The organism is Streptomyces sp. 135, assembly GCF_020026305.1.
GTDB lineage: Bacteria > Actinomycetota > Actinomycetes > Streptomycetales > Streptomycetaceae > Streptomyces.
Genome location: NZ_CP075691.1, coordinates 1 through 56503, shown reverse-complemented (window position 1 = coordinate 56503; position 56503 = coordinate 1). Strand labels below are relative to the sequence as shown.

The 56503-nt window shown below is 67.4% G+C and carries 50 protein-coding genes and 11 pseudogenes (1 of these 61 cut by a window edge); 27 read left to right on the top strand and 34 right to left on the bottom strand.

Annotated features, from left to right (window positions below; translation table 11 throughout):
- The 3 genes in view from KKZ08_RS00305 to KKZ08_RS00295 are tightly spaced (at most 37 nt apart) and all read right to left on the bottom strand, a layout consistent with a single transcriptional unit that may run on beyond the window.
- Positions 1-574, bottom strand: partial view of an amidohydrolase family protein gene (locus KKZ08_RS00305; protein WP_223772479.1) — the beginning only. It extends 665 nt beyond the left edge of the window; only the first 574 of its 1239 coding nucleotides appear in the window; it begins with the start codon at positions 572-574; its stop codon lies off the left edge, out of view.
- 37 nt (positions 575-611) lie between these two features.
- The gene (locus tag KKZ08_RS00300; protein ID WP_223772478.1) at positions 612-1787 is read right to left on the bottom strand and encodes a glutamate--cysteine ligase; all 1176 of its coding nucleotides are present in this window, start codon (positions 1785-1787) and stop codon (positions 612-614) included.
- Positions 1784-3145 carry a tryptophanase gene (locus KKZ08_RS00295; protein WP_223778859.1) on the bottom strand — a complete coding sequence of 454 codons (1362 nt, stop codon included), beginning with the start codon at positions 3143-3145 and terminating at the stop codon, positions 1784-1786. The genes KKZ08_RS00300 and KKZ08_RS00295 overlap by 4 nt, the downstream gene beginning before the upstream one ends.
- A 440-nt stretch (positions 3146-3585) precedes the next feature.
- Here KKZ08_RS00295 and ilvB point away from each other — a divergent pair, with 440 nt between their 5' ends.
- The 4 genes and pseudogenes from ilvB to KKZ08_RS00275 form a co-directional block, all read left to right on the top strand.
- A complete protein-coding gene (ilvB, locus tag KKZ08_RS00290) occupies positions 3586-5349 on the top strand; it encodes a biosynthetic-type acetolactate synthase large subunit (RefSeq protein WP_223772477.1) in 1764 nt (587 codons plus the stop codon).
- A gap of 78 nt (positions 5350-5427) precedes the next feature.
- On the top strand, positions 5428-5877 hold the full coding sequence (locus KKZ08_RS00285; RefSeq protein WP_211827755.1) for a cupin domain-containing protein: 450 nt from the start codon (positions 5428-5430) through the stop codon (positions 5875-5877).
- A 42-nt stretch (positions 5878-5919) separates the two neighbouring features.
- A pseudogene (locus tag KKZ08_RS00280) lies at positions 5920-6070 on the top strand (IS5/IS1182 family transposase); the annotation flags it as partial.
- A gap of 253 nt (positions 6071-6323) precedes the next feature.
- Positions 6324-6681 (top strand): annotated as a pseudogene (locus KKZ08_RS00275) (IS701 family transposase); the annotation flags it as partial.
- On the opposite strand, the pseudogene KKZ08_RS00270 reads toward KKZ08_RS00275, so the two are convergent.
- From KKZ08_RS00270 to KKZ08_RS00255, 4 genes and pseudogenes are all read right to left on the bottom strand, one after another.
- Positions 6680-7078: pseudogene (locus tag KKZ08_RS00270) on the bottom strand (Ku protein); the annotation flags it as partial. The pseudogenes KKZ08_RS00275 and KKZ08_RS00270 sit on opposite strands and share 2 nt — an antisense overlap.
- A gap of 125 nt (positions 7079-7203) precedes the next feature.
- Entirely contained in the window at positions 7204-7536 is a 333-nt protein-coding gene (locus tag KKZ08_RS00265; protein ID WP_223772476.1) for a DUF6233 domain-containing protein, read from the bottom strand.
- Positions 7533-7760 carry a MarR family transcriptional regulator gene (locus tag KKZ08_RS00260; RefSeq protein ID WP_223772475.1) on the bottom strand — a complete coding sequence of 76 codons (228 nt, stop codon included), beginning with the start codon at positions 7758-7760 and terminating at the stop codon, positions 7533-7535. The genes KKZ08_RS00265 and KKZ08_RS00260 overlap by 4 nt, the downstream gene beginning before the upstream one ends.
- Positions 7757-7957 carry a hypothetical protein gene (locus KKZ08_RS00255; RefSeq protein ID WP_223772474.1) on the bottom strand — a complete coding sequence of 67 codons (201 nt, stop codon included), beginning with the start codon at positions 7955-7957 and terminating at the stop codon, positions 7757-7759. The genes KKZ08_RS00260 and KKZ08_RS00255 overlap by 4 nt, the downstream gene beginning before the upstream one ends.
- A gap of 632 nt (positions 7958-8589) precedes the next feature.
- Between KKZ08_RS00255 and KKZ08_RS00250 the strand changes: the two genes are divergently transcribed.
- The 3 genes from KKZ08_RS00250 to KKZ08_RS00240 all read left to right on the top strand — a co-directional run bounded on the left by KKZ08_RS00250 (position 8590) and on the right by KKZ08_RS00240 (position 10776).
- Entirely contained in the window at positions 8590-8787 is a 198-nt protein-coding gene (locus KKZ08_RS00250; protein ID WP_223772473.1) for a hypothetical protein, read from the top strand.
- Between the two features lie 446 nt (positions 8788-9233).
- The gene (locus KKZ08_RS00245) at positions 9234-9710 is read left to right on the top strand and encodes a hypothetical protein (RefSeq protein ID WP_223772472.1); all 477 of its coding nucleotides are present in this window, start codon (positions 9234-9236) and stop codon (positions 9708-9710) included.
- A gap of 10 nt (positions 9711-9720) precedes the next feature.
- Positions 9721-10776, top strand: a complete 1056-nt coding sequence (locus KKZ08_RS00240) for a hypothetical protein (protein WP_223772471.1) — start codon at positions 9721-9723, stop codon at positions 10774-10776.
- A 397-nt stretch (positions 10777-11173) separates the two neighbouring features.
- Here the strand turns inward: KKZ08_RS00240 and KKZ08_RS00235 are convergent, their stop codons facing one another.
- The 4 genes from KKZ08_RS00235 to KKZ08_RS00220 all read right to left on the bottom strand — a co-directional run bounded on the left by KKZ08_RS00235 (position 11174) and on the right by KKZ08_RS00220 (position 13858).
- A complete protein-coding gene (locus tag KKZ08_RS00235) occupies positions 11174-11824 on the bottom strand; it encodes a hypothetical protein (protein ID WP_223772470.1) in 651 nt (216 codons plus the stop codon).
- Positions 11802-12257, bottom strand: coding sequence for a hypothetical protein (locus KKZ08_RS00230; RefSeq protein WP_223772469.1), 456 nt, complete (start codon positions 12255-12257; stop codon positions 11802-11804). The genes KKZ08_RS00235 and KKZ08_RS00230 overlap by 23 nt, the downstream gene beginning before the upstream one ends.
- 11 nt (positions 12258-12268) lie before the next feature.
- Positions 12269-13009, bottom strand: a complete 741-nt coding sequence (locus KKZ08_RS00225) for a hypothetical protein (protein WP_223772468.1) — start codon at positions 13007-13009, stop codon at positions 12269-12271.
- 543 nt (positions 13010-13552) lie between these two features.
- Positions 13553-13858, bottom strand: coding sequence for a hypothetical protein (locus KKZ08_RS00220; RefSeq protein ID WP_223772467.1), 306 nt, complete (start codon positions 13856-13858; stop codon positions 13553-13555).
- Between the two features lie 113 nt (positions 13859-13971).
- On the opposite strand from KKZ08_RS00220, the gene KKZ08_RS00215 reads away from it, so the two are divergent.
- The 3 genes from KKZ08_RS00215 to KKZ08_RS00205 all read left to right on the top strand — a co-directional run bounded on the left by KKZ08_RS00215 (position 13972) and on the right by KKZ08_RS00205 (position 17655).
- Entirely contained in the window at positions 13972-14496 is a 525-nt protein-coding gene (locus KKZ08_RS00215; protein WP_223772466.1) for a hypothetical protein, read from the top strand.
- Positions 14497-14508: 12 nt separating this feature from the next.
- Positions 14509-14889 (top strand): hypothetical protein, encoded by a 381-nt coding sequence (locus tag KKZ08_RS00210; RefSeq protein ID WP_223772465.1) that lies wholly within the window; start codon positions 14509-14511, stop codon positions 14887-14889.
- A gap of 90 nt (positions 14890-14979) precedes the next feature.
- Positions 14980-17655, top strand: coding sequence for a hypothetical protein (locus KKZ08_RS00205; protein WP_223772464.1), 2676 nt, complete (start codon positions 14980-14982; stop codon positions 17653-17655).
- 590 nt (positions 17656-18245) lie between these two features.
- Here KKZ08_RS00205 and KKZ08_RS00200 read toward each other — a convergent pair.
- Positions 18246-19046, bottom strand: a complete 801-nt coding sequence (locus KKZ08_RS00200; protein WP_223772463.1) for a ParA family protein — start codon at positions 19044-19046, stop codon at positions 18246-18248.
- 592 nt (positions 19047-19638) lie between these two features.
- Between KKZ08_RS00200 and KKZ08_RS00195 the strand changes: the two genes are divergently transcribed.
- From KKZ08_RS00195 to KKZ08_RS00185, 3 genes are all read left to right on the top strand, one after another.
- A complete protein-coding gene (locus KKZ08_RS00195; RefSeq protein WP_223772462.1) occupies positions 19639-20325 on the top strand; it encodes a restriction endonuclease in 687 nt (228 codons plus the stop codon).
- A gap of 1077 nt (positions 20326-21402) precedes the next feature.
- A complete protein-coding gene (locus tag KKZ08_RS00190; RefSeq protein WP_223772461.1) occupies positions 21403-21765 on the top strand; it encodes a hypothetical protein in 363 nt (120 codons plus the stop codon).
- Positions 21759-22061 carry a hypothetical protein gene (locus tag KKZ08_RS00185; protein WP_223772460.1) on the top strand — a complete coding sequence of 101 codons (303 nt, stop codon included), beginning with the start codon at positions 21759-21761 and terminating at the stop codon, positions 22059-22061. The genes KKZ08_RS00190 and KKZ08_RS00185 overlap by 7 nt, the downstream gene beginning before the upstream one ends.
- Before the next feature lie 209 nt (positions 22062-22270).
- Here the strand turns inward: KKZ08_RS00185 and KKZ08_RS00180 are convergent, their stop codons facing one another.
- Together KKZ08_RS00180 and KKZ08_RS00170 are read right to left on the bottom strand one after the other, a co-directional pair.
- Positions 22271-22696, bottom strand: a complete 426-nt coding sequence (locus KKZ08_RS00180) for a hypothetical protein (protein ID WP_223772459.1) — start codon at positions 22694-22696, stop codon at positions 22271-22273.
- An 801-nt stretch (positions 22697-23497) separates the two neighbouring features.
- Positions 23498-23845 (bottom strand): annotated as a pseudogene (locus KKZ08_RS00170) (IS5/IS1182 family transposase); the annotation flags it as partial.
- A gap of 31 nt (positions 23846-23876) precedes the next feature.
- On the opposite strand from KKZ08_RS00170, the pseudogene KKZ08_RS00165 reads away from it, so the two are divergent.
- From KKZ08_RS00165 to istB, 5 genes and pseudogenes are all read left to right on the top strand, one after another.
- Positions 23877-24398: pseudogene (locus KKZ08_RS00165) on the top strand (ATP-binding protein); the annotation flags it as partial.
- Positions 24399-24551: 153 nt separating this feature from the next.
- Entirely contained in the window at positions 24552-25136 is a 585-nt protein-coding gene (locus tag KKZ08_RS00160; RefSeq protein ID WP_223772458.1) for a winged helix-turn-helix domain-containing protein, read from the top strand.
- Complete coding sequence (locus tag KKZ08_RS00155; RefSeq protein WP_223772457.1) at positions 25133-25507, top strand: DUF1707 domain-containing protein; 375 nt, start codon at positions 25133-25135, stop codon at positions 25505-25507. Before KKZ08_RS00160 ends, KKZ08_RS00155 begins: the two co-directional genes overlap by 4 nt.
- A gap of 243 nt (positions 25508-25750) precedes the next feature.
- Positions 25751-27383, top strand: a pseudogene (istA, locus tag KKZ08_RS00150) (IS21 family transposase).
- On the top strand, positions 27380-28174 hold the full coding sequence (istB, locus tag KKZ08_RS00145; protein WP_223772456.1) for an IS21-like element helper ATPase IstB: 795 nt from the start codon (positions 27380-27382) through the stop codon (positions 28172-28174). The pseudogene istA and the gene istB overlap by 4 nt, the downstream one beginning before the upstream one ends.
- A gap of 56 nt (positions 28175-28230) precedes the next feature.
- Here the strand turns inward: istB and KKZ08_RS00140 are convergent, their stop codons facing one another.
- The 3 genes from KKZ08_RS00140 to KKZ08_RS00130 all read right to left on the bottom strand — a co-directional run bounded on the left by KKZ08_RS00140 (position 28231) and on the right by KKZ08_RS00130 (position 29563).
- Positions 28231-29007 (bottom strand): class I SAM-dependent methyltransferase, encoded by a 777-nt coding sequence (locus tag KKZ08_RS00140; protein ID WP_223772455.1) that lies wholly within the window; start codon positions 29005-29007, stop codon positions 28231-28233.
- Between the two features lie 44 nt (positions 29008-29051).
- Positions 29052-29246, bottom strand: coding sequence for a hypothetical protein (locus KKZ08_RS00135; protein ID WP_223772454.1), 195 nt, complete (start codon positions 29244-29246; stop codon positions 29052-29054).
- Between the two features lie 149 nt (positions 29247-29395).
- A complete protein-coding gene (locus KKZ08_RS00130; protein WP_223779364.1) occupies positions 29396-29563 on the bottom strand; it encodes an ATP-binding protein in 168 nt (55 codons plus the stop codon).
- Here KKZ08_RS00130 and KKZ08_RS00125 point away from each other — a divergent pair.
- Positions 29529-30065 (top strand): annotated as a pseudogene (locus KKZ08_RS00125) (IS5 family transposase); the annotation flags it as partial. The gene KKZ08_RS00130 and the pseudogene KKZ08_RS00125 overlap by 35 nt on opposite strands.
- Here KKZ08_RS00125 and KKZ08_RS00120 read toward each other — a convergent pair.
- Both KKZ08_RS00120 and KKZ08_RS00115 read right to left on the bottom strand, forming a co-directional pair.
- Entirely contained in the window at positions 30023-31219 is a 1197-nt protein-coding gene (locus tag KKZ08_RS00120; RefSeq protein WP_223772453.1) for an SGNH/GDSL hydrolase family protein, read from the bottom strand. The pseudogene KKZ08_RS00125 and the gene KKZ08_RS00120 overlap by 43 nt on opposite strands.
- A gap of 287 nt (positions 31220-31506) precedes the next feature.
- Positions 31507-32769 carry a hypothetical protein gene (locus KKZ08_RS00115; RefSeq protein ID WP_223772452.1) on the bottom strand — a complete coding sequence of 421 codons (1263 nt, stop codon included), beginning with the start codon at positions 32767-32769 and terminating at the stop codon, positions 31507-31509.
- Positions 32770-33068: 299 nt separating this feature from the next.
- On the opposite strand from KKZ08_RS00115, the gene KKZ08_RS00110 reads away from it, so the two are divergent.
- The 3 genes from KKZ08_RS00110 to KKZ08_RS00100 all read left to right on the top strand — a co-directional run bounded on the left by KKZ08_RS00110 (position 33069) and on the right by KKZ08_RS00100 (position 35690).
- Positions 33069-33395 carry a hypothetical protein gene (locus tag KKZ08_RS00110; RefSeq protein ID WP_223772451.1) on the top strand — a complete coding sequence of 109 codons (327 nt, stop codon included), beginning with the start codon at positions 33069-33071 and terminating at the stop codon, positions 33393-33395.
- A 170-nt stretch (positions 33396-33565) separates the two neighbouring features.
- Positions 33566-35035 carry an NF041680 family putative transposase gene (locus tag KKZ08_RS00105; protein WP_223772450.1) on the top strand — a complete coding sequence of 490 codons (1470 nt, stop codon included), beginning with the start codon at positions 33566-33568 and terminating at the stop codon, positions 35033-35035.
- 271 nt (positions 35036-35306) lie between these two features.
- Positions 35307-35690, top strand: coding sequence for an actin depolymerization factor/cofilin-like domain-containing protein (locus KKZ08_RS00100; RefSeq protein WP_223772449.1), 384 nt, complete (start codon positions 35307-35309; stop codon positions 35688-35690).
- Positions 35691-36072: 382 nt separating this feature from the next.
- Here KKZ08_RS00100 and KKZ08_RS00095 read toward each other — a convergent pair whose 3' ends face one another.
- The 5 genes and pseudogenes from KKZ08_RS00095 to KKZ08_RS00075 all read right to left on the bottom strand — a co-directional run bounded on the left by KKZ08_RS00095 (position 36073) and on the right by KKZ08_RS00075 (position 39781).
- Positions 36073-36762, bottom strand: a complete 690-nt coding sequence (locus tag KKZ08_RS00095) for a hypothetical protein (RefSeq protein ID WP_223772448.1) — start codon at positions 36760-36762, stop codon at positions 36073-36075.
- Positions 36759-36995, bottom strand: coding sequence for a hypothetical protein (locus tag KKZ08_RS00090; RefSeq protein ID WP_223772447.1), 237 nt, complete (start codon positions 36993-36995; stop codon positions 36759-36761). Before KKZ08_RS00090 ends, KKZ08_RS00095 begins: the two co-directional genes overlap by 4 nt.
- 755 nt (positions 36996-37750) lie before the next feature.
- The gene (locus KKZ08_RS00085; RefSeq protein ID WP_223772446.1) at positions 37751-38272 is read right to left on the bottom strand and encodes a YrhB domain-containing protein; all 522 of its coding nucleotides are present in this window, start codon (positions 38270-38272) and stop codon (positions 37751-37753) included.
- Positions 38273-38375: 103 nt separating this feature from the next.
- Positions 38376-39146, bottom strand: a pseudogene (locus KKZ08_RS00080) (transposase).
- A gap of 173 nt (positions 39147-39319) precedes the next feature.
- Positions 39320-39781 carry an SUKH-4 family immunity protein gene (locus tag KKZ08_RS00075; RefSeq protein ID WP_223772444.1) on the bottom strand — a complete coding sequence of 154 codons (462 nt, stop codon included), beginning with the start codon at positions 39779-39781 and terminating at the stop codon, positions 39320-39322.
- A gap of 290 nt (positions 39782-40071) precedes the next feature.
- Here KKZ08_RS00075 and KKZ08_RS00070 point away from each other — a divergent pair, with 290 nt between their 5' ends.
- The 4 genes and pseudogenes from KKZ08_RS00070 to KKZ08_RS00060 form a co-directional block, all read left to right on the top strand.
- The gene (locus KKZ08_RS00070) at positions 40072-40635 is read left to right on the top strand and encodes an HNH endonuclease family protein (protein ID WP_223772443.1); all 564 of its coding nucleotides are present in this window, start codon (positions 40072-40074) and stop codon (positions 40633-40635) included.
- A 545-nt stretch (positions 40636-41180) separates the two neighbouring features.
- On the top strand, positions 41181-44360 hold the full coding sequence (locus KKZ08_RS00065) for an RHS repeat-associated core domain-containing protein (RefSeq protein ID WP_223778858.1): 3180 nt from the start codon (positions 41181-41183) through the stop codon (positions 44358-44360).
- A 29-nt stretch (positions 44361-44389) separates the two neighbouring features.
- The gene (locus tag KKZ08_RS38555) at positions 44390-44521 is read left to right on the top strand and encodes a hypothetical protein (RefSeq protein WP_263303320.1); all 132 of its coding nucleotides are present in this window, start codon (positions 44390-44392) and stop codon (positions 44519-44521) included.
- A gap of 283 nt (positions 44522-44804) precedes the next feature.
- Positions 44805-44882: pseudogene (locus KKZ08_RS00060) on the top strand (IS5/IS1182 family transposase); the annotation flags it as partial.
- A gap of 311 nt (positions 44883-45193) precedes the next feature.
- On the opposite strand, the gene KKZ08_RS00055 reads toward KKZ08_RS00060, so the two are convergent.
- From KKZ08_RS00055 to KKZ08_RS38545, 10 genes and pseudogenes are all read right to left on the bottom strand, one after another.
- The gene (locus tag KKZ08_RS00055) at positions 45194-45670 is read right to left on the bottom strand and encodes a hypothetical protein (protein ID WP_223772442.1); all 477 of its coding nucleotides are present in this window, start codon (positions 45668-45670) and stop codon (positions 45194-45196) included.
- A 941-nt stretch (positions 45671-46611) separates the two neighbouring features.
- Positions 46612-47166 (bottom strand): hypothetical protein, encoded by a 555-nt coding sequence (locus KKZ08_RS00050; RefSeq protein WP_223772441.1) that lies wholly within the window; start codon positions 47164-47166, stop codon positions 46612-46614.
- 480 nt (positions 47167-47646) lie between these two features.
- The gene (locus tag KKZ08_RS00045; protein ID WP_223772440.1) at positions 47647-48072 is read right to left on the bottom strand and encodes a WS/DGAT domain-containing protein; all 426 of its coding nucleotides are present in this window, start codon (positions 48070-48072) and stop codon (positions 47647-47649) included.
- A 371-nt stretch (positions 48073-48443) separates the two neighbouring features.
- Positions 48444-48869, bottom strand: a complete 426-nt coding sequence (locus KKZ08_RS00040) for a wax ester/triacylglycerol synthase family O-acyltransferase (RefSeq protein ID WP_223772439.1) — start codon at positions 48867-48869, stop codon at positions 48444-48446.
- Positions 48870-48923: 54 nt separating this feature from the next.
- Positions 48924-49073 (bottom strand): hypothetical protein, encoded by a 150-nt coding sequence (locus tag KKZ08_RS00035; RefSeq protein ID WP_223772438.1) that lies wholly within the window; start codon positions 49071-49073, stop codon positions 48924-48926.
- Positions 49074-49581: 508 nt separating this feature from the next.
- Positions 49582-50201: pseudogene (locus KKZ08_RS00030) on the bottom strand (transposase); the annotation flags it as partial.
- Positions 50202-50363: 162 nt separating this feature from the next.
- Positions 50364-50756, bottom strand: a complete 393-nt coding sequence (locus KKZ08_RS00025; RefSeq protein ID WP_223772437.1) for a hypothetical protein — start codon at positions 50754-50756, stop codon at positions 50364-50366.
- 1825 nt (positions 50757-52581) lie between these two features.
- Complete coding sequence (locus KKZ08_RS38550) at positions 52582-52872, bottom strand: hypothetical protein (RefSeq protein ID WP_263303319.1); 291 nt, start codon at positions 52870-52872, stop codon at positions 52582-52584.
- A 2037-nt stretch (positions 52873-54909) separates the two neighbouring features.
- Complete coding sequence (locus tag KKZ08_RS00015) at positions 54910-55122, bottom strand: hypothetical protein (RefSeq protein WP_223772436.1); 213 nt, start codon at positions 55120-55122, stop codon at positions 54910-54912.
- A 37-nt stretch (positions 55123-55159) separates the two neighbouring features.
- Positions 55160-55309: a helicase associated domain-containing protein gene (locus tag KKZ08_RS38545; protein ID WP_263303318.1), complete on the bottom strand. Its 150-nt coding sequence runs from the start codon at positions 55307-55309 to the stop codon at positions 55160-55162.
- A gap of 1014 nt (positions 55310-56323) precedes the next feature.
- Here KKZ08_RS38545 and KKZ08_RS00005 point away from each other — a divergent pair.
- Positions 56324-56503 (top strand): annotated as a pseudogene (locus tag KKZ08_RS00005) (hypothetical protein); the annotation flags it as partial.

Below are 56503 nucleotides of genomic sequence, written 5' to 3'. Positions count from 1 at the left end.
AACCCCCGCTCACAGCGGCCTTGATCCAGTCGGCGCCAGCGCGTGCCTGGGTGCGTACCGCTTGTATGACCGCGTCGCACCCGTCGGCCAGGCTGCCGATCTCCAGGCCGTAGCGCCCCGCGAGATGGGGTGTCTTGTCCCCGTGGCCACCGCGCGCGGAGAGCATGTTGGGGGCCACCATCATGCGTGGGCCCGGGATCAGACCATCAGCGACAGCCCGCTTGAGGGAGACGTTCACCGGCTGGTCCGCGCCGCCGAGATCGCGGACCGTGGTAAATCCGTGAGAGAGAAGACTCCGCAGAACCGGCACCGCGCTGAGTACCTGGTACGACAGTGGCTGGGTGTCCAGTGCTTCGTCCACGACGTGCACGTGGCAGTCGATCAGTCCCGGCAACAGTGTGTGCCCGGGGAGGGCGATGACGTCGGTGTCCGGACCCGGTGGGAGGGACGCCCCGGTCTCGGTGATGCGGCGGCCGCGCACGCGTACGTCGATGCCGGCGATGGGCTCAGGCATGTGCCCGTCCCAGACCAGCGATGCTCGGAGGAGCTTCTCGGGGGCCTCCTGTGGTCGCATGCCTGTCTCCTCCACACTGGTGCCGGTGAGGGCGTTCCTACTCGGCCGGTCGGCGCGCTGCGTTACTCGCCGCTCGGTTATCTGCAATGGGGACGGCGAGGGCGTCGACGACGGCTGCTAGTCGTCCCCGGTTGGCGCGGACGATGCGACGCTGCCGCTCCGCACCGGTTCCCAGCCGCTCAGAGCGGTCCAGCCACGCCTGTACCGGAGCCAGGTCGGCGTACTGCTCCAGCCGTCCCGCCACGTGCTCCCAGAGGCGGTCGACGACCTGCCGGGCCGGCCGCGGGTGCAGGTCGGGCGCGCTCGTGTCCAGAAGCTGACCGGACAGTCCCCAGCGCGCCGCCTGCCAGCATGCTCCGCGCAGAACGGCATCATTCACGTCAGGCAGGGCCTGCCCGTCGTGGACAGCGTCGAGCGCCACAGTGACGAGTGCGCGTACGAGGAGGGCGAAGGCGAGGGTGTCCGCCATGTCCGGCATGACGTCGGCGACTCGCACCTCAACGGTGGGCACGTGCCGGGAGGGGCGGACCTGCCAGTAGATCATCGCCGCGTCCAGGGCTGCCCCAGTGCCGACGAGACTCGCGACCACCTGCTCGTAATGGGCGGCGGAGTGCAGGAAGGGCGGCGGTCCCGCGGTCGGCCAGCGGTCCCAAAGTACGGAGCGCCAGCTCGCGTACTCCGTATCCGTGCCCTCGCAGAAGGGTGAGTTGGCCGTCAGGGCGATCATCACCGGCGCCCAGAGCCGCAGATGATTACTCACCTGGACGGCGTCCTCAAGATTGTCGACACCAACGTGCACATGGCAGGAGTTGACACACTGATTCCACGTGAGCGGGCCAAACCGCTCCTGGATGGCGTGATAGCGCGGGCGGTCCAGGATCGGAGGCGGTCCGGGATCGCCCAGCACGGCCGTGCCACTGGGCACGAGCAGGCAGTCGTACTGTGCAGCCGCGTTCGCCGCACCTGCTCGCAACCTCTCCAGCTCCGCGGCCAGTTCCTCGCCGCCGCGGCAGACCCGACTGACGCTCTCAACCTGTACGCGGGACATTTCAGCCGTCATGTGGGTCTCCCCGAGCTGCTGTCGGGCTTTGTTCACCACGTCCCGAGCCCGGGGGGCGGCACGGCGGGTGCGGTAGTCGGCCAGCGCGAACTCCTCTTCGACCCCTACCGTCGGTGCTGCCACCCGGGCGGGGGCGAACGGCCGGCGACTCATCGGCGCTTGCTTTCTGAAGCGTCCAACGGGCGTAGGGTGGCCGTGAAGTGACGGAGGTGGCGCGGCTGATGCAGCACCTCGTACCCTGTCAGGCGCTCTGCGTGGCTTGCCACTCGTCCGACGGCCTCGGCCACGTAAGCGAGGTGGCTCTGCGTGTAGACGCGGCGGGGCAGCGTCAGCCGCAGCAGCTCGCGCTGGGCGGCAGGCTCGCCCGACGAGGCGTAGGTCCCTGCCTCGAGGCTCCCCATCTCCGCCGATCGGACTCCAGCGGCCAGGAACAGTTCGTTGGCGAAGGCCACCGCGGGGAACTCGCGTGCCGGAATGTGCCGCATCACCGCGCCGGCGTCGATGTACACGGCATGACACGCCGTGGGTCGCATGACGGGAAGCCCTTCGTCCGCCAGTGCCCGGGCGAACGCCTCCGCCGCGCTGTACCGATGGGCGAGGTACCGCGGTTCTGTGGCTTCGATGATGCCACGGGTGAGGGAAGCGAGGTCCCGGCCGGCCATCCCGCCGTACGTCGCGAACCCCTCGGTGGCGACAACGAGTTCCTGGCACCGCTCGGCCAGCGCGTCGTCGTCGATGCTGAGGAACCCGCCCATGTTGCCGAACGTGTCCTTGCGCAGACTGCACAGTGCACCGTCCGCGGTACGGAAGAACTCCCGGGCGATCTCTTCGGGTGAGGACTGTGGAGCCTCGCCCCGTAGAAGGTTCAGGTAGGCGTTTTCCGCATAGCGGGCCGCGTCCAGGAACAGGGGAACCCCGCGGGACCGGCACAGATCTGCGACTTCACGGGCGTGTGAGAGGGCCACCGGGTGCCCCCCGCCTCCGTTGTCGGTCAGCGTGAGGAGGACCAGTGTCGCCACCAGAGGCAGCCACCTCTTCGGGCCAGACCGCCAGGTCGACTTGAACGGGTAGGGACTGTGGAAGTCCCTGGCCTTCGTAGTTCGCGTGTCGACTGGTCTTCCGCCCGCCAGGACGACATTGGCCGCAGTCGTGTCGTAGTGGCCGTTGGAGAAAGAGACCTTGCCTCGTAGCTCCATCGCCTGGAACAGAACGCGCTCGCCGGCCCGCCCCTGATGCACGGGCAGGATGTGGCGGTGACCTGTGAGGTCGCGCACACGGTCTTCGAATGCACGGTACGACTTTGCGCCGGCGTACGCCTCGTCTCCCTCCATCAGAGCCGCCCACTGGCCAGCGGACATCGACCCGGTCCCGGAGTCCGTGAGCAGATCGATGGTGACGTCCTCAGCGGAGACCCGGAAAAGGTTGTAGCCCGCCTCCCGCAAGCTCCGCTCTCGATGCTCCCTGTCCGTGAAAGGCAGTGCTTCGACCGCCTTGATGCGATACGGCTCCATGGCGCTCAAGCGGTACTCCTCGCAGGGGGATCCATCGGCATGCCGGTGCGGATGGCATCATCATCAGGTGCAGCCATCGGCGGACAGGGGAGATCGCGGGCCGGGCAATGCAGCTTCTTCCAGGGGAATCACTAAATGCAGGAAAGTCAAGCCTGCATGCGTAGGAGAGATGACTGAAAACCTACGTCTGAGGTACCTGCGGCGGCTTCATCATTCCCTCTGTCCATAGAGTGCATGGCGTAGGCAGTCTGCAGTCGGGGCACCGAAGCGATCATCTTTGCCGTATAGCGCCACCGGCTGAACTGTGCACTTTACGGAACCAGGATATCCGTCTATCGGGGCCGCGTGAAAGCCCGCAAAGTCCCCGCGTATCATTCTGGCGTTGTCAAGCGTCAGCTGTCTTACTGGGAGAGAGACAGGAGCAGTAGAGAGGATTCCTCATGGATGTGCTGGCCGAAAGTCGCTCACCCCGCCGGATGTCCGGTGCGGCAGCCGCGCTATCCATGCTGGAGCGAGCCGGGGTGAAATTGTTGTTCGGGATACCGGGTGGGGCAAATCTTCCGCTCTACCAGACACTCAGTGAATTCCCCGGACTGCGGCACATACTGACCCGGCACGAGCAGGGAGCAGGGCACGCGGCATCCGGCCACGCCCAGGCGACCGGCACCCTCGGCGTGTGCCTGGCCACATCCGGGCCCGGTGCGACCAATTTGGTGACTGCACTGATGGACGCCCACATGGACTCGGTCCCCGTCCTCGCCATTACCGGCCAGGTCGACAGCTCACAACTGGGCACGGCGGCCTTCCAGGAGGCCGACATCTGCTCCATCGTGGCACCTATCACCAAGTACGCCGTCGAGGTCACCAGGGCCACCGATGTCGCTGATGCCGTCGGTGAAGCCATCCGGTGCGCCCTCACCGGCCGCCCCGGCCCGGCCCTGGTGTCCATCACCAAGGACGCGCTGGCGGGCACGGTCCAGTTCGTTCCGGCTTCGTGGCCCGATCCGTGTCCCGCCGAGCCGCCCCAGCCGACCCCGGCGCTGATCGAGCGCGCCGCCGAACTCTTGCTGGCCGCCAAACGTCCGGTTCTGTACGTCGGTGGTGGCGTGATCAAGGCCGATGCCGCAGCGCCCCTGCGCGAGCTCGCCGAGACGCTGGACGTGCCCGTCGTGACGACGTTGATGGCACGCGGCGCCTTCCCGGACACCCACCGTCAGCACCTGGGCATGCCGGGCATGCATGGAACTGTGGCGGCGGTCGCCGCCCTCCAAGCGGCCGACCTCGTCATCGCCGCAGGTGCGCGCTTCGACGACCGCGTCACCGGAAAGCTCGATTCCTTCGCCCCACGCGCGGCCGTCGTCCACATCGACATCGACAACGGCGAGCTGAACCGCAAGCGGCGCGCCGACGTGGCTTTGCACGCTGACTGTCACGCGGCCTTGACCGCCCTCACTGACCAGGTGCGTCGGTCGATGCTCGCCCGAACCACCAGCCGAGGCCTGGGGGACTGGTGGGAGCGGCTGGACAGTTGGCGCTCGCGCTATCCACAGGGATACCAGGACCAAGGTGACGGACTCATGCCTCAATACGTCATAGAGCGGCTGGGAGTCCTGACCGCGGGGCCTGGCACCGTATACACCACTGGTGTCGGCCAACACCAGATGTGGGCCTCGCAGTTCATCCAGCACAACTATCCGCGTGCCTTCGTCAACTCGGGGGGAGCCGGCACCATGGGGTACGCCTTGCCGGCGGCACTGGGTGTCCAGGCGGCTCTTCCCGACGCCGAGGTGTGGGCCATCGACGGGGACGGGTCCTTCGCGATGACCTGCCAGGAATTGGCCACCTGTGTCCACGCCGACCTGCCGGTGAAGGTCGCCGTGCTCAACAACGCCTCACTGGGCATGGTGCGCCAGTGGCAGGACCTATTCCACGAGCAGAACTTCGTGGAGACGGACCTCGATTCGCCGGCCAAGCCGCCCAGTCCGGACATCACCGCACTGGCGCGGGCCTACGGTTGCGCAGTCCACCGCTGCGACCACCCTGAAGAGGTGGACCGTGCCGTGCTGGCTGCCTCCGCGATCCGTGATCGTCCAACGGTCATCGAGTTCGTGGTATCCAAGAGCGCAATGGTGTGGCCCATGGTCCCCCCTGGCGTCTCCAACGACGAGATCGAGATCGCACGCGGCCTGCGCCCCCACTTCTGAACGCAACACTGACCACCGGTTTTCGGGGACACCGTCGCCAGAGCCCCGACCACGGCACTCATGGAATGGAACGGAACCATGGCCGAAGCAGACGACCCGCGCTCCAGCGAGGACGCGCTCCGCGCGGCCTTCCCACCCGACCAGGCCCCAGCTGCCCACCATGTACCCCTAGCCCGCGGACTGCTCCGTGAGGCACTGCCCGACCTGGCCAAGGATGTCACGTACGTCACGGTACGTAAGATCGTCCTGCCGCCCGGCGGCACCACTGAGTGGCACTACCACCCCGGACGTTTGCTCATCGTCGTCGACCAGGGAGTACTCACCCATACCTACGCCGACCTCGACGTGGAGACCATCACCGCCGGCAGCTGCTTCGTCGAGGCCCGCGGCCCTGAGCACGCTCACATCGGCACCAACCTCGGAGACACCCCGCTCGTCATGCACGCGGTGTACTTCCAGCCCGGACCAGAAAGTCCCCTCGCCGTACAGGTACCCGCACCGGTCGAGCCGCCCCGGCGTGCACCATGACCCACCGGCTTCAGCGCAAGGCTGTCGTGGGTCTTCACTGCGGACAACGCCGAGCACCGCCGGGTCAGGGCACGCCTCGAGCACGCTTTCCGCCCGTATGGAGGCCTGGAAGGTCTTCCGTGACCGCCGTCAGAGGGGCCATGGTCTCCACTACGCTGTGGTTACCATGCACAACCTCGCGCTCGCCGCCTGAACCAGCAGGTCAGCAGCCCACTTCAGGCCGAGTCAACGCTGCCTTCTGCGACGGGCTTTAGCTTGACTCTGTCGGGGATCTTGGAATTTTCCGGTGCGGCAGCATGGTCAACGGGCATGCTCGGGTAGTTCCGCCGACCGATGTAGCTGTTGAGGTGCCTGTTGTCCCTTCGCCCCCGTTCCGGTGAGCAAGTCCCGCTTCTGACTGGCACGTCGCGCGGGTAAGCGACCCGGGTGGCACGACGGCGATATGGGACGTGCAGCCCACCGCCCCGGCCTGGTCCGGCAACGGCCGCAGCCCCGCTACCGCGACAAGCCGTCCCCGGTGGCGGCGCTGGCGGTCGGCCACGGGCGGCAGGCGTTCAGCGAAGTGACCTGGCGTGCAGGCTCACGCGGGCCGATGCGCTCGCGCTTTCTGGCACTGCGGGTGCGGCCGGCCGGAATCCGGGCCCGCCGTCTGGCCCAGGCCGCCGCCACTGCCGAGCGCGGCCGCTGCGACGGTGTCCTGCCCGACGCGACGCTGCTGGCCGAATGGCCCCAGGACACCGAAGCGCCCACCGACTACTGGCTGTTCACCCTGCCCGCCGGGCCCCGCTGGCCGAACTCGTCCGCGCTCGAGGGCCCTCCTGAGCAGCACGTAGGGCTTGGCGGCGACCTGGCCGTCGCCCTGGAGGTAATAGCCCTCCCCGATGCGTACCGGGTCGATCGACTCATAGGACACGAACGCGGCGATCTCGATCGCCTTCGCGGTAGGGAGCGGCATGTCGTCCAGCTCGTGGTCGGCGATGGCGACGATCGTGTCCTTGTTGACCTCGTACCCTTTGCCGATCTCCGCGGTCGACACCTCGCGGTCCTCCAGCTCGCAGATCTTCCGCGTGCGGACCCGGCCCATGTCCTCCAGGTGGTACTGGTGGAAGCGCAGGCTGTGGTTCTCGGTCGCGGGGAGCACCTTGATCGGGATGGTAACCAGGCCGAAGCTGATGGCGCCGGACCAGACAGGGCGGGGCATGGCGGTACCTCCATGGACGGCCCCGAGGTGACCAGCCTAGGAAGGTGCGCCGTCGCTCGCATGCTCGGCCGCGCCGCCTTGGCCGTGTGCTGCCGCATCGTGACCCGCGTGGCGGGCCGTTTTCCTCAGTCCAGTACGCCGAGCTCGGTGTCGGGCCGGCAGTGGATACAGGCGGCGACGCCCTCATTGAGGGCCTGGCGCGCTTGGGCCACGTCGGCGCCGCGGCTGCGTTTGCCGGCCATGTGGCATCCGCCGACGTGCACATACACCGGGGGCTTGCCCTGGCCGATGCCCAGCTCGATCAGCCAGTCCGGAGCCGGAGGCCGGGCCTGCTGCCCGCGGAGCCGTTCCGCCTCTCGCCGTTCCTCATCCGCGATCCACCGACGGGTGCGTGCCAGGTCCCGCTCCTGGACCCGTTCCAGGAAGCGGAGCACCTCGATACGGCGGGTGTCGCTCATCGCGCGAGCCGGTAGTTCCTCCAGCTACCGCTGTCGGCGCGCACGAGGGCGCCGGCCTGCTCCAGGCGGCGCAGCTGGTAGTGGACAGAGGAGGGGCTGGACAGGCCGATGGCGGCGCCGATCTCGCGCACGGTGGGGGCCTCGCCGGTCTCCAGGACGCGGTCGCGGATGCAGGCCAGGACCGAGCGCTGGCGGTCGGTGATGTCCCAGGAGCGGCGGGTCATGACGGCTCCTGGGCGCGTCGGCGCAGGTCGGCCTGCTCGGCCCGCGGGACGTCCTGGACGAGGCGGCGGGAGAGGGTGATGAGCCGTCGTCGCAGGGTGGTGTTGTGGCGGGCGCGGGCGTGGGCGAGGGCCTGGTAGGTGCGTGTCCAGTCGCGCTGGGTCTGTACGAGGTCGGGGGAGTAGTTGTTGTGCACCATGCCGTCAGTAGAGCATGTGTTCGATTTTCTGGGCCAGTCGTCATCACCGGGACGCGACTGACGAGGCGGCGTGCTGACCGTGGCCGTGCGGGCCGATGCCGCCCGCCCCATGGCCCACTCATCCTTTAAGGGCCGGGCCACCTGCCCGTCCAGGGCGTGAAGCCCCTGGCGAGCCGGCCTTTCTGCAGCGCACCGCGTCCGGGGTGAAGAGGTGGCTGCTCTGTCCCCGTGGGGGGCGGGCCGCTTCCGCCCAGCGCGTGGGCGGCTGGACGGAAGCGGGGCGGTCCCCTTCGGTTGTTCTTGAGCACAAGGAGGCCGCCTGGCCTTCCAGACCGGAAGGTGCAACGCCCGGGGAGGCGTCGTATTCCATGGTGCGCCATCATCCCGGCACCGCAACGAGAAGTACGTTTTCGCCTCCAAAAGCGTTCATTCGGCCACCATTTGTCGCTGTTGCTGCTAGTTCAGCAAGCGGAAACCGGGTGGGGTCCGCGAGGCCATTGTTCCGTAATCTCATGATCACGTTGAGTGGCGTGCGTCTGGCGCACCATGCTGTCGTCCAGCTCCTCCGGGGCGCTTGAGCACCGCCCCGGAGGAGCCCTTTCCAGACCCCTGATCCCTTTAGGGAAGGTGCGATGACAAGCAAGCAGGTGCTGGCCGTGACCGTTTTGGCTGCGGTCCTTGTGTGGAGCACGGTGATGACCGTGCTGGGGCAACTCGCGGCAGTGGCCGCGCTGCTGCCCTCGCTGGGGCTCCTCATCCAGCAGATCGTCTCCGCGCTCAGCGGCCCGAGCGCACGGCAGAGCGCCACGCCGGCAGCCGGGGACTGCTAGGGGGACTACCGGAGTTGAGGGGGCGTCACGGTGAAACCGCCTCAGGTACCCCACCAGTCCGGAGGAGACCCTCCCAGCCGCCTCGGACGCCCGCCGGGACCGATCGCCGAGACGGCGGGCCAGGTGCACCGCACCTGGCTGGAGCCGGTCCGCGACCGGCTCGTGGCCAGCGGCCTGACCCTCGAAGGCCTCGTCAGCCGCTCGGGCTACTCCAAGACCAGGCTCTCCGAACTGCTGCGCGGCAAGGGCTACTACCCCGGCTGGGAGATCACCTACAGCGTCATACGCGCTCTGGACCTCCCCGTCAGCCCGGCGCTGCGGCTGTGGGCAGCCGCCGCCGAGGAGGCCGACAAGGACAAGGACTGGATCAAGAACCGGATCCGCGCCGTCCCGCCGCCCACCGGGGAGGACCAGCCCGTCGCCCATCTCGGTCTCACTCAGGCCATGTGGCAGCCCTACACCGCCTACGCGCGCGCCTTCCTGCAGTCCGAACAGCGCGCCCGCCAAGTCGTCGTGGAAACCTCGACATCCTATGGCTCACCTGGGACACCGCCACCCTCACCCCGGACACGACCCGCCACGCCTGGCTGCTGCTGCGCTCCCGGGTCCTGGCCTGCGCCCCCAAGCGGCCCGACGGCCGACCCGATCTGCGGGCGGCCGCCTTCTCCACGGTGGTCCAGGCCGACATCCCCGACCTCGCCGAGCGCCTGCACCGCATCGACGTCCAGGCCCAGTTCTTCGACACCATCACCCGTCTGCCACCGGACCAGATGGACGTCACCATCCTGCGCTACCTGTGCGGCATCCCCGCCGACGCCGTGCCCGGCATCGTGGGCCTGCCGCCGGCCATCACCCACACCCTGGACCACCACGCCCGAGGGGCCCTGCACGAACTGCGTCCCGATCCCGAAACCCAGGAGTGATCACCCCATCATGAGCACCGTCGACGCCCTCCTCGCCCAGTCACTGCTCCTGCCCCACCCCCACGTCCCCTCCGACGTCGTCGGCTACGACGACCTCGGCTACGCCGGACTCACCGAGGACTTCCTGCTGCGGGACGGTGAGGGTTCCCAGCCGGCTGACGACCGCGCCGCACAGAACCTCACCGCCCTATGTGAAGCGGTCGTCGCCCGCTGCACCATCGACCAGTTCGCCGACTTCCTCACCGAACAAGTCCCCCAACCGCGCGCCGCCTGGATCCTCGGCTGCACCCTGCAGCTCGCCGGCGCTGACGACGGCGCCCGCTTCTGGTGGCAGTACGCCGCAGGCGCCGGCGACGTCCCCGCCGCCTCCTACTGCCTCTACCTGCAACACCTCGCCCGCGGTGACACCTACGCCGCTGCACTGTGGCAGGACCAGGCCGTCGGCCATTGCCCGCAAGACGGTGACACCGCCGACACCGGCGAACCCGCCCCGGCCTTCCAGGTGATGACCGCCGACACCAGCCTGGCCACACTTCTGCGTGTCCTGAGCCGGCTCAGCCGCACGAGCCCGCGCACCCAGGCAGCCCAGGCCGTCATCGAATTCGTCGCCGCTTCCGTGACCGCCAGCTACGACCAACACCCCGACCTGGAGTTCCCGGTGCTGGGCCCCGAGTTCGTCGAGCAACTGGTCATCCTCGCGGCGTCCCTGAGCGACCGCCCCGACGCCGCTGAGACCGTGTCGGCCGAGGAACTGCCCAACCGGAGCGGCTGCGCCACCGGCCACCTTCCGGCACCTGGGCGCAGGCAGGGCCCCGAGAGCTTGTTGGTGGAAGTCACCGCCGACGACCACGAAAGGGCCTCAGCCCGGATGTTCTTCAAGGATGCGGTCGCTGTCTGCTGGGAGAAGGCGATCCTCGCCAGCAGTGCGAACGGTACCGCCATGGCCTACTATCTCAAACGCTTCCGCGCCCGAGCCGCCCTGGCACGCTCTCCCGCCTCGGCCTTCGCGCCCAACGCCCGCCCCATGTCGCACCTTCAGCCCTCTGTCCGATACAGTAGATCTTGAACTGGTCGCCACAACGCGCGGCAACCGGTAATGCGTTGGTGGTCCAAGGAAAGACGCCCCGCTTCCTGCGGGGAAATGCAGGTGCAAGGCCTGCCCGGCGCTCGATCAGAGGCCCGTACACGCACAGCGTGTACGGGCCTCCTCGCGTCTACGCTCACCCGCGGCGCGCTCGAGGGCATGGCGATTCGTTGCCGCCCGTGCTCACCGTGCCTCCCCAGCCGCCGCCTCCGCCGCCACGTCGTCGGTGGTCGCGGCTGACCGGCTGGCTCGGTCGTCGCAGCAGACGCCGCTGATCGGTACGGCCTGGCGTCCGATGATGATGCCGTCAATGGCTCTTCCCGTGGAAGCGCATGAGAACCCGTCCTACCTTTTGAGGCGGGACTGGTGCTCACCGAACCTACCGGGATCGAGCTGCCCGGCGTCGCCTCGCTGGCGCGAAGGCGTCGATCGTTCCCGCACCCCTACCCGGCGTGATATCCCATCTCTGGATACGGCCTGCGAGTTCCTTAAGACGAGAATCCCCAGGCCTGATGGCGATTTGGAAGTGAGACTGCTTCACGGGTTGAAGATGCCCGCCCCACGCAATGACGCCTTCGCAGTCTGCAAGTATGTCTGTAACAACGATCTGCTCAGCTCTGCTCATTCCGGTGTTCTTGACGTCAGCTCCCAGCGGGTAGTGCATGGGCCGGATCGCGATGGCCGTGCCCGACAGATAGTTCGACTCGAATGCCGAGGCGAACTTACGCTCCATCGTGTACCCCTGGAGGTCACCCGGCATGAGCATGTCGGCTTCATAGGCGAACCGGCGCGCGACGTAGAGCAGAACTGCTGCGACGTCCCCCTCCAGCAAGGAAACATCGACATTGGTGCCTTCGACCCGGAACTTCCTGGCATGGTCGAGTATGGGCCAACCGTTTTCCGATTCTCGTTTGGTCCAGGCGCGCTCGTTGGTGTTAGGAGTGGCCTGCGCTGGGCCGGCGGCCGCGACGGCTATCGCTGCGCCAGCCCCCAGGCTGAGCATCCGTCTACGCGTCAAGCTCATTGTCATGGGGGGCCCTTCTGCGCTGAGAGCGGTTGATGAGTAACAGGGCGAAGCAGACGGTGGCACAGGCCAGCCCCATATAAAGCAGGGGCGTGGTCCAGAACGACACATCGTTGGTGCTGTGTCCGCTGCTCCAATGGCAGGTAACGGAAGGGGGGAAGTGGTGGATGGTCGCTGACGTCAAGGTGTAGTCCCGCCCAACGTCCACGTAGTCGCCACTGGCGGTCTTCGTTGCACAGAGGTCGAGTGGGTGCGTATAGGCGAGACCGTAGAAGGTCCCGGCACCGTAAGCGGCGAGAGCTAATGCACTTCCGACGGCAGCCAGGCGAGCCGACCGTGTGGGCTTCCTCCTGGTCACCCACAGTGCGTATGGGAACGCTGCGATGATGAACAGCAGGAGGGTGATCGCGGGCGGGCCGAAGAGTGCGAAGAGTTCCATGCGTCCTGACGCTACTTCGGTCCAAGGAGGCGTCGCTGATTGGCCTGGTACTGAGATCGCCGGAGTGTTTCCGTGTTGGCGTGCTGCATGAGGTTGTTGCCGAACGCGTTGCACCACGCGTTGAGCTGGTCGTCAGGGAGGAGGTGGGGCATCAGGGTGGGTATTCCGCCGAACTTTTGGATCAGGGCTGCGCGGCCGCTCTGCAGGATTGTCCCGTCCGTACTAAGGGACATGTCCGTGAGGATCTTCTTCCCCTGAGCGGCTGCTTCACTTTTGGTGCCACCGAACCGTTGGTGCAGGTAGTCCCTGAACCGGGTGAGACCGCCGCTGCCCCGGTAGTGATCGCGGACCGCCTCGACGATGGTCTTACCGTCACGTAAGGCTTCGGCGATGAGGTATCCGTCGGCGTCTTCGACGAGGTCGGTGAACCCGAAGGTGGAGGCCACACCGATCTTTCCCATCTTCTCATTGACGTAGGTGGCACCGGAGGCGTAGGAGTCGTGGTCCCGCCGCCATTCGCCGTACAACGTCATCAGGTCCCCGCCCCAGCCGGCGACGTCACCGAGACTGATGTTGCCCGCCGGGTTGGGCTTGGCGAACGGCCGGATGGGTCGTCTCTGAGGATCGCACGAAGAGAATTTCTGCGGCAGAGCCATCAGGGTGCCGACCAGCCTGGTCGGGGGCGGGCCGAAGTCGCTGATGTCGCCCCTATAGACGTAGATAGGCAGCGAACGACTGCTGCCCGTAACCATAGGCAACCAGGGCGCACCCCGGCGGGCACGAGACCGCTACTAACACTATGAAACGTCGCAAAACGGACAGTGCTATTTGCGTCAAGAAGTCCAGACCAAGGGGGCTCCCGGTGCAGTGCAACTGGAACCGGCGTGATCGGAACGCTAACTCCCACTTGGAACGGAGGGTCGTGAAATGGCCTCTTGCTGCTTGGTGACCTGCGGTAACGCCATAGTTGTGCACCCAATTGTTTAAATCTGTGCGGCTGGCTCATCGAAGGTTGGAGAGACCTTCAAGGGGCAAAGCGGCAGCATCAGGCCACACCCAGATACGCCTCTCCGCGGCCACCTGCGGAGGCTTCTTGCCGTCGGCCTCGGCGTGGATGACTTCCTCCAGCACCGCGGTGTAGCGGTCGGTGGCCCAGTCTGGCCACTTCGAACGCCGGAAGCTCTTCCTCGGGACCTGCGCCCGCGCCTACGGCACAGCCGGCATCCACGAGCACGCCTGCTTCTCAGAACAACGATCGTGTTTCCGCTCCGGAGGCTGTTGCGGGGAGGGGTTTTTCACCACTGAGCCTCGGCATGCACGAACTGTTCCTGCGCCAGACGGAACTGTTCTTGAGTGTGCTCGAACTGCCGCCGGGCAAGGCGGTGACTCCGGTGGGTGTAGTACAGGCCGAGGCTGGCGATGGCGCCCGCGAGCAACGCGACCAGCATTGTGCGGAAACCCGTAACGATGACGCCGTCCGCAGGCTGGAGCCGGGTGTGCCGCAAATGGCCTCCGTCGAACCACCAAGGGCCCTGCCACAGCAGGGCTGCGAAGCCAACCACCGCGAGGAGCGCCGCTCCACAAAGAGCAATGCGTTTCAAGGGCCCCCTACAAGGGGCAGGAGCACAAGCCCCTCCTCGGCGCCGACGGCAAGCCCTACGACACCCGCCAGTCGCGCGAGACCGGCCACGGCGACGGCGTCCGCGCCAACCGCGTGTACGGCCACGTCAAGGCCTACGGGCGCGGGGTCAAGGACGGCTGGGCCGACCAGGAAGCGGTCCGCAAGAAGGACGAGCAGCGCCTGGACGCCGCGCACAACAAGCACAAGAAGTCTCAGGCCGACGACAAGGAGCAGGACATGGCCGATGCGACACCCCTCGAGGTCGCCAAGATCGACGCCTCGCAGCTGACGCTCGGGGACGGCACGAGCATGAACCGCAAGGAGGTGCGCACCTACAAAGGCTTCCAGCGGCGCCTGGAGGCCAAGTCCGAAGCCATGGCGAAGGTCGCCGAAGCCACCAAGGCGCTGCAGGCCGGCGCCGAGCAGCAGGCCCAGGAGATCGAGCAGCTCCTGGAGGACGCCAAGGGCGTCAAGGGCGGCGAGAAGCTCGTCAGCCACCTCACCAAGCTCGCCGAGAAAGCCAAGATCCAGGCGGGCAAGGCCGAGAGCTGGCCCATCGAACCCGCGCCGCTGCAGGCATCGGTTCTTCCGCGACGCCGGATACACCAGGCCGCCTAGGAGGCATCAGCCATGTCCGACCTGACGTACAAGCAGCTCCGCGCCCAGGTACTGGCGTACGAGAAGAGCCTGGGCAAGAGCGCGGAACAGATCCGCTCCCAAGCAAAGATCATCGACGATGACGCCAAGGACACCGGCCGCCTCGCCGACCAGATCGCGGGCAAGTCCGTCGACCCGGAGACCATCGGCGAGACCCGCGACCTGATGAAGATCACGGCCGGTGTGTCCGAGGGCGCCAGCGAATTCGCCTCCGCCGCCGATGACACCGCCAAGCAGGCCCGAGCCGCCGCCGACCAGGCCAAGACCTCCTACGGCGGCCTGCAGGAGGCCATGGACCGCTCGAACCTGATCGGCAAGTACGACATCCACGCCGACTGGCTCACCCAGGAGTAGCCCCACCCCGCAGCACCGCCCAGGGGCGGGCCCGGATCTACCCCCGGGCCCGCCCCTTCCCTCTCACCCCACCCCGTGTAAGGAGTCCTTGTGTCCACCACCACGACCACGGCGCGCCCCGCCTCGACCGAGCGTGCCGTCGCGATCGCCGCGTCCCTCGCCCCTGTCGCCACCGGCGTCCTGGCCCCGTGGCTGGACGGCGGGGCCGCCTTCACCGCCTCGGCCGCCTACCTCGGCGCAGCCACCCTGACCGGCGCCAACTACATGAACCGCATCCCCGCCCAGCTCGCCCAGGAGCTGCCCGGTGCCGACATCCTGGCCGCGCACCGCACGAGCCTGGGCATCTCCACCCTCACCACCGGCATGGCGCTGGGCATCGGCACACTCCTCGGCGGCCAGGGCGCGGACGCGCTGATGGCCGGGGTGCTGACGCTGCCCTCGGTGCCGGGCATCGTGTCGCTGGGCTGGTGGGCCGCGGTTGCCCTGGTCCCCTACAAGCTCCGCAAGGTCCTGGCCCGCAAGCACACCGCCCACCATCTCCCGGCGCGGCCGGCGCACGCGCCGACGCTGCCGCCGACCCAGTGGCAGCTCATCATGCAGGCCTGGGCGAAGACGATCTCCCACCCGGAGAACGGCACCAACAAGGGCCAGGTCCTCAGCGACCTCGTGGTGCGCCCCAAGCAGTGGACAGGCACCATCACCGCGCCCGCCGGCATCGCGGTCAACGTCACCAAGGAGACCGTCTCCTCCGTATACCGCGTCGACCCCGCCTGGATCCGCTTCGCCGAGGGAGCCCACGCGGGACAGCGGCGCATCACCGTCAACCTGGTCGCCCCCGCCGACCTCGACACCAGCACGCTGGAAGGCGCCTGGGCCAAGTGGGTCGCCCCCCGCGTCATGAAGGGCAGCCACCTCGAGGAAGTCCAGCCGGACCCGATGACCGGCGGCGAAGTCGCCTACGTCGTCGCCGACGACGACACCGCCCGCCTGCCCGTCCCCGACCGCGAAGACCTCGCCGGGGCCCTGCGCACCACCACACTGCTGTGCGCCTACACCCGCGTCCCCGGCGACCCGCGACGCGGCAAGATCCGCATCATGCAGCACAACCCGCTGGAGGACGGCGTCCCCTTCCCCGGCATCGACGTCCTGAAGGCCTCCAAGGGCGGCTACGTCCAGATCGGACGCCACGTCAGCGGACGCCCCGCCCGCCTGCAGTTCACCGACCCGATTCTGGGCGCCCGGCACATCTTCATCGCCGGCGTCACCGGATCCGGCAAGGGCGGCCTGTGCCAGATCATCGCGCTCGCCGACCACGCCAACGGCCACGCCATCATCTACGGCGACCCCAAGGGCTCCTCCAACCCCGACATCGTCTCGATGGCCGCCTACTCAGGCCTGGGCGAAGAAGGCTGCATGGGAGCGCTGCGCGTTGGATACGCCCTGATGAAGTGGCGCATCGCCGAGTCCGGACGGCTCGGCATGAAGAACTTCATCGCCACCCCCGACCGCCCGTGGGTGCGCATGCTCCTGGACGAGGCGCACGTGCCGCTCACCGAGCTCGGCGACGACGAGAAGCGGGAAGCCAAAATCATCCTGGAGGCCATGGGAGCCAAGTCCCGCTCCCTGGGCATCCCCCTCGGCATCGTCAACCAGGCCATCAACGCCGAGAAGCTGGGCGGCTCCACACCGCTGCGCACCAACCTCATCCAGGGCGGCTCATTGGTGCTGCTGCGCACCGACTCCGACCAGTCCAGCCTGGCCTCTACCGGCTTCGAGGGCATCGACCCCGGACAGATCCCCGCGACCTGGAACGTGGAGGAACCGCTCGTCTTCACCGAAGACACCGTGCTGCAGGACCCGCGCTCCACCTTCGGCCTGGGCTACACCCTCGGCCCCGGCGGCGTCGCGGAGATGATGCGCACCTTCATCCTCGAATCCGCCGCCCCCTACGTCGACCACGACCGGATCGCTTACCCCGCGGACTGGCCCGACTGGGAGCACCGGCACGAAATCGCCGCCACCCGATCAACACCGACGGCGAGAGCACCGCACCCAAAACGTTCTCCGGCGTCGACATCCCCAAGACCCCCAAGGCCAAGACCGCCGCAGAGAAGATCCTCGAAGCGATCCGGGACCTCGGCGGCGACTACGACTACGTCGACAAGGCCGACTTCGCGCCCCTGCTCGACATCGAAGAATCCACCCTCGCCAACACCTTGTCCGCCCTCAAGCGCAAGGGCGAGATCCACCTCGAGGTCCTCAACGGCAAGGAACAGCGTGGCCGGTACGCCCTGGGCGCCGATCCGTCCGCGCTCACCGGTGAGGAAGACGCCGCCTGAACCCAAACCTCTACCTGAGCACGTGAAGCGGCCTCTGCCGCCCGGACCCCGATACGGGCGGCAGAGGCCGCTTTTCTGTTTTTGGAGGGCAGTGAAGTGTCCCGCGCGGGACATCTGGCCGCCCCCGGAAGTGTCCCGCGCGGGACACTGGGTCCTCCCGGTAGTGTCCCGCGCGGGACACTTCCGGACGAGATCCGCTGCGGCGAGGTCAGCCGCCAGCGCTATCCGAACCCTCCAACTGCTTCAGCTCCTCCAAGATGTCGCGAGCGAGGATGCGGGCGAGCTCCGGATCCGAGCGCACCGCTGTCCGCACCGAATCACGGTCGTAGCGGCCCGCCTGGAAGCGGACCACGGGAACGCGTTCACCGCCGGCACTGGGCTCGCGGCCGTCCTCGCCCTGCTCCTCCGCGATGGCCAGGGCCAGTGAGTCCCGCGCCTTCACCAGCGTCTTGTGGTCGGTAGAGCCCATCTTCACCGCCACCTCCCACACCCGGCGGCACCGCGCAGCATCGTGCTGCCGCAGCACAGGGGCGAGCACGTCGACCTGCTTCGTGCTCAGCTGCCCCGGATTGAGCGAACGCAGGGCGTCTGCGACCGGCTCCTCATTCACCATCCGGTACGACTCGCTCTTGGAGATACCAGCCGCTCGGCACCAGGGGTTGAATCCGCGGAACGGCTTGCCCGTGGACGGGTCCACTTTGTGCTGCCAGGACTTGGTTCGGTACGTCAGACGCACGGCCGGACCGGCGTACCGGAAGAGCGTCTCGTTGCCGTAGTGCTCGATGGCCTTCTGGACCGTGAGGGCCGCGTCGATGCGCAGCTCGCACGCCTCAATGATGGCGGCCGGCTCAGCGGTGTCATCCGGCAGCTCTGCATCGAGAGTCGTGCGGATCTGCTGAGGGAGCTGGAAGAGGAGCTTGTCCGGCGCGGGGGCCGTCGACGCCTTCCCCGGCTGCTTCGAAGTCCCCTGCGCGGTGCTGCGGTTCCCGACGTCCTGGGCGCCAACCTTCAGTGCCATTACGCCGTCACCTCGTTCTTCGACGCCTTCTGCCTCGGGGTCTTCGCCGCCAGTTGAGCGCGCAGCTTCGCCAGCCCGTCCTGGAGCCGGTCCGTGCTGTGGAGCGACAGCTCATTGGCCAAAGCCATGAAGTCCGAGCGGGCCTGCAAAGCCACCTGGTTGGTCCTGTACTGCGTGCAGACCTGCCCATTGGCCGATGCGTTGGTGTGCACGCGGTAGCGCCGGATCACGGTCTTGGCGACCGGCCATCCGTTGTCCGCGCAGAAGCTACGGGTGTCATCGACATAGACCTCACCCTCCTGAGGCGGCCAGTTGTTGATGACGACCGTGTAGTCCTTGCCGTACGGCTTCAGAACGAGCTCGATCGTTCGCCAGGTGGCATTGAACGATTGCGGCTCCGTGATCATCGGCACCACGACATGCGTGGCTTGGTCCAGGATCGCCCGGAGCATGTCGCCCAGCGGTTCCTCCGACAGCGGGTCCATGCCAGCCTCCACCTGTTCCGGCTTCAGCGGGATGAAGCCGGGCGTGTCGACGTACACGTACCGGTACGGCCAGTCCTTGAGGTCATTGATCGCGTCCATGTCGTGCGCGATGTTGATGACGTCGAAAGGCTGGTCGGCCATCCGGTTTGCCCACCACAGGGCATCCGACTGCGGGTCCCAGACAGCCACCGCCACCTGAGCGTCCCCGTTCTCGTCACGGCCATACGCCTGGGCGTTTATGGCAGCGAGATTCATACCGATGAGGGTCTTGCCGACCCCGCCCTTCTGGGCGAATTGCACGCGGACTTCTGCCACGGCGGGTTTTTCCGTTTGTTTCCCCAGAGCGCTGTAGCACCCGGGTACTGCGGAGCGCCGTCCGCGCGGGTTCACCGCTCATCGGGAGCAGCTACTGCGGACGACGGTGAACACTCTGTCATGCGGCCGGATGCTTGCCGAAGAGGAACGCCCGAAGGGCGCTCAGGCCAGGACGCAGACGACTGCGTGAACTAACGAAGCCCGAACTCCCAGCTCACGGCACTTGAGCTGACCGGTTGTCAGTGGCGGCTGTCAGCATGGCTCTTGAGGCGGGGAAGCCGTAGGGGAGGGAGGGCTGCGTGCCCTGGGTGAATGAGTACAGGCGTAAGGACGGCACGAAGGTCAGCGGGCACTCGCGGTGGGCTGCTGGAGGCCGTCGTGAGATGGCGATCCTGGCAGTGGTCGCCGTGGTCGTGATCGGGGCCGGGAACACGACGGGCAAGAGTTCGGGCTCGGGCTCGCAACGGGATGGTAAGCCGCGGCCCCACTCCACGGCCGTCTACCCGGTGCACTTTCCCGGATGGAAGAAGCCGCCCAAGCCGAAACCGACGGTCTCCTACCCGATCCGCTTCTCACCCAAGGACAGTGCACGGTGACGCGGCCCGCACCGGCACGACGCCGCCGAGGGCGGCAGACCAAACGCCAGCAGCGACAGCAGACCCAGCTCCTGCTGCTCCTGGCGGCAGCGGCAGTGGTGTACATCGTGGTGACATGGCTGCTCGCGCACTGGTGGGTGCTGCTCCTGCTGGTACTGGCAGGCACCGGAACAGGCGCAGCTCTGCTGTATCACCGGCGGCAGAGGGCGATATGGGAAAACGTCCGCCGACAGGGCTTGCGCTACCAGCTCCAGCAGCTGGACGCCCTTGGTCACCGCGACTTCGAGTACGCGGTGCGCGACCTCATGCAGCGTGACGGCTGCAGGGACGCCCGCCAGATCGGCGGCGCCGGCGACAACGGCGCGGACGTCCTGGCCACCGACCCCCTGGGCCGCAAGTGGGTCATCCAATGCAAGCACCGCCAAAACGGCACCCAGGGCTCAGCCGTGGGAACACCCGATCTGCAGCGGGTCAACGGCACCGCCCGCCAGCTCTACGGCGCAGACATCGTCCTGGTCGTCACCAACGGCCGCTTCTCCACCCGCTGCGCGCCGCTGGCGCAGCAGCTGCACATGCACCTGGTCGACCGGCAGCTGCTCGCGGTGTGGGCGGCCGGGTCGCGGCCGCTGTGGGAGCTCCTGCCGAAAATCCCGCCGCCGCGCCGCGCCACACCCCTGAGCTGAGCCGGTCCGTCGTTCACGTCGTCGTGCTGAAGCCGGTCACAACTGCGGTAACCGGCTCCAGCTTGCGGTAAGTGCCGCGCCCACGATGTGCGGGAGGACACCTCACGCCGGGGCTGGTTACTGCACCACGCCGCGCCGACCCAGACGGCGTACGGTCCGCAGTCGGCGACCGCGACGGCCGGCGGCGTCACGGTCACTGCGACGGCGAAGGTGTCGCGGATTGTGTGGGACATGAAGGACCCGGGCGATCCGGGCCGGATCGTCCGCCACGGCCCCGGTACCGAGTACCGGAGTGTCCCGGCGGGTTCTGGCGGGACATCGGGACACAGGCGATCACTTCCCGGGAGTCAGAGGGTCTCTCAGGGAAGTAGTCGGCGTGCCTGCACCCCCTTGACCAGCGTTGTGAGCAGCGGCTTTCTGCCTTGACGGCTGAAGGATGAGGCGCCTCGTAGGGCGTCTCGTACGGCGCCTTGTAGGACGCCTCGTAGAGCACCTCGTACGGCGCCTCGTAGGGCGCCCCGGCGGTCCCGCCCGCTTACCACGCGAGGGGTGCGGACGGGAGCCGTACTTACCACCGCAGGCCAGAGGGCTGGCCCCCTGCTGAGAGCCGTCTTCAATCGCCGGGGGCTGCGGTGGTAAGCGCGTCACACCCCCGACAGCTGGTGGGACATCGGCTGTGACGTCACATGCTCTGACCTGCGTCAACGAAGGGCCGGGGCGGGGTTCCACGGCCCGTCACGTGTGACATCCCTGGCCGCTTCGTAACCCCTGTGATCCCCCCGGTACACCGCGTTACGGTGATCGGCACACTGGCCGTTCCATCCCTCGGGGGGATCTGTGACCACCCGCTCCACCTGCCGTACGGCGTCGCTGTGCGGCGCTCTCACGCTCTCTCTCGCCCTGGCGGCATGTGGGGGAAGCGACGGCGACAGCAAGGCCGCAGACGGCCCGTCAGCCTCTGCTGAACCCGTCCCGGACATCTCGTCCTCGTCGTCGTCCTCCGCCGATGCCGAGGACCCGCAGGCAAGGGAGAAGGCCAAGGTTCTCGATGTCTACTCCCGTATGTGAGAGGCGCAGATGGCCGCCTACGAGAAGGGCTCGCTCAAGGGCACGGACGTGCCGAAGTACGCTGCGTTGAACGCCCTGTCAACGTTCGAGCTGGACCTGCGCGCGATGAGCAAGGCCGGCACCGTCGGCGGCGGCTCGCTCGGGCACGACGCGAGGGTCGACAAGCTCGACCTGGACGCCGAGCAGCCCACCGCCACGGTGGCCGACTGTGTGGATGTCAGCCGGTGGAAGGCCAAGCGCGTCAAGAGCGGCGAGAGCATCCCGCTGCCGAAGGCCCAGCCGCGCCGTTACAAGGCCACCGCCACGGTCGAGAAGTGGGACAAGGGGTGGATGGTCACCGAGTACACCCCGCACGGGGACCAGCGATGCTGAGCCGCGCCGCGGCCCCTGCCGCGCTCGCGCTGGCCGCCGTTGTCTGCTTCCTGACCGCCCCGGCCGCCTCGGCTGACGGCGGGTCGGGCAAGGCGGGCTGCGACAACAGCGCGGTCATCGTCACCGTCTGCGCCCGCGACTTGGCCGCCGCCCCGGCCGGGCCGGGCAGCGCGGCCCGGCCTGCCCACCGTGGAGGCAAAAGCGGCGGGGGCGCTGCCTCGAAGTGCGTGTACGAGAAGGCCGTCCCCCAGCCCCCGGCCCACAACCTCGCGGTCAAGGACGGCAAACGTAAGTAGGTGTTTCTCTTCCTCCAGGAGTAGGCGGCATGCTGGACGGCGGGGCCGCCTCGGCGGGTCGCCGGTTGGATCGGTGAAGACCAGCGTGGCCAGTCGGCGGGTACAGTCCTTGGCCCGGCGAGACAGGCGGCGACTTCGGCACTGTCGCGCACCCTGGCGACGCCAGCCACCTGCCGCACAAGCGCCGCGCGGACCCCGGCCTCCCGGGGTCAACTGACCAGGCGAGACAACTCGTTCGCCATGGGGGGAAGCGAGTTGAGCTTCTCCAGTACACGGCTGCGGAGGAGCTCGTACTCCTCACGTAGCCGGCGCCACTCGGTCATGGGCGGCCGAGGGATGACCGTTCCGCCGGTGACGATCTCCTCCGGCCGGAACTGCTCTCGGGTGAGGTCAATCTCGACCCCCAGTCCTACGCGATTCCACCAGTGGTAATCCCTGCGCTGGCCGTTGACCTGGACCTCACCCCGAATCAGTTCGCCGCCGAGCAGGTCGTTGAGGACCATGGCGGTGACTCCGCACTGGCCCCGGGCTGGGTTGTCCGGGCGCCATCGTGACCGGAACTCCGGCGGGCTCGTGTCAGCATCCCAGCTGCTGTGAACAGCGCGCTCGATGTCAGTAAGAAGCAATGGCGTCACGGCGAGCATCCTCGCAACGACCACTGACAAGGGGGCTGATCCGGCCCTTTCACGGTGCCCCCTGGGAATTGCATAACCTTTTGACCCTTAATAGTTGTCTTTCAACATGGTTGAGCAGAGATAACCGGTGGATCACCTGCGTAGCTCTCCCCGGGCCTTCAGGACGGGCAGAATCGGAGCATGCCTGGTGACGAAACAGCAACGCTGCCAGCGATCTGGCAACTGCCCTTCGAGTTGGCGTGGGAGGCGTTCAGGGCGGGCAGTCGGCCCATCGGAGCCGCATTGATCAATGCCGATGGTGAGGTGGTGGCCAGCGGGCGAAACCGCAGCCAGGAGACAGTTGCCCCACCAGGGCAGCTCTCGGGGACCGCCATCGCCCACGCAGAGATCAATGTGCTGGCTCAGTTGTCGTCCCGGCGCCGGTATGAGGACCACCGTCTTTTCACCACGCTGGAGCCGTGTCTTCTCTGTAGCGGTGCTCTCATTCACGCTCATGTCGGCACCGTGGTCTATGCCGCTCCGGACCCCTTATGGCACGGAATCGAGCAGGCCCCGTCTGTGGGCGGCACCATTGCAGCCCGCTGGGTTCGCAGGGAAGGGCCTGATCCAGGCCCCCTCGCCGTGTTCGGTGCGATGCTCATGCACCTCTGGACCGTCACACACCACAGACAGGTGAACAAGCGGGTAGTGGGAGCTTGTCCGCCCTGGCGCGACAATGCCTCGCCATTCCCGGCTTCGCGGAAACCGAATCGGCTGAAACTGCCTATCAGCTCTCCTTGTTGCGATCGTCGATGCCGGGCTCTAATCGAGCTTCTTGGCCCAAGAAGCGGTAGGGCTCTTGCGGGTCAGGCGCCGTGCCATGAGGGTGATGAACGCCCAGTTGAGGTGGGCTTCGGAGTGCTGAGGAAGACGTTCGTAGTCTCGCGCGTTGCGGCGGGCGTTCATGATCCAGCCGAGGGAGCGTTCGACTTTCCAGCGGCGGGGCAGGACGACGAAGCCACGGGTGCCCTTGGGCCGCAGCACGGGCCGCAGCGACAACCACAAGTGGTCTGCGGTCCAGGCGGGCAGCAGGTCACGGGCGTAGGCGGAGTCCGCCCAGATCTGGGTGATCTGCGGGTGGGTGAGCCGCAGGCGCCAGACAAGGCGCTGACCCGGGCCACGAAGAAGCTGGATGCGGCCACCCAGCGTCGATGCGGCCACAGTCAACACTCTCGCGACCTGCGAATGGGTCAAGAAGGGCGAGCCGCTCTGCCTGATCGGCGACTCCGGCACCGGCAAATCCCACCTGTTGATCGCACTTGGCACCGAGGCCGCCATGCAGGGCTTCCGCGTCCGATACGTCCTGGCCACCAAGCTCGTCAACGAACTGGTCGAGGCCGCAGACGAGAAGCAGCTGACCAAGACCATCGCCCGCTACGGCCGCGTCGACCTCTTATGCATCGATGAGCTCGGCTACATGGAACTCGACCGGCACGGCGCCGAGCTGCTGTTCCAGGTGCTGACCGAGCGCGAAGAGAAGAACAGCGTCGCCATCGCCTCCAACGAGTCGTTCTCCGGCTGGACGAAGACCTTCACCGACCCGCGATTGTGCGCGGCCATCGTCGACCGCCTCACCTTCAACGGCGCGATCATCCAGACCGGCACTGACTCCTACCGCCTCGCCCACGCAAAGGCCCAAGCCCAGGAGGCCGCCATCAGCTGAGGCAGCAGACCGAGCACTTCACCGGCCCCGTGCCCGGGGCGACGGAAGCTCATTGCTCAACTGGGCATCGCCAGCTCCAACTGGCTGACCTCTCCTATTGGTTGTAGAATTTTCCAACCAATAGAGATCAGTGCAATGAGGATAGGCAGGTCGATGAGTTCACAGGTTCCCGACACATCACCCCGGCGGTGGCACGGTGTGCACAAGGCGCTCGCCGATCCCCTGCGCATCCGGCTCTTGGAAGCACTGTGGGAGATGCCGCAATCCGCACGTGAGCTTGCCGACCGTGCCGACCTTCCGCCGGACCGGCTCTACTACCACCTAGGTCAGCTCGAACGGGCCGGGCTGATCGAGATCGCCGAATACCGGCCGCTGGCCCGCGGCAAGGTCGAGCGGGTCTATGCCCCCGCGGTCACGGAACCGCCCAGCGATGCCGCGAGCCCGGAAGAGATGGTCGAGTTCCTCGGCTCGATGCTGGACGCCACCCGGGCCGACATCAGCGCCGCCTACCGGTCCAAGCAGGCTGGCGGCCGCCGGGAGGTCGACCTCCACCGCGGTGCACTGCGGCTGACTGATAAGGCGCTGGCCGAACTACGCGGCCACATAGAACAGCTCACGACCCGGTTCGGGGACCACGACGCCCCAGGAGTCTGGACGCGGGTGGCTATCGCGGTCGTCGACCTGCAAGACCGCCCGCCCTCGGACACCGCTGCCTCTGAGTCTGAGAGGCCGTCATGAATGACAGCGAAGAGTCTCCTGCCAGCCCCGTCTTACGAGCCTCGGACGCCGAGCGCGACCGGGTCGAGGCTCAACTGCAACACCACTACGCGGTTGGCCGGCTGACGCTGCCCGAGCTCGAAGAACGTGTGGCCATGGCCTGCGAAGCACGTACTCGCGATCAACTCGATGCCCTCGTGAGGGACCTGCCGAGCGAGGTGGACGAACCCGCGTCACCCACTCCCGGGATCGACTCCCGCCTGCTGATCATCTTGCTGTGCACTGCGCCACCTGCGGCGCTCGTCTACTGGCTCATCTGCCAGCGCGCGGCACGTCGAAGGCACCCACGGCCGCGGGCCCTGGAAGACGGTCCTGAACACGGAGATCCGTAGCGAGCACCAGGATCGGTCTTGCTGATATCCGCTGTCACTGACATTCCCCAAGGCCGAGTGGCATCAATTCTCATCGACATTGATCGTGCTGGCTTTGTTCACGAGCCGCGTCAGCGGATGTACATGGGTTTGGGAGGCGCCCAGATCCACGGTCGGGTGATGTTCACGAGTTTTGTCAGCGCCGGGGTACTTGCCAGGACAGCATCGGGGTGTTGCCGGTGAAAGGTCCTGGTCATGCCGCAGATGTCGAAGGTCGAGCTGTACGCGGCGATCCGGCGCGACCACCGGGCCGGCATGACGATGCGGGAGCTGGAGCGCAAGTACAACGTCGCCTGGCGGACGGTGCGCAAGGCCCTGAACTCCGCGTGGCCGGAGCCGCGCAAGCCGCTGCCGCCGCGGCCGTCGGCGCTGGATCCGTACAAGGCGGTGATCGACGGGATTCTGAGGGCGGACCTGGATGCGCCGCGCAAGCAGCGGCACACGGTGACCCGGATCTTCCACCGGCTGGTCGAGGAACATGGCGCCGACGTGTCGTATCCGATGGTCAGGCGCTATGTCGCCGACCGCAAGCCGCAGATCGCGGTGGCGGCGGGCAAGGCTCCCATCGAAGCGTTCGTCCCGCAGACCCACCCGCCCGGCATGGAGGCGGAAGTCGACTTCGGTGACGTGGCCGTGCGGCTCGCCGGCGAACTGGTGACCTGCTACCTGTTCTCCTTCCGCCTGTCGTATTCCGGCAAGGCTGTCCACCGCGTGTTCGCCTCGGCCGGCCAGGAAGCCTTCTTCGAGGGCCACGTGCACGCGCTGCGGGTGCTGGGCGGTGTCCCGCGGGGTCGGGTCCGCTACGACAACCTCAAGGCCGCCGTCGCCCAGGTGCTGGGCCTGAGCCGAGCACGGGTGGAAACAGACCGGTGGATCGCCTTCCGCTCCCACTTCGGCATCGAGAGCTTCTACTGCCGCCCGGGCATCGACGGCGCCCACGAGAAGGGTGGGGTCGAGGGGCAGATCGGCTACTTCCGCCGCAACCACTTCACGCCGGTGCCGGAGGTTTCCTCGCTGGCTGAGCTGAACGAGATGGTCGAGCAGTGGGACCTGCACGACGGCCGGCGCCGGATCGGCTCGAGGCCGCGGACCATCGACGAGTACTTCGCCGTCGAACAGCCGCTGCTGATGCCGCTGCCGGATGAGCCGTTCGAGACCGGTCGGGTGTTCACCCCCAGGGTCGACCGCTACAGCCAGATCACGGTCCGCACCAACCGCTACTCGGTGCCCGTCCGTCTGATCGGCAGACGGGTCCGGGTCGTGCTGCACGCCTCCCACCTGGTGGTTTACGACCAGAACGTGGAAGTCGCTCGCCCGGCATGAGCGGCTGATCGCCAAGGCCAGTTGCCGTCTGGAGCTGGACCACTATCTCGAGGCCCTGATCCGCAAGCCTGGTGCCTTTCCCGGCGCCACGGCACTCGAACAGGCCCGCTCGGCGGGCAAGTTCACTCCGGTCCATGATGCCTGGTGGGCTCAGGCCCGCAGGGTCCACGGCGAGCGGGACGGCACCCGGGCCCTGATCGAGGTGCTGCTGCTGGCCCGGCACATCCCGCACGAGCACCTGGTCGCCGGGCTGGCCACCGCCTTGCGGGCCGGGGCCCTGACCGCGGACGCGGTCGCGCTGGAGGCCCGCAAGGCCGCCCAGGCCGAAGACGAACCACCGGCCGCTCTGCCGGCCGGAGCCTCGGGGTCGGCGACCGTGACGTTTCTGCACGAGTGGCGCCTTGCCCACCTTCCGCCGGACACCAGGCCGCTGCCCTCGGTGACCCCCTATGACCAGTTGCTCCGACGCCGTCGCGCCAGCGGCGGCGCCCACCCAGAGGGAGAAGCCCAGTGACCCTGCCCCGCCAGCGAGGCTTGACCGAGCAGGCCGCCGACGCCGCCATCGACACCGCCTGCCGCATGCTGCGGCTGCCGTCGATCCGCAACGAGTTCCCCGACATCGCCGACCGGGCGGTCAAGGACCAGATGACCTACCGCTTCCTCGCCGAGCTGCTGATGACCGAGTGTGACGATCGGGCGCGTCGCCGCTCGGAACGCAGGATCAAGGCGGCCGGCTTCCCGAGGGAGAAGTCGCTTCGGACCTTCGACTTCGACTCCAACCCGAACATCGACCCGGCCACCATCCACACCCTCGCCTCCTGCGAGTGGATCAAGAAGGGACAGCCGCTCTGCCTGATCGGCGACTCCGGCACCGGCAAGTCGCACATGCTCATCGCTCTGGGCACCGAGGCAGCGATGAAGGGCTACCGGGTCCGCTACACGCTGGCCACGAAACTGGTCAACGAGCTGGTCGAGGCCGCGGACGAGAAGCAGCTGAACAAGACGATCGCCCGCTACGGTCGCGTCGACCTGCTCTGCATCGACGAACTCGGCTACATGGAACTCGACCGCCACGGCGCCGAACTGCTCTTCCAGGTCCTGACGGAACGTGAGGAGAAGAACAGCGTCGCCATCGCCTCCAACGAGTCCTTCGGCGGCTGGACGAAGACCTTCACCGACCCGCGGCTCTGCGCGGCCATCGTCGACCGCCTGACCTTCAACGGCACCATCATCGAGACCGGCACCGACTCCTACCGCCTCGCCAGCACCCGGGCACGAGCCGAGCAACCCGCCAAAGCTGGCTGACACCTACCGGTTCTGGCTCGACCGCTGCCCTCACGGCCGACGGTCAAGAAAATCGCTTAATCGCCGACGCGGGCCATAAGCAGCGGCTGGAAGAAGCCTGTCTCTTGCGGCATCCGCCACCGGACGTCGACAAAGCCGGCCTCAGCTGCGAGGCCAGCCAACCGGTCCTGGCTGAGGGCCCAGTAGGTGGTCCGGCGGACCTGGACGTGCCATTCTCCGCCTGCCGGAAGAAGTTGGAAGTGCTCCAGGTCGTAGTGCTCTCCGTCGTCGTGCCAGTGCCAGAGCTGGAAGGTGACCGTTCGTTCTCCGTCGTCGGCGCAGGCGGCGGTCCGGTGGACTTGTGGGGGCGTCGAAACGGGGTGGTCACGCAACAGGTCGTCGTAGTGGCGTGTGCTGACCAGCAGCAGACCGTCAGGGCGCAGCACGCGACGCATCGCGGCCAGGGCGGCGCGCACATCCTGCTCGGTCAGCAGGTGGGGCAGCGAGTTGTCAGCGCAGACGACGACATCGAACCGACCGTCGGGAAACGGGAGGCGTCGCATGTCGGCAGCCGCCGTGCACAGACTGAGGCTCCGGCGGGCGGCCTCACGGCTGGCGCGGGCGATGGCGCGCGGGCTGAGATCGGTGCCGGTGACGCGGTGCCCGCGGAGCGCAAGGCCGATGGCCTGCGTGCCGATTCCGCAGGAACAATCGAGCACCTCGACGCCATCCTGACCGATAAGGGCGTCGAGAGCGTCCCCTTGCCGGCGAATGCTGGCGTCCCAGTCTGAGTAGATCAAGTGGTAGTCGTCGGCCAGTTCGTCGTAAAAGTGCGCCACCGATGTCTCAGGCATGGCCAGAGGCTACCGGGCCTGATCGTCTGGAGGCGCTGGTCGCCTCAGCGGCCCGCACGAACGCCCTCGCCGACGACCGTGCCGTCATTCCCCGTGAACATCTCCGAGCGCGTTGATCGTCGCCTGCTGTCGAAACCCATCGACAAACGCTGCTGCTGAACGTGAACGAAGCCAGACGGCCTGCCGGCCAGCGCGTCGACGTCGTCGGCGACCGCGCGGGCGGGTGCGGAGAGCAGCAACCCGGGTGTTCATAGGTGTCGGGCTGCAGTGCGCCGGGTTCGGACCACGCCAGCACGGCGCGGGCGAGGCGCTCGTGCGTGGTGTGATCGAGCGGCAGCTCCGCGACAAGGTGTCCTTCGGGGCCGAACAGCACGCACGGTGTAACCGTTCAGTAACCGGTCGCGTCGGTGGTTGGGGTCTGCGGCAGGTCGGGCAGGGGCAGCAGGATGCGGAAGGCGCAGCCGTGACCGGGAGCCGTGTCAAGGGTGATGTGGCCGGTGTGTGCGGTGACCAGGGCGTGGGCGATGGGCCGGTCCAGAGACGGGCTGACCAGCAAGATTCACCTGGCCTGTGACAGCCGGGGCCGGCCTCTCGCCTTCGTCGTCACGGGCGGCAACGCCAACGACTGCACCCGGTTCACCGCCGTGATGGAAGCGATCCGAGTGCCCAGGATCGGACCGGGAAGACCCCGCACCGGCCCGATCACGTCCTGGCAGACAAGGGCTACAGCTCCAAGGCGATCCGCGCCTGGCTCCGCCGACGGGGCATACCGCACACGATTCCCGAGCGGGCCGACCAGATCCGCAACCGGGCCCGGCGAGGCAGCCGCGGCGGCCGCCCGCCGGCCTTCGACCGCGAGATCTACACGCACCGCAGCGTCGTGGAACGGTCCTTCAACGCTTGAAGCAGTGGCGGGGCACGCCACCCGCTACGACAAGACCACCCACTCCCGCGAAGATGCCGTCACCCTCGCCTCAGTCCTGATGTGGCGTGCCATTCGAAGAGATCCTGTTGTTCACAGTTGCCTGAGCGGGACGGCTTGGGCCATGCGCTGGTAGCCGGCGTCGTTGGGGTGGACGTGGTCGCTGCTGTCGTAGGCGGGGCGCAGGGTGTAGGGCCGGTTGGGGTTGGCCAGGGCGCGGTCGAAGTCGGCCAGGGCGTCGTAGCCGCTGCTGGTGCCGGCGGTGCGGCGGATCCACTGGTTGAGCTGCGTGCGGATGGTCTCGTTGGTGCCGATGCAGCTGCAGGGCGGAAGGGTGGCGCCGACGGCTTTCAGGCCCCGTTCGTGAGCCCACTTGATCAGGTAGCGGTGACCGTCGATCAGTCGCTGGGCGGTGATCCTGGGCGCGCCCTGGGCGCACCGAGTGGTTCCTGCTTGCTGGCGGATGTCGTTGGTGCCTACGAGCACGATCACCGTCCGTGTTCCGGGCTGGAGGACGACGTCCCGCCGGAAGCGTGCCATGGCCGATTCCCCACCGCAGGGAGACTTGGTCAGCAGCCGGTTGGAGCTGATGCCGGCGTTGAGGACAGGGCGGGGGGTCCTGTTGTTGATCAGGCGTTCGGCGAGCTGGTCGGGGTAGCGGTTGTTCGCGTTGCGGGTGGAGCGAACTCCGTCGGTGAGGGAGTCGCCCAGGGCGACGATGCCGCTGCGTGGTTGTGCCTGGACGCCGCGGACGTCGAGCCGGGTGAGGTAGTACCAGTTCTGTGCGGTTCGTGTGTACGCTCCGCCGCCGGGGTCGACACGGTGGTCGCCCTCAGCCCGGTAGCCGTTGGCGATGGCCTGGCTGTGGTAGGTCGCGGGGCCGGTGCGTTGGGCGAAGTACAGGGTGACGGTGAGCTTCTCCTTCGCCGTGGTGCTCATGCGCAGCGGGTCGCTGTTCAGTTCCCTGCCCGCGGGGATCTGGGCCCACTGCCGGCTGGCGAAGGTGAGGTTGCGCTGGGAGCCGCGTTTGACGGCCGCGCCGGAGGCGGTGCGGGCGATGGTGGCGCCGGTCAGCCGCAGGGGCGTGGTGCCGTACAGGTTGGACAGCCGTACCCGCACCATCGTGCCGCCCATGGTGAGCCGGACGACTTGGCGCACCGACTGGTTGGCGAAGCCCTGGCGCGCCCAGCCGGGAACGTTCGGGTTAAGGGGCTGCTGCGCGGCGGCCCAGCTGCCCCGCCAGAACACCGCAGGAGCAGCGCTGGGACGTTCCGCGGCGCTGTCGGGCATCGGTGTTGCTGCCGCTGGTGAAAGCGGTCCGGCGGCCACGGTGCTTACTGCCGCTGCGCCCGCCAGGAACAGCGCCAGGATTCTCGTCGCTCTCAGTTTCATGGGTCACGTTCCATCGGTCGAGGTGTGCGGGCTGGGGTGGTGCGAGGCAACTTGATGGACCCCTGCGGTGAGTTGCCGCGTCTCACAGCTACGTCAGGGCATCCGGAGGCCGCTGGCGGCATCGGCCGGCAGGAGGCCGAGACGAGAGGGGTGTGCTCCAGGCTGGCGGATGTCGCTGTGAGGTGTCAGAAGGCGGCGTTCTCGCGTGACCACGCGTGCCACTCGTTCCACACGGAGTGGGTCTTCGCGCGGTTCCACTGGTGGTTCTTGGCGCGGGCGTAGCCGTTTCGGCGGTCGACGGTGATGAGGTAGCCCCACAGGTCGGTGCGGGTGGCTCCCTTGTAGGTGAAGGGGAAGTTGAAGAAGTGCCCGTGCCAGTGGTTCTGCTTGACGAGCAGCTTGTGCAGGGCGCGGACGGTGTTGTAGTTCCACCTCGGCTGGTTGTCGAGAGCCGACATGCTGAAGATGCCGTCGCCGATGTCGCCCCAGAACACCACGTGGGTGTGGTTGGGGAACTGAGCGCGGTGTCCGTGCAGGTAGCGTTCGAGATCGGCCACGCCCATCGTGGTGCGCAGGAATCGGATCTGCTCGTCGACCGTCTTCTTCGCCTCGTAGCCGACGTTGGCCAGCCACTGGTTGTTCAGTCGGCCGAGCCGGCACACGTTCTCGGGGTGGCTGATCATGTGCTTGTAGAGGAAGGCGAAGCGGCCGGTCTGCGCGCGCATCTGCTGCAGCCACGTGGTGCCGCCGTTGTGGATGCCCTTGAAGTACGGCCCCATACCGGCGCCGGGGACCATCAGGGTGTGGGTCCTGAGCCAGTTGCCGGTGTGGGCGTTGATGCCCCGGGCGATGTACAGAGCGCGGTTGCGGACCTCGGCGCAGTTGTTCAGGTTGGTCTCCACCGGCATCACGCCCTGCAGCGATCCGGCGACCCCCTCACGCTTCGCGCGCTGGATCAGGGCGCTCATGTCGGCGATGAACTCGTCCGCCCCCGGGTGCCGGTTGTAGGCACCCCAGGAACGGTCGCTGCGCTGCAGCCACTGCCGCTTCCACAGGTAGACCTTCATGCCGCGGCGGTTGAGCTCGCCCAGCACCTTGATGATCTCGTCGTTGCGCTGCTTCTTCGTGGTGCCGCGGGGCAGGTCGCCCATGTTCGCGACACGCAGCACCACCGTCTTGAAGTCGTTGTTGAACAGCGACGCGACCGCCGTGCGGTAGGACAGGCCCTGGGTGTCGAACCGGACACCGAAGGTGTCGAAGTTGTCACCCGGCTGCGCCGGGCGGCGCACCGTGCGCCACTTGATACCGCGGATGCTGTCGGGGCTCTGCGACACCGGAGCGGCCAGGGACGCGGCCCCGGCGACCTCGACGCCCAGCGTGCCGCCAGCTACCGCCGCACCGGCCACGGAGATTCCGATTCCCAGAAAACGGCGCCTTGACGTTGCCATAACAGCCCCCTTGAACAGTTCGGTCCGTGTGACCGGTGTACCGGCGGCTCCACAACGCCGGTGTGCCTTTGCCCGCCGAATCACCCGTATGGCGGTACCGCTTCGCCACCGCAACCCCGCACTGCGCAGACGTCACACAGCAGCGCACAGCCACTGCCAAGGCGCGCACCACACGCTCCGAAACGCAACAATTCGCTGCCCTTCGTTCGGGGGACGGCCCGCTCCTGAACGGCGCATCAGCCCTTACGGTCCCGGCAGGCGCCAGAACGCAGCACCAGACGATCACGAGGAGTCATCACATGCGCAGGATCCTCACCTCGGTCGGTACGCTGGCCGCCGCCGGCCTACTCACCGTCGGGCTGACCACGTCGGCTGGCGCGGCCACCGGACAGGTGTACGTCGCACAGGGCGGCCAGACGACGGTCTACAACAACCCGCCCACTCGGACCTGCATCAAGAGCGACCCCACCAAGGGCGATGTCACCTTCACCAACAGGCTCGACGACTACGCCTATCTGACCGACGCCTCGTGCACGAGCCTCTTCGAGGAGTGGGGAGATCCCTACCTGCGCAGGGGCCAGACCCGCACCAAGCCTGCCGGAGTCTCGGTGATGATCCGCGCCTGACGGCGTATCACGACACCGTGAGCCACCAGCAGTGACCTTTTGAAGACACTGTCTAAGCTTGCTTTTTATCTTCCGGCCTCGAACGGTGCCTCGACCTGAGTCGCTCACGTGTGGATTCGCCGGACGCAGAGGCGGTCTTCGTCTGATCCTGTGCTCCGACCAAAGTGCACGTGACCACGACGAAGGCCGTGAAGGCGAGTCTGCTGCCTGCTGCTGTCCGGAGGGAAGCGTTCGCGGAAGCATCACGCTTCCGGGGCGAGTTCTACGAGTGTCTGACCGCTCGGCGGGATGCGTTGTTCGAGCTGGCGGACGCGGTGTTGCGTGCGGACGGTGCGGTGAAGTCTCCGGTGGACTTGACGTTGTTGCCCGAGCATCGTCGTGGGTACGGAGCGATGTACGGCGGTCTGAATCACGGCCGGATCGACGTGGGTCGGCTACGGATAGTGCTGGCCGGGCTGTCGCTGCCGCGGTTCGACGGCGGGCGCCTGGTCCTGGCGGTCGATGTGTCGCCGTGGCTTCGTTCGGACGCGCCGTGCTCGGCCGAGCGGTTGTTTTGCCATGTCTATGGCCGGGCGAAGACGGCGTCGCAGTTCATTCCGGGCTGGCCCTACTCCTTCGTCGCCGCCCTGGAGCCGGGTGCCACGTCCTGGACTGCGATCCTGGACGCGGTCCGGCTGGGACCGGTGGACGACGCGACGGCGGTCACTGCCGCCCAGCTGCGGGGAGTCGTTGAACGGCTCATCGCCGTCGGCCAGTGGCAGGCCGGGGACCCGCATATCGTGATTGTCAGCGATGCTGGCTATGACGTCACCCGCCTGGCCTGGGTCCTGCGCGATCTGCCGGTCGAGCTGGTCGGCCGGGTCCGCTCCGACCGCGTCATGCGACTGCCGAAGCCGCCTCGCGTCTACGACCCGAAGGGCGGCCGGCCGCCCAAGCACGGCCCGGAGTTCCGCTTCGCCAAGCCGGAGACGTGGCCCGAGCCCGCGATCACCACGGTCACCGCCACCACCAACTACGGCAAGGCCGAGACGCAGGCATGGGACCGGGTCCACCCCCGGCTCACCCACCGCTCCTCATGGCTCGACCACGACGGTGAACTGCCCTTGGTCGAGGGTACGTTGATCCGGCTGAAGGTCGAGCATCTGTCGAAGGAACGTGATGCCCCGCCGGTGTGGTTATGGTCCTCCAGGACCGGCGCCACCGCGGACGATGTGGACCGTTTCTGGCAGGCATTTCTCCGCCGATTCGATCTGGAGCACACCTTTCGCTTCGCCAAGCAGACCCTCGGCTGGACCACTCCGAAGCTGCGTACTCCCGAGGCGGCGGACCGCTGGACCTGGATTCTGATCGTCTCCCACACCCAGCTCCGGCTCGTCCGACCGCTGGCCGCAGACTTCCGCCGGCCCGGGGAGAAACCCACCACCTCCGACCGGCTCACCCCGGCCCGGGTCCGCCGGGGGTTCAGGAACATCCGCGCCCACCTCGCCTGCCCGGCCCGTGTTCCCAAACCCCGGGGCGCTGGCCCTGGACGGCCACCCGGCGCCCGGAACAAGCACCGGGCGCCCCGCTACGACGTCGGCAAGACCGTCAAACGCCCGGAGACCCTCAAAGCCATCGGCAAGCCTGGAAGACCTTGGTAGACAAAGAGCAAGCTGAGAAACAGGCCCGCACCGAGCCGCGGCCGCTCGATCGTGCCGGTTACCTCCGCCCGCCCTGGGCTGTTGGAGGGTCTGGCTGTGCGCCGCCCCGCCCGGCGGCCGACGCTCAGGCCACGGAGGCTCAGGGCGGGTTTCGGCTTGCTGTGGCGTTCGGTGCCCGCCCAGCGGTCTCCGTCAGGCCCTGGGCTGAGGGCGGAGTGGGCCGATAGCGTGACACCAAGCATCAGCCGAAGGGAGTCAGCCTGTGCGGACCGTGGACGTCGACGAGCAGTGCATGGTGAAAGCCGATGAGGTGAAGGCAGGGAAGCACAGGTACCTGATCCTCAAGCTCAATGACCGCAGCACCGAGATCGTCGTGGAGAAGGTCGGCGACAGCGGTGACTACGACGCGTTCGTCGCGGATCTCCCGGCCTCCGAGTGCCGCTGGGGCGTCTACGGCTTCGACTTCCAGGGACGCCGACTGTGCTTAATCACGTGGTCACCTGAGGAGGCCTACTTCAAGGAGAGGATGGTCCAGGCCACTTGCCGCAACGACCTCAGGAGGGCCCTGTGGAGCATCACAGACGAGGTGCAGGCCATCGACTACGACGAGGTGTCCTACGAGGTTGTGTCACAGAAGGTGAGGCGGGGCCGCTGACACCGGTGTCCGTGCCGATGCGGGCACCGCGCGGTGCCCGGCTGCCCACCGGTTGACCATCAGGCCACAAGGCGTGCGATCCGGCGCGAGACACTCCTCCGGGTCGCATGCCGGCAGACGGCGCCAAGGGTTCAACCGCTCAAGGCAGCGAAGAGGCCCCGCCGCAAGTACGGTCCCAAGGACCATGAAGCAGTCCCGCCCAGACTGGTACGGACCACCGCGCGGGCGCAGGAGATGTTGCCGCGCGGCAGACCGCAACATCCTCCAACGCAAGGCGCGGTGCAGCGCTGACGTGGCCACGGCACCGGGCCCGACGCATCCGGGCCCGGCACCGCGTCAGCGACCGGCCGACCTCACTGTTCGCGGCGTCCGGCGGCCGCGGTTAACCCGTCAGTCTGTTGTAGGCGTTGGCCCACGCCTGCGAGTAACCCGTGACCTCGCCGTCGTAGCTGAAGCCGTTCTCCCAGTTGAGCACCAGGCACTGGCTGTCTTTGATCAGCAGGCTCTGCTGGTTGCCGTCGTCGTCGTTCGCCATCCGCACAACCGCGTCGAGGCTCTTGCTGAACGGCTTCGGCAGGTCGCGCCAGGGACCTTCGTACGCGGTGATCTTGTCGTGGAACTGGATGCCGTGGTTCCAGCTGAGCACCACGCACTGGTCCTTCTTGAACAGCATGGTGCACGGGCCGCCCTGGTCCTCTATCTGCATGACCGCGTCGAGGTCACGGTCGAACCCCTTCGGCAGGTCCGCCCAGTGCTTCTTGTACCCCGTGATCTTCCCGTGGTAGTCGATGCCTTCGTCCCATTTGAGGACCACGCACTGGTCCCCCTTGAACAGCATCGTGCACGGGCTGCCGACAACGTCCGTCAGATCTGCGGCCGCATCGATGTCCTTGTCGAACCCCCACTGCTGTAATTCATTCCAGGTGACGCCTTTGTTGTACTGCCTGATCGCCCCCCAGAAGGCGATGCCGTCGCTCCAGTTCAGCTCCAGACAACTCGACCCGAGGAACAGCAGGCTCCGCTGCTTCCCGTCCTTGTCTTGGAGGTGCGTGGCGGTGTCCAGAAACGTCACTCGATCTTCCTTTCGGTCGAATGCATGGCCTCATTCGCATCCGAGGCCGGGGCGGCGACGGATTCTGCTGCCCCTTCGTCAGCCACATACTCGGGGCCGTCGGTACGCAGTTCAAGTGCGCCATCACCGGCGACACCGCCGTCACCACCTTTTTGGAGCGGTGGCGTGGCCAGATTTGGGGTGCCGTTAACGAGCGGCGAACCAGCTGACTGGTAGCTGAGCGTGATGCTCATGCGGCACGCATAAAGTCGTCGACGACGGCATGCTCCGTACGCCCGCGCCCTGGGTGCCCAGCGCGAAGCTGTCACCAAGAGTGGGCTCGTCACCCTGTCCGACAGGAACGGCGAGCGCCACCTCGCCACCGTCTACCGCACCCTTCCCGAGGGCGACACCCCGAATCCACCACTTGAACATCACACTCAGCTACATGTCGGATGCTGCGCTGTTCATTAGCAGCACCCCAACAACTCCCACAGCTCATCCGACACCACCCGCGCAACACCCCCACCACCAGCAGACTGTCAAACCGGCCAAATTAGCCTCAGGCTTTCACGAGCGTGGGTGCCCGAAGCTTGATCAAATAAGCGAGGGAGTCAACTTCTTTGCCTTTCCTGCTTCCTGAGCCCGTTCCTGCTGAGCACAACGGGCCGTGCGCGCACACCCCGGCGAGCGCCACGCAGTCCTCGCCGCCGGCCTCCATAGCTTGTTCTTTATCTTCCGGCCACTCCTACGGCATGGGGCCGGAAGATAAAGAACAAGCTAAAGGGTGTTGCACAACGGCGATCACGTTCGGATCTGGCCACCAATCGCAAGGTCAACTGCCCGATTCTGCTCCCGTTTTCGCCGGTCTGGGTGACACCGTGAAACGGTCACGAAAGATCGTTCGGTCGTTGTGCAACAGCCTTTAAGAGCTGTCCCGCAAGTAATCTCAGGCTGTGTTTGAGGTCTGCCGTAACCGCACGATCTGGGTCTCGCCCTCACAAGCGGACTACAGGCGGTCCGGGCCGGCCACTGTTTCGATCGCCAGAGGTGGGCAGACCTCTTCTTCCCTGGTGAGGTCCGCCAGTTCGTGTGGCGGCTCGGCTCCGTTTCGGACGGCCATGACGTAGGTCCTCGCCTCCTGCAGGCTCAAGCGCGGAGCCTGCTTGCGGAGGTGATGCATCGCGGCCACCGTCCCGGCGGAGTTCATCAGCGCGAGCACGGAAGCAGCCAGGGGGTCGTGCGCCCGCACCTCCTTGATCTGCCGGAGGTAGAGCTCCTCCCAGTCCTCGCCCACCCACGTGGTGACAGGGATGTGGTGGACGCTCCCGTCGTACCGGTCCACCAGGTAGGGGCCGCCGCCGACGAGGAGATCGCGCAGATCGCGGGTGCGGGCGTACTCCGCCGAGTTCCAGAAGACGAGCCAGCCCAGCGCGTGCTCCTTCACCTCGTGGACGACCAGCTCGTGTGCCAGCTGCATGGTGGCCAGCAACGACTCCACCCGTTCGACGGCACGCTCTTTTGAGATCACGCTTTCATCATCCACATTGGGGCAACCAGATTTCCCACCACGCCAGCATGCGCACTGAGACCTCAAACGCGGTCGCAGACGCGGTCCGGTAGGCATAGATCCGCTATCCGGTCAGGGCAAGGTTGTGAAGGCAGGCGATGCCGAGCATGGCGTGGTGGACGCCGTCGCCTTTCAGACGACAGTCGCGGAGGACCTTCCAGGTCTTCATGCGGGCGAAGGTGTGCTCGACTCGGGCACGGGCTTTGCGGTGGGAGGTGTTGTGGGCTTCCTTCCAGGCTGGTAGCTCGGTCTGGCCGGGTTCTCGGCGGTGCGGATGATCAGGCCGGTGCCGCGGTAGCCGCCGTCGGCGATCACGGTGGTGTTGCCGACCGAGTCCTTGGCGCCGGACAATTCCCCTGCCTCGCAGTCGTTGCGGTTGCCCGGGCACGGGCTGGCCGACGGCGACAACAAGGCGTGAGTCGGCGTCGATGACGACCTGGTCGTTGGTCGAGTAGCGGTAATTCTTGGACTGCTCCGCCAAGCTGTGGTCCCGTGTCGGCACCAGGGTGCTATCCACGATCAGCACTGTGTCTCTGCGGAAGCGGCTGCGTGGGCGCAGTGCGAGCAAGGGGCCGAGCTGGCTCACGATCCGGCCTGCGGCCGACTTCGAGATCCCGAACAAGGGGGCCAGCTGCCGCAAGGTCAGATTGGTCCGCCAGTACGCGGCAACCAGAACCACCCGGTCTTCCAGCGGCAGACTCCATGGACGGCCCCTGCAAGCAAGGGGCGGGCCTCCGCGCCGCAGCATGGTGATCAGTTTCCCGAACTGCTCCGGGCTCAGACCGGAGTACGGCGCAATCCATGACGGCTCTGACGCCGTGATCACAGCCCCCACATGAAGATCATGCCAGTCGCTGGCATGGCATCCCTGCACGGTTCAGGCCTACGGGCCCTGGATCTGTCGACCGAGGTCAGTAGAGCCAGCGGTCCAGGAGACCTGGCCAGAGAACCCCTCGCAGCCGTTGAAGGCCGCCGGATCGATCTCCTTCAGCTCCTCGGCCAGCAGGTTCAGCTCGGCGAAGGCCCGCTCTTCCTCCTCTGCAGAGAGGTACTCCTCGGGGCCGTCCGGCTCGCTGAGAAGCTCTGAGGCTGCGACGCGACTGCGTAGCGTTGAAGGACGTCGAGCCACACGTCGACACCCGAGTTGGCGAACCATGCCTCCCCGTTCGGCATGACGAAGTAGACCGCCCCGGTCTCCGGCTCGACGCCGAACGATGGCCGCTCGGCCTGATCATCGGGGTCCGCCTGATCGGTGAGACGATAGAGCGGACCCCGGGACGTGAGCAGGGCTGGCTCAGCCTCGCTCTGCATCACGACTCGTTCAATGAGGCGCGGAGCTACCGGGATGCCCACCTCGACGAGCTGTGCCTTCATGGAGCCAGGGATCCGCCAGCCGGCCACAACGTCCTGTCCGGCTCGTGCAACATGCCCCAGGCCGACCCACTCGGTCAGGTGGTCGTACGTCGGCATCGAACGATCCTCTTCCATCGGCTAAGCCCTGACCCTATCGATCCGGTCTCGTGTCACGGCTCGGCCGCACTTGCGGGACAGCTCTTAGCACGGTCCGCCGTCGGTACGACCTTTGCGCTCGCTTGGGTGACGCTCCACCCGAACCGTCCCCGGCGGCGGGCGAGCGCCGGTATGACCAGGTTGTGGTCACCACTTGTATGCGTGCGGCTCTGGCCGCAGCTTTCCTTGCCCTGCCCCTCACCACGGTGTCCCCGGTTTCGGCCGCCGACGCTGACCTGGTCGCGTTTCCGATGACGCTGGAGCAGGCGGTCGCCGCTCTGCCTATGGCCGCGGAGGTACGGGAGGGATACCAGCGCTCCCGCTTCCAGCACTGGACCGACGAGGACCGTGATGGGTGCAACACCCGCGAGGAGGTCCTCATCGCCGAGTCCCGCACCGCCCCGACCATCGCAGCGGGCTGCAAGGTCACCGCAGGGGAGTGGCACTCGTACTACGACGGTGAGACCCTCACCCAGCCCCGCGGCCTGGACATCGCCCACATGGTGCCGCTCGCCGAAGCCTGGGACTCCGGCGCCAGCACGTGGAGTGCGGAGCGCCGCACCGCCTACGCCAACGACCTCGGTGACGAGCGGTCGCTCGTAGCTGTGACCGCGCGGAGCAACCGGTCGAAGTCCGACCAGGACCCGGCCGAATGGCAGCCGCCGCTCGCCGATGCCCGCTGTACCTACACCACGCACTGGGTGGCGACCAAGCTCCGCTGGGGCCTGACCGTGGACCAAACGGAACGGGAGGCGCTGCGGGAGCTGGCTGCCGGGTGCGGGCAGGAGACGGTGGAGCACGAGCCCGCCGGCTGAGCGTGGCCCCCGCTCCGGCGTCTGCCGGGCGGGGGCTGCCGGCGTGATCGCAGGCCGGTTCCAGATCCGGCTCGGGTGCCACGGCGAGGGCGATTGAGACGTCGATTGCCGCTGGGGCAGGGCGGACCTGAAGGTTCCCGGTCACCTTGTCGCCAGTGCAGGGTGCGCAGGGTGCAACTGCCGTGGTGGGACGGGTGGTTGCCGCACGTTTCAGGCCGCCTCGCCCTGAGCATGGAGAGAGGCCGATTCCCTCTCGTGTAGTACATGCGTTCGAGGGAATCGCGGCGTGTCCCAAGGTGGCTGTGTGTCAGGTTGTGGGCCTCTCGTGACCACTGGGGTCTGCGAGATGTGTCTTCCTGTGGGGGGAAGCCTTGACGCAACGCACCGTCGGTGCGCGAGTTTCGCGCGCCCGGAAAAGAACCAGTTACGCCACCGCCACCGCTCTGGCGGCCGGCGCTCTGACGCTGTCCCTGCTGCCGGCTGCGGGCACCGCCGCGGCCGACGAGCCGGGGTCGGCGTGGGGCAAGGACGCCCCGTCGTTCACGATGCCCGACGTGAAGGTCGGACCGAACAAGCCCGCGTCATCGCAGGCCGAACGCAAGCCCTCGAGCGAGGTCGCGGCCTGGCGCGCGCAGCAGAAGAAGCGCACTGAGGGCGGCTCGGCCCGCTCTGTCCGGGAGATCCCCGCTCACGTGCCCGAGGGGCAGGGCGATGTTCCGTGGCACAAGATCAGCAATTTCGCCATCACCGACGCGCTGACGGCCCGGATCAACTTCTCCACGGGCAACCTGATGCTGACCGCCATCGACTTCTCCATCGCGGGCGTCGGCCAGCAGCTCACCCTCGCGCGCACCTACAACTCCCTCGAGGCGCCGTGGGGCAAGGTGTCCCAGCGCTGGTGGCAGCAGTACGAGCGCTACCTACAGGTCCTCAACGACGAGGTGGTGCTGTACGACACCTCCGGCGACACCCTGCGCTTCAAGAAGGCCGCGGACGGCACCTTCACCACGCCCAAGGGTTATTCGAAGGAGCTGAAGAAGAACACCGACGGCACCTACACCGTCACCAACTGGAAGTCGCACTCGAAGGACACCTACAACGAGCACGGCACCCTGACCAAGGTCACGGACAAGAACAAGGGCACCGTCACCGTCACCCAGCACGACGAGGGCGGCGAGCACAAGGGCTTCAAGCTGACCGAGACCCGCTCGGGCCGCTGGATCGACCTGGTCAAGACCGACGCCTCGCAGTGGCAGGCCAAGGACAACTCCGGCCGCACCGCCGTCCTTGACCTCGACCCCGACGGCAACCTGCACAAGACCACCGATGCCGAAGGCAAGACCACCACCTTCGGCTACGACACCTCCAACCGCCTCACTAAAATCACCACGGCAGAGGGCCGGGTCACCGTCTTCACCTACGACGAAGCCAACCGCGTCACCTCCATGCTGCGCGCCACCGAGCTCAACGGCACCGGCCATACCGGGCCGACATGGACGTACGCGTACGACACCACTTCGCCCACGGCCGCGGGCACGACGACGGTGACCGATCCGGAGAAGCACGCGACGAAGTACAAGCACGACGGGGACGGTCAGGTCACCGATGTCACCGACGCGCTCGACCGGAACCGGAAGACGAAGTTCGACGCGAACCACAACGTCGACACGGCCACCGACGCGATGGGCACCGGTACCACCGGCGGCAACGTCACCGACTACGGGTTCAACACCCGCAACAACCTGGAGTCCATCAAGTCGCCGACCGGCGGGAAGTCGGTCACGAGCTGGCAGACGATCGCCGGTGGCGACGTACCGAAGGACTCGACGAACGCCGACGGCGAGAAGACCGCCTTCACCTACGACACGGCCGGCAACACGAAGTCGGTTGCTCAGACCGGCACAGGGGGCGGGAGCGTCTCGTACACCTACAACCCGGCCACCCCCGACTGCGGCGGGTTCGAGGGCCAGCGGTGTGCGGCCGAGACGAAGATGTCGTCGACGAAGACGGTCAAGACGTCCTTCACCTACGACGGCAAGGGCAATCTGACCAAGGCCGTCCCGCCGAAGCCGCTGGGCGAGACCACCTTCACGTACGACAGCCTGGGCCGCACCGAGACCCTCACCGACGGCCGGGGCATCAAGAAGGTCTTCACCTACGACAACCTCGACCGGATCAAAACCGTCTCCACGCCCAACGGAACGGTCCGCTACTGGTACGACGGTGACGGCAACCTGCGCCAGCGCGACGACTCCACCGGCACCGTCACCTACAAGTTCGATCCGCTCCAGCGCGAAACGATCCGCACGCTCCAGGACGGCTCTCAGACGCTGCTCGCCTACACCCCCGCGGGCAACGTCGACTACTACCAGGACCCGGCCGGGAAGACCGACTACACCTGGAATGAGGTCAACAAGCTCAAGGAACTGAGGGACCCGGCGGGCAAGGTCACCACGTACAAGTACAACAACAACGACGTCCGCACCGAGACCGCCTACCCCGGTGGCACCGTGCAGACCGTCGACGTCGACAACTCCAGCCGCCCGAAGAAGATCACGGCCAAGTCCGGCAAGGGCACCCTGGTCGACCTCGCCTACACCTACGGATACGGCACCGACGCCGCGACCGACGGCAACAAGATCCGCACCCTGACCGATGCAGTGGCGGGTACGAAGACCAGCTACACCTACGACGGCGCGGGACGCTTCTCCTACGCGGCGGAGAACAAGGGCTCGGCCCTCAACTCCTCCTGGCAGTACTGCTACGACCTGGCCGGAAACCTCACCAGCCAGGGCACCGAGAAGGGCTGCCCGCGCGGCACCACCTACAGCATCAACGACGCGCAGCAGATCACCGCCAAGGACGGCTCGTCCACGAACTGGTCCTACGACGCCGAGGGAAACGAGACCGCGGGAGCCTCCACACCGGACGGCACTCGCACGGGCGAGAAGTGGTCGGATCACAGCCAGTTGTCCTCACTGACGGTGGGTGGCACAACCTATGCCGGCCAGTACGGTTCCACCGACCAGAGCGAGCGGATCAAGCTCGGCGACACCTGGTTCCATAACGGGCCGCTGGGCCTGTCGGCCACCTCAACTGCCGGGAGAGACACCGGCTTCAACCGTGAACCCGGGGGCACACTCAACTCCATGACCGGGGACGGGAAGACGTACTTCTACCTCACCGACGCGATCGGCTCCGTCGTCGCGGTCACGGACGAGTCTGGCACCAAGGTCAACAACTACTCCTACAGCCCCCGCGGCGTCACCCGCGCGTCCAGCAGCGAGAAGATCACCCAGCCCTACCGGTTCGCCGGCGGCTACCAGGACCCGACCGGCCTGTACCACTTCGCGGCCCGCTACTACGACCCCAACGTCGGCCGGTTCAACAGCCCCGACCCTTCCGGCCAGGAACAGAACCCCTACCTCTACGCCGAAGGCGACCCGGTCAACCGCATCGACCCGGGCGGAACGCTCAGCCTCGACGGAGTGATGGACACAGTGGGGAAAGCCGGTGACGCTATCGCCGCCGGGGAATTCCTCGGGCAGTTGGCGACCGGTGACTATAGAGCAGTCGCTGGAACGGCAATCAGCTTCGCGGCGGACAAAGCCTTCACCGCAGGCTGTACATACCTGACCGGCGGAGCAGGAGCCATCCCCTGTGCTGTTGGTGGCATGGCCGTCGGCGAGGCCGCAGACTCAGCGTACGAAGACGCCACCGACTGACCCGCGAGACATCCGACCAAGGAGAAATTATGCTGTCCTTCGCTGATTCGTCCGAGCTGGCGTACAAGGGGCTGGACGGTATTCCTCTCTGGCTGTTGGTAGGGATTGCCGTAGCGGCCTTCATCATCTTCGGGATCACGCAGGCTCGCAAGAGAAAGTAAACCCTGACACCAGGGCGAGCGGCCCGACAACGGGCTCCCGGTGCGCCAACGTACCCCAGCGCCCAACGACACCGGTACAACACTCGCCCGTCAGCAGGCCCTGCGCCGCATCCCCGACCGGCACCGAACGGATGCGGCACAGGGCTTGCGCCGCACCCTCAGTCACAATCACCGCCTCGGGGAGCGCGGGGATCTGGTCGAGGTTGATCCGCGCCTGCTCCCCGCGCCCGCGGGGCCTGACGTTGTCCCGTAACTGGTGGTGCTGCTGGTGCGTTGGTCGGGTATGGGTGGGGTGATCTCAGCAGATGATCCGAAGTGGACCGAGCCGTTTGCGGGTCTGACCGAGGTGCAGTTCGCGAGGCACCTCGGACGCGGGCCGGGTACGGGACATCACGGTCGCCGTCAGCCCCTCTCGCACGGCGGCCATCATCACCGCTCAAGTGGAAGGCGCGACGGAGAGCGATCTGCACGACGCGGTCGCTGGGCCATCGCGGACGCCTACTTTCCGTCAAGGCGGTGGCGGCCGCGCGGGCCTGCGGGCCTGGAGGTGAAATGCGCGGACGTGGAATGGTTGCACAGACCTGTGTGATGAGCCGAAGCACGATAGTTGTCACCTAGGCCGGCTTGCTGTCACCAGGGGGACTGCTGTCGGCATCGCCCGCCGGCCGGTCGTCACGGCAGGGCGAGGACGTCGTCGATCGCGGACCGGATCTCTTCGTCCTGCAGGAAAGCTTGGTAGTCCCGGTACGTCGACAGCCGCCGGTCGGATCCCTGCACCGTACGCAGGGCTGCCCGTGCCGCCGGAGAGACCGTGCCGATCCTGGCGAGGGCGCGCAGCGCCTCGAAGAAGTAGCCGTAGGCGTCGCCGCCATCGGCGATGGGAAGGAGGTACTCCTCCGCGACGGATCCACTCGGTTCCGGCTCACCAGTGATCGACCACAGCGCGACCGCCGCCCGCAGTCGCAGCCAGCTGTCACCGTGCTCCATGACATGCCGCACCCGGTCGGCGTGGCTCGCGGCCGCCGGTCCGAAATCGCCGAGAAGGCCGACCGGACCGTAGAGCGGCCCCTTTTCGGTCAGCACCGCCTCACCGAGGAGCTCCAGCGCCGCGTCGCGGTCGCCGCCCAGGCGCCAGGCTGCCCACGCCACCTTGTAACGGTTGCCGGAAAGTCGAGGATCGTGCAGCGGCGCACGGCGGGCTCGGCTGACTCCGCAGCCGGTCCCATCGCCGCCAGCGCACCGACCGCGTGCAGCGAGTACCGGGTGTCGTCCAGCAGGGCCACCACTTCTGGCAGCGCGGGCGACGCGGTGGGCCCCACGCTTCGAGGACTTCCAGGAAGCAGCAGGTCAGCGAGCCGCCCACGGCGTCGTCCCGGAGCAGTTTCCGCACCGCGGGCAGCAGGGCTCCGCATGCGCCCGCAGCGGGCCAGGACGTCCTGATTTCGGCAGGCGCGGCTCGTCCGAGCCGTACCGCGTGAGTATTGGCCCCGGTACGGCGCGTACAGCCGCTCGACCAGCCCTGGCAGGGCACGCTCGTCGCCGATGCGGGTCAGCGCCCAGCGAGCGTGGTCGCCGACGGTGCCTCGAAAACCCGTCCTCGCCCGGGTCGTCGAGGAGCGCGGCCAACGCATCGGCGTACGGAGTCGCCTGTGAACCCAGCACGGCCAGCAGGTGGGCTGCCCGGTACCGTACGCCGTCGTCCGGCTCCGCGAGCAGCGCACCCGCGAGCGGCAACAGCGCGGATGCCGCGGCTTACCAGACCACCAGCAGCCGCCACCCTCGTCCAACGCGGCGCGGCACAGCAGGGCGTCCCGTTCCGGCGCGCCGCACCGATGAGCCGCACGACGAAGGCGAGTGCCGTCCGCGGAGCGCTTCGAGCAGGTGGGCCGTCCAGGAGACGACATCCTCACGGGTGAACGCACTGTCGATGTCCGGCACGTACCAGATTGCCTCGAACTGCGGACGCACGGCTGGGTCGGACAGGACATCCACCAGCAGGTCCAGCTCACGGACCGATGCTGGGGTCGAACGCGGCCCAGGCGTGCACGGCCGCCACCCGCATGACGGGACCGTCCGTCCGCAGCGCCTGGTCACCACCGCCCGCACCGGCCCACCAGCCCGGCTTGGGCAGAGCTTACTGCGGCGGTGCCCAGCGCGAGCAGGACGGGCAGCCGCACCGTCGGGTCCGTTTCGGCCTGCCACTGCTCCAGCAGAGCACCCTCCCCTCCGCGAGGGGGAGGGCTTCCTCCGCACCCGGGCAGCGGGTCCGCGAACAGCCCTGATCCGCGGACGCTGGAGCCGCCACGCCCGTGCCACCCCGCGTCCACCAGCCCCGGGTCGGCTTCGGCCGCCATCTCGGACAAGCCCGCCAGTAGCTGGACGAGCGTGGCCCGGGCACCCATGCCCGGATCGCCGGCGAGTGCAACGACGAACGGCAGCGCGGCGGTTGCGACGGAAGCCACGCGTCCGGTGCCCAGCCCGAAGCAGTCGAACAGGGGGTAGCAGTCTTCCTCCGTCGCCGCCCCACCCTTGAGTGCCAGGCGACGCAGCGCTCGCCGCATCTCCCTGGGCGGGTGGAGCCCGAGCGCCGACTCCAGCCGCTCCCACGGCATGTCGTCCAGCGCCTCAAGCTCTATTCCTGCCACTCATACCCCCGTGACTCGCAGATCGGCTCCCGACGAACATCCTGTCATCGAGAAATGCGCCTGTGCAGGACCGCAGGACTGGGTGGTGACAACTTCCCTGCTTCGCGCGGGCTGGTGACAAGCGGCTTGCTTCACCAATGACAACTACGGGGCCTCGTTCACGGGAACTTGCAGGTTGGTGTAGCCCGAGGTGACAACAGTCGTGCTTTGGCTCATGTGACCGGCCCCCAAGCGCATTCCCGGACAGGCCCTCATTTCCTATCCGAGCTGAAAGCGAGCCCTGATGAACACGTCCGACGGGTGGCGGCCGCCGTGCCCCTGAGGCCCCGCGCGCCGGCTGCCCCGCGCACCCGAAGGTCGGCTTACTCGGTGCGGCGCCGCGTGACAGTGGCTGCGGACGGGGCTCTGCGGCACGTGGCCCTCGTCCCCGTCGGCCGGGCCCGCCGTGACGACGAGCACCCGTCGGCTACGCACCGGAGGTCACCTCGAACAGCCTGCTGCACAGGCAGTCCGGAAGAACGCGGTGTCGTCCACCACGGCGGGATCGACATTGAGCAGCACGTGGCAGGTGTCCCGGTAGGACACGGTGGTGGCTGTGACGGCGGCGCCCAGGGTCGGGGCGATGCCGTAGACCTGGTCGACGTCTGTTCCCGCCACTTGGAGGGTGGTCCGGGGGCCGGGCATGTTGCTGATGACGAAGTCGTGCGACGCGGCGAAGAGCCGGAAGGACCACTGAAGCCATCTGGACGGCAGCAACGGTGCCACCCGGGCGACACCTCCCATCCAGTCCAGTGCGTCCCGGTTGTACACGCCGTTGACCGCGGCGCGGCCCGCCGCGATCCGGCTGGCTGTGTCGGACAGGTCGGAGGGAACCTCGAAGCGGATGACGAACCAGTGGTTGCCCATGGGGCTGGCGTCGTGGCGTCGGAGCGGTGCCCGGCCGTAGGGGGACAGCACCCTTATGCGGAGCGTTCGACGTCCTGGCGTGCGTTGTAGCGCCGACAGCCCTCGACCAGCCCGGCGACGAGTGCGTCCTGCACGGTCCTGCCCGCAGTGCGTGAGAGTTCCGCAGCAGGGTCATCGGCAGGTCCACCGCGAAGTAGCGGCGCTCGACACCGTCACCGGAGCCCTTCGGAGCTCTGGGCAGGTCGCGCACGTCGTGCCAGAGGCGGTTGCCGAAGCGCATCGCCTGTGCCACGCGGCGGGCGGTGGCGGGCAGACCGCGGGGACCGGTACCTGTTCCGTGGCCCGTGTCCTCCCGGGGCCGGACGCGTACATCATGGAGCGGCGGCGGCCTGGCGCAGGAACAGTTCCCCAGCCGCAGCCCGTCGGCAATGGCGTGAGATCTTGAGGATGTAGGCGGACCGGCCGTGGTCGAGCCTGTCGACCACCAGGCACTCCCAGGGCGGACGAGCCGAAACGAAAGGAGTCTCGCCGAAGCGTTCGGCGAGGTGTAGTACCTCCGCCCGAGCGGCTTTTCCGGGCGCCCGCACCCGCCGGAGGTGACGGGCCGGGTCGAAGGAGGGTACGGCTCCAGCGGGCGCGCCCGGGCCGCCGCGGGCTCGTGACCCGCGCGGCCATCCTCGGCAGATGTTCGGCCGCCTGACGGTGCCACCCACAGGGCCCGTCGTCGACCTCCCTGTCGAGAATGAGCAGCAGGAGGACGACGGGCCAGACGTCGTGTGCGTCTCCAGCCGCCACATGAGACTGTCCTGGCGCTCAGGCGGCCCAGGGGACGGCACGGCTGCCGTCGGCGGTCACGTGGCACTCCTGCTGCTCGCCGCTGCTGCCGCCATCGCCTGCGGTGCCGCGACATCGGCCAGCCTGCCGTGCGACACTGTCAGACCGCCGTCGATCACCAGGTGTGCCTGGTGATGAAGCGATGCCGCTGGCGACGTCAGGAACACGGGGCAGCCACCTCCTCGGGATCGGCCCAGCGTGCGAGAGGCGCATGACGCATCAGCAGGTCGGACGGTGCCGCGTTGGCGTGCACGCCCTGCAGGAGTGACTCGACGGATCCCGCGGGATCCGTCGAGTCGGTAGGGCTGTGATCCGTTCATCAGACCTCCAGTGAGGTGTCGGGCCCGCGGAGCGGTTACAGGTCCTGCCGAGCCGGGCGGGCCACGCCTGTTGCGTGAAAGCCGCCGTCGACGTGCACCACCGTGCCGGTGACTTCGCGGCCAGTGGGAGAGGAGGAAGGTCACCGCGCCGATGACCGGTGAGGCGTCGGCGACATCCCAGCCCAGCGGTACTCGTCGGCGACGATGAAGGGGCTGGTCATCGAGCTGCGGCTGCCCTGCCGCCCGGTGCAGCATTGCAGCGACCTGCGTCCGGCTGCCATGACCAGGTCTCTCACCGGTGAGCCGGGTCGCGGTAGCGAGGAAGGCGGGTGCGCCGATGCGCCTGGTCCGTTCCGGCGCGGGAGTGGTGACTTTGGCCGTATCCGGCGTCGGCAACCACCACCAGCGGGTCAGGCCCCACTCGGCTTACCGTCCAGGACATCCAGCGCCAGCCGCCGCTTCCCCGATGCCGCGCGTAATCTGAACCCGCAGGCTGCTGCCGCTGACTCTCTGCCTCCCACGGCAGGAACAACCGCCACCTCAAGAGGACGGAGGCGGTGTCGCTGACCGCGGCCTGGGAGTTCGCCTGCTTACCCAAAGCACCGCAGTACTGGCGGGTGACAGCGACCGACATCCGGCCGTCCTTGGGAAGGACACATCGTCGACCCCTGAAGGCGTCCGGGCTGATCAGCGGCATCATCCGCTCGGCGATCCGCCGCTGTACCGGCTCCGGATCCCACGGTGAGTGGTTGACGCACTGCTGCAGGTTCTGCTGGTTGCCGTCCGGCAGCCGCTCGGCCATCGGCTGGATCGACTTGCGCCGCCCGTGCAGCATCAACTCGCAGGTAGCAGTCGCCCTTCGCGCGTTGGTCCTTCCGGGAACGGCGCGAACACATCCGCCACGAACTCGGCTAAACCCGCAGAACCTCCACTTGCCGCATGTCCATACCCCCACCGTGCCTCCCGGCCGGACACCGCCGCCAAACACACCTAACGAATTCTACTGGAGGAACTAGGTATGATATCTGCGGGAATTAGGATCCCCGAGGTGGGCCTGCGGTCTTACTTTCGCTGGTCCACCCGCTGATGTTGCCTTCAACGCGGCCTACCCTCAACTGCGGGCAAGCGGTCTATACCTTATCGGCGCTGATCACCAGGTAGCGCAGTGCACCTGGCGTAGGCGTCGGGCGAAAGCTGTTCGGCCCCGTTGCGGTGCTTGGAGTGGATGCGGAGCTGCCAGTACGGGATTGCCTGGGCGGTGATGTCCGAGACCTGGTTGATGGCGAGGTTTGCTGTCGGACAGCGCGGTGAAGTACCGCTGCGGGAGTGGATGAGGCACCGGTAGAAGTTGTTGATGGCCGTCACCGACGCGTCCTGGGCGTTACTGCTCGCGCACCACGTCATCGCCGTATACCACCCGGACGCAGTAGACGGGCGAACTCGGCAAATCCTTCGTTCGTCGTCGATCAGCATGGTGGTCTCGCTGTAGACCCGGTCGAAGTGACCGTCCGGGAAGTCGGTGACCACCATGTTCTGATAGTGGAACGCACCGATCCGCGCATCCACGCATGCGCGGCGGCTTGTCTCGCGAACCTGAGCTGGTACGTGGAGATGTTGACCCGTCGACCGCGCAGCCGAACCGGTCGTGAGTCATGAAGGCGCTGCCGCGGCCTGATCCGGCGTCCATCACCCGGTCGGTGGGCCTGACGGGCCGAGTCGCCCAGGCAGCACCCCGTCGTTCTCCAGCCGGTGCATCTCGGCCAGAATGGCCTCCTCCCGCTTCTCAGGAGGGGTGTCTAAACAGTGGATCGAACTGGCCTATTCCGTAGGTGGTGGTGGATGTCATTGTCGCGACCAGTGCTCAGGTTGAGTACGTCTCCGTCGGCCTTGGCGTTGTAGACTCCCAGAAGCACGTTCCAGGTCGGTTCGGATCACTGGCGTGCTGTCGGCCGGGTTCGGGGTAAGGCCACCGGGAGTCAGACTGCTCGTCATACTCAGATCCTTTTTTGAGAAGGAACAACCCATTGCGCTACCCATCCTCCCCACGCAGTTCGCTGCCCATGTAGACACAGGACCTGTGAATAGTGACCCTCACCGGATAGCGATGGAAGAAAGCAGGCCAGCGGGCATGTCGTAGTTAATTTACGGAAAACGCTAAGGTGGTCCCTCAACCTGGAGTGAGGAATTGCGCCCCAACGTATAGACTTACTGATCGTTTCAAAATGAGGGACCAGCCCAGGGCTCCCTCGCAGATCGTGCAACACTCGACGCGTGACGCCGCCCGGAGAACCGCCCAGAGCCAGTGCGCCCGGTCCGTTGTCAGGGGCACCAGGGGAGGCCCCTCTCCTCTACGCCCACTCCATGCCCAGCTCGCGCAGCGCGTTTATCCAGGAGCGGTGCTTGTGATCATAGGTGTGTGGTCTGGCCTGGGCTGATCAGTTTGGTGCGCGGCCTTGGTTGGCTCGTGGTCAGGCCGAGCGGGTGCCTCGGTGGCAGTGCGTTCATGGGGTGTCAGGTCGTTCGTGGTCTTCTGACGCAGTTTTGTCACAGCGGGCGGTGCTGATCAGGTTGTGTCTTCTGCGCTGGCGCATGGCTCAGGTTCAGTGATCGTTGAAATGTGGTGCACTCTGGACGACCCGCGCCATGATCCTGGCGCGGGTCGCCGCCGACACTTGGCCACCAGCTCACCTCGATGGCTTACCTGCCCTGAGGGCCACTTGTGCCGCCGAACCTCACTGACCGGTCTCCGGACACAGCAGGGGCCCTGGGGATCGGGCGCTGTCCAGCGATGGCGCAACACCGGTTACGTGGTGGCCGGTTGCGGCTCTTCCAGCACCCATGGCTGTGTCCGTGGCCGCCCGCTCACGTCGCAGTCGCGACGGCTGTCCGCTCGCCTCGCCGTCCTCGATCAGGCAGGCGCTGATGTCGGTGGTATGCGGCAGCATCAGGCATGACGCAGATGAACAGGAGTGGGCGATCGGGAAGTTGAAAAGCTTCCTCGTCACCGCAGCAACCTTACGTCCCAAGCCCGCCGAACTCGGTCGGCTTACTACAAGTTCAACAACCCCAAGCCCGAGGTGCAGGCGGCGGCTCAGATCGTGGAGCGGATCCTGACCGGGTGATACCAGACTGGCGAACGGCTGACTGGGAAGAGGCGAAGAAGCAGCCCATGTGGCGCCACCGTGAGGCAGCCAATCGTGCGGTTGCACTTTGGGCTGAGCAGGAGCTGCAGGAGAACCTGGGCAGCGGAGCACTCAGCCGACGCCGCGACGCTTCACCTGTGGGTCTGGGGCAGCGTCGCTGGTCTGTGGAGCAGCGGCCACTTCCGTGAGGCGGTCAGCCGCCGCCCGGGCCATCAACGCTCAGGCACAGGCAAAGCTCGCACGGAGGGATCCTCCGAGGCGAAGCTCTTCTGACGCCTTTTCCACCAATGCTCCCACCACCGGGCATCCGCGTCTGCGCCTGAGCGTTGACGACGGGGTGACACTTCAAGAACCGTCACGACGGTGCTGGCAACTTCGCACGCGGCGTCTACTCGGCCATCCGCAATCCCATCGCCCATGAAGAAGGCGATGAGCTGGAAGAACACGAGGCTCTGAACAGCTCGCGCGTTCAGCATCTTGGCCAGGTGGGTGGATGCTGCCACGGTGGATACCGCGACCTGAGCTGACCCATGACGGCGGCAAGGAGTGCTCACCGGCAAGAGAGGGTCGAACCCGAGGCCGCAGCGGATCCCGGCCCGGGCTGCCTCAGCGCTGGAAGCGTGCTCGGCGCGTATACCGGGCTGGTGCTTCGCGGGCTTCCTCCCGCCTGACGTTGCGGCCCAACACCACGCGGCAGGGCCCGGAGCAGATCTGCTTGGGCCCTGCCGCGTGAGGCGGCGTTGCCCTCGCCCAGCTCAGCGGGCGCCGGCACTCGATCGGAGCCGCAGCACCGAGGGAAGGTGGTCTGCCCGCAACCTCGTCTATGCGGACGCCGGTGACCGGCTGCCGCTGTCGGGATTCGCGGGGGTAGTGCCCTGGTGGCGGGTCGGGTGGTGGCTGGGGTGGCGGGGGGGGCTGTGGCTTGCCGGTAGCTGATGATGGCTGTGATTTTTTCGGGGTCTGTTATCTGGTCGAGTGTGGCTGCGAATTTCTCATCGACCAGTGTTCCTTTTCGTTGTCGTGAGTGTTCGAGGATCAGGCTGGTGAGGGGGACGGCGAGGTATGCCGCGATGACGATGGCTCCGACGGCCCACCAGGGTGCGCCGCCCAGGGCGCCGGCGAGGACGGCGGGGAGTCCGGCCAGAAGGCCGGCGATGGGGCCGAGGGAGGACGAGTTCATCGCGTGGATTCCTTCCAGCACGTGACGGCTGGGCCGCCTCATGTTTGAACGAGCCGTGTGGGCACGGCTGGACGGGGAGAGGCGGCACAGGTGCCGTGATGTGAGGGCATACAGGCCGGCCGCCGTAGGGCGGGCCGGTGTTGTTCTACGGCAGGCTGTTAGCCCCTTGGGGCGCGGTTCGCCGTTCCCGTGGGGTCGTTTAGAGGGGTTTTCGGCGGGTCTTGCGGGGAGGCTTTTTTTTGGCAGGGTGGGCTATATCGCGTTCGTAACAAAAAGAATGCTGATAAAGCCCTTGCCGGTTCATTAACCTTTTCCGCGCCGCCTTCTCTTACTCGTCGGCCGGTGCGTTTCTTCAGGCACGCCGGACGTGCCACCAGTATCGGGCATCGCAGCGCCTTGGGACCTGTTCGGCCAGATCAGTCCCGGAAGTTCTCGCCGATCGCTGCTGGTTGAGGGGGCGGCCGCCCAGGGCGGATGGCGCCGCTGCTTACGGGATTCAGATGCTGATGAGGCCCGTTGTGGGAGGAGGTGTTGTTGGTCGGGGTGGAGGAGTGGCCAGGTCGCGTGTTGTTGGTCAGCCAGCGGCGGTTGGCAGGTGTGGGGTTGGGTGCGGGCCCGTTGGTAGCCGTGTTGCCAGACCATGCCCCAGGGCGGGTTCCACCCAGGGTCGATGGCGGTCAGAGCGGGCTGGGTGGGGGCCTGTTTTTTGTGCGGTAGCGCTGCTTGTTCAGCCATCGGCCGAGTGGGAAGCCGTCCTGGTGGTGTCGCGGGGACGGCGAGGTGGCCGGGTGTCGGCGAAGGTTTGCGCGTGTTCGACCGCGGTGCGCCAGGGGTGCGCGCGGCGGTGCGTGGGCGACTCAGGCGTGATGCCGATCAGCGTCAGGAGTGTGCCGCTGGCCGGGGAGCTGGGGTATTGCAGGCAGGCCTGGTGACCCAGCTTCCCAGAACGGTGCTGGGGAGGGGTCAGCGCGGCGGGTTAGGGCGGCCCGCATTGATGTGGTCGCGGGCGCGGTAGTAGTTGCGTTGCCAGTGCAGGTCCCAGGGCGGGTTCCACCAGGGTCGATCGCTGTGAGCTCGGTCAGGGGTGAGGGCGGCACCCGCTCGGGCGCGTTGTTTGGCGCGGTTGCGCTGGCTGAACAGCCACATGCCCAGCGGGTAGCCGTCGCAGGGGTGTCACGGGAGCTGCGAGGTGGCCGTGCTCAGCGTGCCAGGCCCGGAGTGCCAGCGCCGTCTCGAAGCCCGGCTTCAGATCGGGTCGGTGCCCGAGGCGGCTGCGGGCTTGGGGACGCCCGCTCGGTGGCACGCCGAGTGCGGCGTCGACCCGGAAGAGCCGCAGGGGCTGCAGCTGTTGTGGCGTGGCTTACTTGTCTTCCACGTCCGTGGCCGGGGTCGCGCCCGGCCTCGGGGTCGTACGCAAAGGTCGGGCTGCGCGGGCCACTTGGGGGGTGATGCTGATGAGTTGCCGCTGCTCGCTGAGCTCGTCGTACGTGGCGCACTGGCGCCACAGCCAGTCGGCGGCACCGGAGTCGTCGAGGGCATTGAAGCCGTTCTCGGCCTGGAGGCGGCGGCTCACTGCGGCGCCTTGGGCCCGGTGGTAGTGACGCGCCACGTCAGGTGCCAGGGCGGCACCACCAGGGATCGATGGCGAGGGCCTGGGCGCGGCTTACGGGCAGGGGCCGGTGGCCGGTGCGCCAGCGGTTGCGCTGGCTGGCGAGCCACTGTCCCAGGCAGAAACCGTCGTGGACGGTTGCCGAGGTCACGGACGCCAGCCCGCCGTGTTCGGCGGCGTAGGAGCGGGCGTGGCGAGGGCTTCGGCGCTGACTTTGAGGTTGCGCCGTCTGCTGCGGCGGCGCCGCTGCGGCGTCGATGCCGATGGGTGGAGGAGGCGTTGTTGTTCGGGGTGGAGGGTGGGGTAGCGGTGCACTGCAGAGCCATTCGCCGAGGCTGTAGCTGGTGGTGGAAAACCCGCGGGCTTACTTTGAGCGGGCCGTGGGTCTGGTGGTGGGTTCGGCCTGGTGCCAGGTGCGCTGCCAGAGCGTGCTCCAGGGTGCGTTCCACCACGGGTACAGCGCGGTGAGGGCGGCGGCTTGCGGGGCATGGCGGTGGCGTGCGTTGGCGAGCCATTGGCCCAGCGGATAGCCGCATGGGGTGTCTCCTGGGTACGGCGAGGTGTCCGTGTTCTGGTGGTAGGCGCGGGCGTGCGCGAGTCCTGGGCGAAGGCGCGCTCGGCTTGCAGGCTGTACGCGCAGCCGTCTGGCGGGTTTTGCTGCGGGCGGGTGCCGTCGGCGGCCGGGGCGGGGAGGAGGTCGCTGAGGGGGCGGGGCTGGTGTGCCGAGTGCACCGTCCACAGTGCCTTCCGGGCGGCAGGGGTTGAGGTGGTCTGGGCGCGTACGCAGGAGGCCCAGGTGAACAGTGGCCCGTGGGTGATGGTGGCGAGGTGGTGGCGAGCCACGGCCGCCCGAGCTGGGCAGCGAGCTCGGCCAGCAGCCCGGGTAGTTCTCCCAGCCGGTGGGGAGATGGCGGCGCGATTCGGTGACGGTGCGCTCGCACGGTGCGGTCGGCCAGCAGGCGTGCGAGGACGACGGTCTGGATAGGTGATCAGGTCGCGGGCGGCGACCTTCCACCAGCCAGGATCGGCGCTTAAGGGCCGGTGGCCTGAGACGGGCTTACCATGATGCTCCTCGTTCGGCCAGGGCTGGCCCCACCAGGATCCGGTGACAGCGCGGCGATTTCGAAGGCCTGCGCACCGGCGGGCAGCGGCGCAGCAGTCGGACATGCCGTCGCTGGGCGTCGACCACCCGGGCACGGGCCAACAGGCACGGGCAGGCCGCTGGTTCCGGCAGGAACAGCAGCCAGTACCGGTGGCGTGCGCAGACCCGCTCTGGGGCCAGGTACCGGCGGGCGGGCACACGGCGGCCGGTGCGGACGGCACAGCAGGCGGGGCAGGTGGGCCC

What these genes read in the sequence shown, in the direction of transcription:
- KKZ08_RS00300 (WP_223772478.1), bottom strand. Translation starts at nt 1,787, where the DNA reads ATGAGTCGCCGGCCGTTCGCCCCCGCCCGGGTGGCAGCACCGACGGTA.
- KKZ08_RS00260 (WP_223772475.1), bottom strand. Translation starts at nt 7,760, where the DNA reads ATGACCCGCCGCTCCTGGGACATCACCGACCGCCAGCGCTCGGTCCTG.
- KKZ08_RS00190 (WP_223772461.1), top strand. Translation starts at nt 21,403, where the DNA reads ATGGCCGCCTACGAGAAGGGCTCGCTCAAGGGCACGGACGTGCCGAAG.
- KKZ08_RS00230 (WP_223772469.1), bottom strand. Translation starts at nt 12,257, where the DNA reads ATGGAACTCTTCGCACTCTTCGGCCCGCCCGCGATCACCCTCCTGCTG.
- KKZ08_RS00070 (WP_223772443.1), top strand. Translation starts at nt 40,072, where the DNA reads ATGACGCTGGAGCAGGCGGTCGCCGCTCTGCCTATGGCCGCGGAGGTA.
- KKZ08_RS00155 (WP_223772457.1), top strand. Translation starts at nt 25,133, where the DNA reads ATGAATGACAGCGAAGAGTCTCCTGCCAGCCCCGTCTTACGAGCCTCG.
- KKZ08_RS38555 (WP_263303320.1), top strand. Translation starts at nt 44,390, where the DNA reads ATGCTGTCCTTCGCTGATTCGTCCGAGCTGGCGTACAAGGGGCTGGAC.
- ilvB (WP_223772477.1), top strand. Translation starts at nt 3,586, where the DNA reads ATGGATGTGCTGGCCGAAAGTCGCTCACCCCGCCGGATGTCCGGTGCG.
- KKZ08_RS00040 (WP_223772439.1), bottom strand. Translation starts at nt 48,869, where the DNA reads ATGTGGCGGCTGGAGACGCACACGACGTCTGGCCCGTCGTCCTCCTGC.
- KKZ08_RS00225 (WP_223772468.1), bottom strand. Translation starts at nt 13,009, where the DNA reads ATGGTTACGGGCAGCAGTCGTTCGCTGCCTATCTACGTCTATAGGGGC.
- KKZ08_RS00160 (WP_223772458.1), top strand. Translation starts at nt 24,552, where the DNA reads ATGAGTTCACAGGTTCCCGACACATCACCCCGGCGGTGGCACGGTGTG.
- KKZ08_RS00255 (WP_223772474.1), bottom strand. Translation starts at nt 7,957, where the DNA reads ATGGTGCACAACAACTACTCCCCCGACCTCGTACAGACCCAGCGCGAC.
- KKZ08_RS00120 (WP_223772453.1), bottom strand. Translation starts at nt 31,219, where the DNA reads ATGCCCGACAGCGCCGCGGAACGTCCCAGCGCTGCTCCTGCGGTGTTC.
- KKZ08_RS00065 (WP_223778858.1), top strand. Translation starts at nt 41,181, where the DNA reads ATGCCCGACGTGAAGGTCGGACCGAACAAGCCCGCGTCATCGCAGGCC.
- KKZ08_RS00090 (WP_223772447.1), bottom strand. Translation starts at nt 36,995, where the DNA reads ATGAGCATCACGCTCAGCTACCAGTCAGCTGGTTCGCCGCTCGTTAAC.
- KKZ08_RS00295 (WP_223778859.1), bottom strand. Translation starts at nt 3,145, where the DNA reads ATGGAGCCGTATCGCATCAAGGCGGTCGAAGCACTGCCTTTCACGGAC.
- KKZ08_RS00235 (WP_223772470.1), bottom strand. Translation starts at nt 11,824, where the DNA reads ATGACAATGAGCTTGACGCGTAGACGGATGCTCAGCCTGGGGGCTGGC.
- KKZ08_RS00025 (WP_223772437.1), bottom strand. Translation starts at nt 50,756, where the DNA reads ATGGTGGTCACCGACTTCCCGGACGGTCACTTCGACCGGGTCTACAGC.
- KKZ08_RS00115 (WP_223772452.1), bottom strand. Translation starts at nt 32,769, where the DNA reads ATGGCAACGTCAAGGCGCCGTTTTCTGGGAATCGGAATCTCCGTGGCC.
- KKZ08_RS00075 (WP_223772444.1), bottom strand. Translation starts at nt 39,781, where the DNA reads ATGCCGACGTACGACCACCTGACCGAGTGGGTCGGCCTGGGGCATGTT.
- KKZ08_RS00045 (WP_223772440.1), bottom strand. Translation starts at nt 48,072, where the DNA reads ATGGGCAACCACTGGTTCGTCATCCGCTTCGAGGTTCCCTCCGACCTG.
- KKZ08_RS00210 (WP_223772465.1), top strand. Translation starts at nt 14,509, where the DNA reads ATGTCCGACCTGACGTACAAGCAGCTCCGCGCCCAGGTACTGGCGTAC.
- KKZ08_RS00250 (WP_223772473.1), top strand. Translation starts at nt 8,590, where the DNA reads ATGACAAGCAAGCAGGTGCTGGCCGTGACCGTTTTGGCTGCGGTCCTT.
- KKZ08_RS00110 (WP_223772451.1), top strand. Translation starts at nt 33,069, where the DNA reads ATGCGCAGGATCCTCACCTCGGTCGGTACGCTGGCCGCCGCCGGCCTA.
- KKZ08_RS00240 (WP_223772471.1), top strand. Translation starts at nt 9,721, where the DNA reads ATGAGCACCGTCGACGCCCTCCTCGCCCAGTCACTGCTCCTGCCCCAC.
- KKZ08_RS00185 (WP_223772460.1), top strand. Translation starts at nt 21,759, where the DNA reads ATGCTGAGCCGCGCCGCGGCCCCTGCCGCGCTCGCGCTGGCCGCCGTT.
- KKZ08_RS00140 (WP_223772455.1), bottom strand. Translation starts at nt 29,007, where the DNA reads ATGCCTGAGACATCGGTGGCGCACTTTTACGACGAACTGGCCGACGAC.
- KKZ08_RS00265 (WP_223772476.1), bottom strand. Translation starts at nt 7,536, where the DNA reads ATGAGCGACACCCGCCGTATCGAGGTGCTCCGCTTCCTGGAACGGGTC.
- KKZ08_RS00285 (WP_211827755.1), top strand. Translation starts at nt 5,428, where the DNA reads ATGGCCGAAGCAGACGACCCGCGCTCCAGCGAGGACGCGCTCCGCGCG.